The organism is Streptomyces sp. NBC_00442 (assembly GCF_036014195.1).
Lineage (GTDB): Bacteria > Actinomycetota > Actinomycetes > Streptomycetales > Streptomycetaceae > Streptomyces.
On sequence record NZ_CP107918.1, the window covers coordinates 7,583,690 to 7,639,608 of the forward strand.

Here is a 55,919-nt window from a genome sequence, read left to right on the forward strand (position 1 = left end):
GCCCATGTTGGCCGCGATCCCCGTGGCGATCAACGGGCAATGGGTGATGCTCAGTTGGACCTGGTTGGCCACCAGCGGCCGGCGGACCGCGGTCTTGAGGAGTTCGATCTGGCCGGGGGTGTGGTTGGAGACTCCGAAGTTCACGACCTTCCCCGCCGCGTGCAGCTCGTCGAAGGCCGCGGCCACCTCCTCGGGCTCGACGAGCGTGTCGGGGCGGTGCAGCAGGAGCATGTCCAGGTAGTCGGTGTTCAGGGCCGCCAGGGACTCGTCGACGGTGCGCACGATGTGCTCCTTGGAGAAGTCGAAGAAACCGGACCGGATCCCGACCTTGCTCTGGATGACGATCGACTCGCGCTCGGACGCCGAGAGTTTGACCGCCTGCCCGAAGCGTTCCTCGCAGGCGTGGCGCGACGGGCCGTAGATGTCGGCATGGTCGAAGGTGTTGACACCGGCGTCACGGGCGGCGGCGTAGAGGGTGCGGATGTCCTCGTCGCCGAGTTCGGCGATGCGCATCAGTCCCAGGACGATGTTGGAGGCCCGTAGTTCGGTCTGGGGGAAGGCGATTGTCTTCATGGGGACCATCCTGTCCGACTCGCTCCGCCAACGCCTCCTGCCTCGTCCCCTGGACAACCGGCGTGTGATGTTCCTAGACTGACTATATAAATCTGGAATTAATATCTAGCAGGGCGGTGGCGGGTGACGCGCGTCGTGGACGGCGAGGGTGCGGAGGCCGAGTCGGTGACGGATGCGGACGAGCACCTCATCGGGGAGGCGGAGAAGATCGCTGTCGCGTTGGGCCGCATGTTCCCCGGGCTGTGCGAAGTGGTTCTGCACGACTTGCGGGATCCGCGGCATGCGATCCGAGCGATCGAGAACAACCTGTCGGGCCGCACCGTGGGGGACTCCGTCACGGAACTGGGCCTCGCCCGCATCGAGGACCCCGGCTACCCCAGCGTGATCCAGAACTATCCGAACCGGTTCCCCGACGGCCGCCCGGCCAAGAGCACGTCCATCGGGATCAAGAACGCCGCCGGCCGGTACGTCGCGGCGCTCTGCCTGAACCTCGACGTGTCGGTGCTCTCACCGGTGGCGCTCGCGCTGTCGAACCTCGTGACCACCGACACCGACACCGGCACCGAGAGCTGCACGGGCACCGGGACCGGCACCGAGCACAGCGAGCCGCCCGTCGAGACGCTGCGGAGCCGCAGCGCACGCGAGTTGCGCCGGGCGGTGGACGCCATGGCCGCGGAACGCGGGGCCACCCCCCGGTCGCTCGGGCGTGCGGACAAGAAGGCGTTGGTGCGACGGCTGCACCAGGACGGCCACTTCGATGCGCGCGACGCCGCCCAGGCCATCGCGGATCTCCTCGGCGTCTCCCGGGCGACCGTCTACAACTACGCGAGGAAAGAGGGCACTTCGTGACCATCACAGGGCCGGCCGCCGCGCGCCGACTGCTGTACATCACCGAGGAGGAGACCGCCGCGCAGGCGGACGAGGAGCTGGCCCTGGAGGCGGCGCGCGCCGCCTTCGCCGCGACCGTGGACGGCGCGGTCTTCTCCGGTCTCGCCGTCCACGGGTCCGACCCGCGCAATCGGTTCACCCTCAAGCCGTCCGCGTCCGCGACCCACGCCGGGGTCAAGATCGGCACGTACTGGCCGGGCAACGAGGAGCACGGCCTGCCCCGCCACCACTCCACCCTGCTCCTGCTGGACCAGACGATCGGAAGGGTCGCGGCCGTCATGGAACTCGGCGCCGCGAACGCCTACCGGACCGCCGCGGCCGACGCCCTCGCCGTCGACCTGCTGGCGCGGGCCGACGCCACCACGGTGGCCGTCTTCGGCACCGGTCACCAGGCGGCGTACGAGGTGGCGGCGGTCAGCCGCGTCAGGCCCGTCGGTGAGGTCCTGGTCGTGGGACGTACCGCCGAGAGCGCCCGACGGATGGCCATGACGCTCGCGGCCCGCGGTCACAACGCCCGGGGCGCGGGCGCCGAAGAGGCGTGCGGCCGGGCCGATGTGATCGTCACGGCCACCACCGCCCGTGCCGACACCGCGCCCCTGTTCGAGGCCGCGTGGGTCCGCCCCGGCACCCATGTGTCCTGCATGGGGGCGGACGCACCCGGCAAGCGTGAGCTCCCGCCCGAACTGTTCGCCCGCGCCCGCGTCTTCTGCGACCTTCCCGAACAGGCCCGCCGCATGGGCGAAAGCCAGCACGCGCCGGCCGGGACGGTCCTCACTCCTCTCGGCGAGGTGCTCACCCAGCGCACCGCGGGGCGCTCGGACGCCAGTGACATCACTGTCTTCGACAGCTCCGGAATCGGCTTGCAGGACCTGTACATGGGCCTTGCCCTCCTCAAGAAGATGGACATCTCCCTGTGAACACCCCCGCAGACGCGCCCGCCAACCACCCATCGGCCAGTGGCGGTCCGGGCACCGGAGGTGCGGGCGCCGCCGGGCCGGACTGTGTCGGCCCGGACGCCGGCCGGACCCTCGCCGACCCCGACACACCCTTCGCCGTCGTGGACGTGTCCAAGGTGCGGCGCAACATCGAGAGGCTCTCAACTCACGCCGAAAGGCTGGGAGTTGTTCTGCGTCCCCACGTCAAGACGGCCAAGAGCCTGGATGTGGCCGCGCTTCTCCATCACGGCGCGCCCGGTCCCGTAACCGTCTCCACTCTCGCCGAGGCCGAGGCGTTCGTCGACGGCGGCTACACCGACATCACGTACGCCGTCGGCATCGACCCCCACAAACTCCCGCGCGTCGTGGCGCTGCTGCGCCGCGGGGTCACCCTGCGCGTCCTGCTCGACAGCGTCGCCCAGGCCGAATCCGTCGCCCAGGCCTCCCGCCTGACCGGCCTTCCCCTTCCCGCCCTGATCGAGATCGACTGCGACGGCCACCGCGGCGGCGTCACATCCGAGGCACCCGAACTCGTCGAGATCGGCCGCACCCTGCACACCGCGGGCTGCCTGGACGGCGTGCTGACGCACGCGGGGGAGTCGTACTTCGCCTACACCGCCGAGGAGCTGCGACTGGCGGCCGAGAACGAACGGGACTGCGCCGTCGCGGCTGCCGAGCGGCTGCGCGCGGCCGATCTGCCGGTGGCCACCGTCAGCGTCGGCTCCACGCCCACGGCCCACGCGGCGGAGGACCTCACGGGCGTCACCGAACTGCGCGCCGGCAACTACGTCTTCTTCGACCTGGTGATGGCCGGCATCGGCGTCTGCCGCGTCGAGGACCTGGCCCTGTCGGTCGTCGTCACCGTCATCGGACACCGCTCCGAGCACGGATGGATCATCACCGACGGGGGCTGGATGGCCATGTCCCGCGACCGCGGCACGTCCGTCCAGGCGCAGGACCAGGGGTACGGGCTCGTCACCGACCTGGCCGGCCACCCCATTCCCGGGCTGGTCATGACGGGCGCCAGCCAGGAGCACGGCACCCTCACCGCCCGCGACGGGGCCCGCCTGCCCGAGCTGCCCATCGGCACCCGGCTGCGCATCCTGCCCAACCACGCCTGTGCCACCGCCGCCCAGCACCGCGGGTACCACGTCGTCGACGGCGCACACGGCACGGACCCGGCACCGCACATCCACGACTTCTGGGGGCGCGTGGCCGGCTGGTGACCGGCGCGTTCGGTAGGCCCGGGGCGGCGAAAGGCCGGTCGGATCACGGGGATTCGGCCGACCGCCGACGCCGCTGATAGGCCCAGTGGCCGAGGATGCGGTGGTCCTCCTGCTGTCCGTGGACCATGCCGAAGCCCGGCGGGAGCTCGCCCACTCGTGCCCAGGCCCACTCGGTGCGGGGATCGTCGCGGCGGGCGAGGGCGTAGACGATCTCCAGGCGCAGGATCTGGTCGTCCTCGTCCAGCAGCGCGACGAGGGCATCGGTGGCGGCGGCCGTCCGGTCGTCGGTGGCGCCCAGCGCGATGGCGGCCCGCCCCCGGACGTCGGGTCGGGATCACGGACGAGGGCCAACAGGGCTTCGCGGAACGCCAGTGTGAAATGCGCGGCCAGTTCGATGCTGGTGGACCCCCGGACGCCGGGGTCCGGATCGCGGGAGAGCGCGAGCAACGTGCCGGCTACGGCGTCGCCCGGCGGGAACTCCCGTGCGTACAAGTACGGTGCGTCGCGCGAGAACAGACCCGGAACCTGGCGGCGCACCCGGGGGTCGGGATGGGCGGCGTACAGCAGCCCGATGGTCTCCTGACCGGGATGCACGTCGTCGCCGTAGACCTCCAGGAGCCGGGCGAGCACCATGGCGTCCGGTTCGTCGAGGGCCCAGGCGGCGAGGAATTCGGCGTCGTGCGCGGTGTCGCGTCGATCCCAGTACGTCCGAAGCCCGGACTCCATGCGACGTCGGCGAGGAAGACGCGGTGGACGGGGTCGGGGTGGTGGTGCGGCACGGCGCGTTCCAGTAGTTCGGCCACCGGCGTCACGATACGGAACCGGCGCTCCAAAGTGGTCAGGATGGCGCTGTGGCCGGCCCGCACCGTGAGCCCTCCGAGGCTCAGCTCCTCGATGTACGAGTAGGGGTCGTCGCGAACGCGGCGGCACGCGGCGGACTCCGTGAGGCCGGTTCGCCGGCGCAGTTCGTCCTCCGCACCGGCCTCGCACCAGCGCCGGGCGAGGCCGAGCAGCCGCTGCTGGACGTCCTCGCAGAGATGTGGCGGTACGTCGTCGACGAGCAGGGCATCGACCAGTGCCGGTGAGCCCAGGTCGACGGCGCGCAGCAGCGGTGTCGTGCCGTCCGGAAGGTCCCGAGCCGGATCGGCGCCACCGTCCGCCAGGGCTCCGGCGCTCTCATGATCGAAGCCCGCCACGGCAATGCACGGCAGGGGAAGGCCGTCGGGGGGGCGAGCCGTCCGGGTCCGCGCCGTCGCGAAGGAGGGCCCTGACCGATTCGGCGTCCTCGGCGTGCAGGGCCGCCACGAGCCGGCGGGCCGGTGCATCGACCGGTGCTGAGGCCGGTTCACCGCTCGGTTCCTGTCGCGACGCCGTCATCCGCCCCCCACGTGATCCTCGGCCCGACCGTAACCGAGCCGGGAGCGGCGGGCACCGGGATTTCGGGACGTGATCGCGGGAGAGCGGCGGAAACGACGCCACGCCTTGGGACTTCTGCGAAGAACCGGTAGGGCGGGGCTCAGGGCGGGTAGGCAGACCCCATGATCACTATTGGGGTCGAAGAGGAGTACCTGCTGCTCGATCCGGTCACCGGGCACCCTGTTCCGCTCTCCGAGGAGGTACGCCGATCGGCGGGCCTCGGGGAGCTCGCCGACGAGGGGGAGGTCCAGCCGGAACTGCTGCAGGCCCAGGTGGAGGTCGCCACGCCGGTGTGCGAGGAGCTGACGGAGGCGGCCGGTCATCTGCTGCGGCTGCGGCACGCGCTGAGCACCGCAGCGGACCGCTCCGGGTGCCGGCTCGCCGCCACCGCGGCCGCACCGGTGACGGGACCCCAGGTCCCGGTCACGGGAGAGCGCCGCTACGTGCAACTGCACGATCAGGGCGGCCGCCTGGCGGAGGACCTGCTGATCAACGGGATGCACGTGCACGTCGGGATGCCGGACAGGGAAACCGGCGTGGCCGTCCTGAACCGCATCCGGCTGTGGCTGCCCACGCTGCTCGCGATGTCGGCGAACTCCCCGTTCTGGGAAGGCCAGGACACCGCGTTCGCGAGCTGGCGAACCCCGGTGTTCAGCCGGTGGCCGGTCAGCGGGCCACCGCCGCACTTCGCCGGCCTCGGCGACTATGAGCAGCGCATCGACGCGCTGATCGCGTCGGAGACGATCGGTGACACCGGCCAGCTGTACTGGCAGGCCCGTCTCTCCGAGCGCTTTCCCACGCTCGAAGTGCGCTGCATGGACGTCCAGCTGCGCGTCGACGACGCCGTCATGCTCGCCGGCGTCGTCCGTGCCCTGGCCGCCACCGCACTGCGCGAGCACAAGGACGCCGCCCCCGAGCCGAGGTGCCAGCCCGAGCTGCTCCAGGCCGCCATGTGGCACGCCGCCCGCCATGGCCTCAGCACCACGCTCCTGGACACCGAAGGCCGGCCCCACGCCGCCGGCGACGTCCTGTACCAACTCGCCGAGCACATCAGGCAGGCCCTCGACGAGCACGGCGACACCCGCCATGTCGAACCCCTCGTCCACCGGCTCCTGCGCGAGGGCACCGGCGCTGACCGCCAGCGCCAGGTCCTGGGGCGCTCGGGTATGTCCGCCCTGATCGACTTCATCACCGAAGAGACCGCCGTCGGTACGGCGCAGGACGGCGACTGAACAGACCGAAAGGCGCCGCGAGGCCATCGTTTCGAGCCCGCACGGGAGCGGTGCCGCCGGCCGGGAACGCGGTCGGCGGCCCGCGGGAGGCCCGGGACGCCGCCGTGCCCGGCCCGACGGGTTCGGCTAGGTGACCCGACGGGATCGGCTAGGTGAACAGACGGTCGGAGCTGGTGGCCATGCGGTGGGTGGAGCCGTGCTTGCCGACCCAGTCGCGGATCAGGTTGATGGCGTTGGCGCACTTCCAGTTGTCGTCGTACTCACGCACACCGGTGAAGGCGCCGTAGCCCGCGATGATCCCGTCGACGCGCGCGTCGCCGAGCAGCTTGTCCACGTACCAGGGGTCGTTGTACGTCGTCGTCCACGACAACGTTGCTGCCAGGCGCTTGGCCGTACGGTCCCCGGCGCCCTTCTTCAGCTCCGCGCACGTCTTCTGGCTGGGCTCCGTGCAGTTGCCGAACCCGTTGGTGATGTCGGTGTCGCCGTAGTCCATGACCCGGCGGCCGCTCGGGAAGCCGGAGCCGGAGCGGTTGAAGGCGCCCACGACCTGGTCACGGGTGCCGGTGGTCGTGATGCCCTCCAGAGGACCGAGCTTGCCCTGCAGGCTCTGCCAGCCCCTGCCGCCGACGTCCGGTGTGCTCCCGCCGTGGTACTCGTAGAACCCGTAGAGCACCTGGATTCCGGCGGCCGTCAGGCGCTGCGCCTTGTCGCGCAGACCGGCGACGCTGCACGCCCGGTTGGGCGCTTCGCCGCAGTAGTTGGGGTCCTTGATGTCCAGCCAGACCAGCGCGAGCCTGCGCCCCGCCTTGGCGTTCGAGACGATCCGGTCGATCATGCTGTCGAAGCTCGGGCCGTGCCGGGTCTCACCGGCCGAGGAACAGTCGTGATAGGCGCGCCACTCGTTGGGGTCGTACCAGGAGCAGACGTCGATCTCGATGCCGTTGGCGCCGTGCTTGAGCGCGGCGTCGACACCGTCCAGGGTGTCGACGCGGTGGGCGATGGCGTAGATGGCGTGCCGCTGGTCGGCCGCCGCGGCCGGGGCCGTGCCGAGCCCGATGACACCGGCGATCGCGCACAGGGTGGTCAACAGCGCCGACAGCCCCCGCAGGCCGGTGCTCTTTCGAAGGTGAGCGGTCAAGAAACGTACTCCTTCGTGCGGTGGGGTGAGCGTCCCCCGCCGAGCGGGCGCCTGATGCGCCACGGTCACCCACCCAGATGAGGAAGGAGCCCCGGACGTTGCTTGTGAGGGGTGAGCATGTCCGGGGCAAAGGCCTTTGGCCGAAAGGCAGTTGTGAGGTGGCGACACCCGACGGGCCCGTGGTGCGCATGGCGTGCGTCCGCCGTCCGACTGCCACCGTCCGGCGGCAGGGGGGTGCTGCCTTGCGGGTGACGTGAGCCTCGCCCCTGGATGGGTTAATCACGGGTCTGTCGGCGGTCCTGCGGTCGTATGGGGTGGTCACACCGTCTGTTGATGGGAGAAACCCCTATGAAGATCCGTACTCTTGCCGTGATGGCTTGCCTGGTGGCCGGCGCGACGCTGGGTGGCGCCGGTACGGCCATGGCCGATGCGCACGCCGAGGGCGCTGCCATCGGCTCGCCGGGCGTGGGCTCGGGCAATGTGATCCAGGTTCCGATCCACATTCCGGTCAACTTCTGTGGCAACACGATCGGTGCGGGCGCGGCGCTGAACCCGGCCTTCGGCAACACCTGCGTCAACAGCTGACAGCGGAGCAGTGGTGAAGGGGGCGGGCCGCCCGATGGGTGGCCCGCCCCCTTCGAGTGCCCCGGTCGCCGTTCAGGGCCGGATGTTCCAGGGCGAGCCGGACAAGGACCGCCGCGTCGAGCGCGTGGACGCCGGGCCGGCGCTGTGTGCCGTCGTCCGGGTAGCCGGACACGCCGGTCCTGCGGGCGATGTCGGTCAGCAGGCCGGCGAATCCGCCCTTGCCCCGATTGTGACCGTGCGCGGCAGACGTACGGGCGTGCTCCGGACTCCACGCGCCGCGAGGCCGGGCACCGCCGTGAGCGTGCGGCCCCGACCGGCGACCGGCCCTCCGGCCCTTCGGTCGGCACCGGATCGGACTCGGTGGACGCCCGGCCCGGGGCCTGGGGCGTACCGGACACGGTCACGAACGGGCGGTTGCCGCCGACGAGTTCATCGCCGAGTGCCGCGAGGGTGGCGCTCTCCTCGGCGCTGTTCCGCGCCAGCTCCTCGGGACTGCTGAAGTCATTGCCGAACACGAGGTGGGCGACGCCGTCGGCCCGAGAGGCGCCGGCCCGCAGGACGTCCAGATCGGCGAGGGCTCCCTGGAGCGGCTCCGGCCGGATGCGTCCGGGTGGCCCTCGACGAGCTGCGCGCGGTCAGCGCGCCGCTGGGCTGACCGGGTCGGGACGGAACCCCGGACCCGACCGAATCCGCCGAGGGGCGCGCACGTTTCCGGCGCCTCCCACGACTGGCAGTCGCAGAGGGGGGTACGTCTGCACGGGGCGGTCGGTCCGCGCGGACGCGACAGGTCCCGGGCGCGCGTTCCCCGTGCTCGCGCCGTGCCCCACGTACTGTCGCGTCACCCGCCAAGCCCAGCCGTTGCTCCGCGCGTTCGACCCGGCCGCCTCGCAGCCGGCGGGTCGAGCCGAGGCCCGTCGTCGGAACAGGAGAGCACGTCCATGCGTCTCTACGCCCAGACCCCAGCGCGCCGAATTCGTCAGCTGATCGCGGATCTGATCGCTCTGCTCCTGATCGCGATCACGGTGTCGTTCGCCCTGGTCGTGCGCGACGCGATCCTGACGCTGGCCGAGCCGGGGCGCAAGGCCCAGAGCGCGGGTGACAGCCTCGCCTCCAGCCTCGACGACGCCGGCGACGCGGCCTCCAAGGTCCCCTTCGTGGGCGGCTCGTTGAAGAAGCCGCTGCAGTCCGCCGCCCACGCGGGCACCAGCCTCTCCGACGCGGGACGCTCGCTGCAGGACACCGTGGGTCACGTCGCCACGCTGACCACGGTCGCTCTGATCGTGCTGCCGACCGCCGTCATCCTGATGCTGTGGCTCGTTCCCCGGCTGCGATGGATCCGGCGCACGGCCACCACCCGTCATCTTCTGGACTCTCCCGGTGGTGTCGACCTCCTCGCCCTGCGGGCACTGACCGGCCCGCAGCGACCGCTGGCCGCACTCCCCACTCCGCCGGGCGGGCTTGCGGACGCCTGGCGCCGCGGAGATCCGGACGTCATCGCGGACCTCTCGGCCCTGACGCTCCGGCGCGCGGGGCTTCGGCCCTGACGATAGGTCGGAAGAACGTCGCAGCTGACCGGAACCGGCGCCTGGAACGGCCACGACGCTCAGCCACGGCCGTACACGTGGAACCCCCGCCCGGACTTGCGGCCCAGGAGGCCCGCCTGGACCATCCGCTGCAGCAGCGGGGGAGGGGCGTACAGGGGTTCTCTGAACTCGTCGTAGAGGGACTCGGCGATCGAGGCGAGTGTGTCGAGACCGATCAGGTCCGCCAGCTTGAGCGGGCCCATCGGGTGGGCGCAGCCGAGTTCCATGCCGGCGTCGATGTCGGCGGCGGTGGCGAAGCCGGACTCCGCCATGCGCACGGCGGCCAGCACGTACGGGACGAGCAGGGCGTTGACGACGAAGCCGGCCCGGTCGCGGGAGCGGACGACCGTCTTGCCGAGCGTGCCGGTGGCGAAGGCCTCGACGGCGGCCACCGTTCCCGCGGAGGTGTGCAGTGAGGGCACGACCTCGACCAGCGGCAGCACCGGCACCGGGTTGAAGAAGTGCAGCCCCACCACGCGGTCGGCGCTGCGCGTGGCCATGCCCAGGCGCATCACGGGCAGCGACGACGTGTTCGTCGCGAGGACCGCTTCGGGGTCCTCCACGATCTTGTCGAGCGCCGCGAACACCTCGGTCTTGGCCGCGGCGTTTTCGACGACGGCCTCGACGACGAGCTGCCGGTCGGCCAGGTCCTGCAGCGTTCCGGTGAAGACGAGGCGAGGCAGGGCGTCCTGTGCCGCGCTCGCCGTCACCTTGCCCTTGTCCACGGCCCGGTCGAGGGAGGCCGCGACGCGCTCCCTCGCCCCGCGGGCTGCCGTCGCGTCCGCCTCGCAGACCACCGTGTCCAGTCCGGCCCGTGCGCAGATCTCGGCGATGCCCGCGCCCATCCGGCCCGCGCCGACGACGCCGACGCGCTCGATACGGGCGCTCATGACCGCGGCTCCGCGTGCCGCACGAGGTGACGGGCGTAGGCGTCCGGAGTGAAGAACAGGGGCAACTCGCCCGACAGGGACGTGCGTTCGAACAGGGCGCGCACCGCATCGAGATCGGCCCACGGGTAGGCGGCGCCGAGCGCGGTGAGTTCCTCGTCGAGCAGGTCGAGCACGGTCATACGGTCGATCACGCGGTGCCGCAGCCACTGCCAGACCTGCACGCGGGCGATCTCGGCACTGGCCGCGTCCTCCATGAGACCGCCCAGGGCGAGAGCGCCCCGGCCGTTGATCCAGGCCGAGTAGTAGCGCACCGCCACGGCGATGTTGGCGCGCACCCCTTCCTGCGTCGGTGCGCCGCCGATCCGGCGGACCGCGAGCAGATCGCCGGCCGCGACCTCGACGTCGTCCCGGGTACGGTCGATCTGGTCGGGGCGGCCCTTGAGCACACCGTCGAACACCTCGCGGCACGCCGGCACGAACCCCGGATGCGTGACGCGGGATCCGTCGAAGCCGTCCTCCGCTTCACGTTCCTTGTCGAGCCTCACCTTGGCGAGGACCGTCTGGTGGGCGGACGGGTCCTCGCCCGGCAGCTGGGTGGCCAGGGCGCCCATCGCGTGCGCACCGCGCTTGTGGCAGGTGCGTACCAGGAGCTCGGTGTGCGCCCGCATGAAGGGCGCGGTCATCGTCACCCGGGCCCGGTCGGGTAGCAGGAAGTCGGTCCGGTGTCCCAGGGTCTTGATCACGCTGAACAGGTAGTCCCGGCCGCCCGCGTCGAGCCCCGCGCTGTGTTCGCGAAGCTCGTAGAGGATCTCCTCCATCTCGAAGGCCGCGGTGATCGTCTCGATGAGGACGGTGGCACGGACCGTGCCGCGCGGGATGTCCAGAAGCTCCTGGGCGAGGAGGAAGACGTCGTTCCACAGCCGGGCCTCGTAGCGGTTCTCCAGCTTCGGCAGGGAGAAGTACGGACCCTGGCCGGCGTCGATCTGACGCCGCGCGCAGTGGAAGAAGTACAGGCCGGCGTCTACGAGCGCGGCCGGCACGGGCCCGTCGTCGAACTCCAGGTGGTCCTCGGTGAGATGCCAGCCGCGCGGCCGGACCATGAGGGTGGTGAGCCGATCGGGGCCGGCGGGGCGCGTCTCCCGGCCGTCCGCCGTGTCGAAGCCGATGCGTCGCTCGACGGCGTCGAGCAGGGTGAGCTGGCCGCCGATGACGTTGCTCCAGGTAGGCGCCATCGCGTCCTCGAAGTCCGCCATCCACACCTGGGCGCCGGAGCCGAGCGCGTCGACCGCGGTGCGCCGGTCCGGTGGTCCGCCGATCTCGACGCGGCGGTCGGCAAGACCGGGCGCGGGGGGCGCGACGCGCCACGAGGGATCGGCGCGCACGGCGGATGTGGCGATCGGGAAGCCGAGAGGAGTGCCTGCCGCGATGCGCAGGGCCTGCCGCCTTCGCTCCTTGAGCAGTTCACGCCTGCGCTCGCCGAAGGCGGCGACGAGGTGGCCCACGAAATCGAGGGCGGCCGGCGTGAGGATCTCGTCGTGACGTTCGCCCGGAGCCGCGAGGACACGCAGTCGCCGGGACAGAGCCGTGATGGACATCGGGATCTCCTGAGGGGAGGCCAGAGGGGGAGGGAGGGCCGGATGGACGGGCGGGGGGAGGCCGGAAGGGAGGGAAGCCGGAGGGGCCGCGCGAGGGCGGTCGTGCGACCCCCGCCCCCGCCGGGCCGGCCGGGTATGACCGCTGCCGGCCCGGCGGGGGCGGGCTGGCGGCGCCCCGGGGTCGCCCTAGTGGAACTGCTCCTCTTCCGTGGAGCCCGAAAGGGCGGTCGTCGAGGATGCGGGGTTGACGGCGGTGGAGACGAGGTCGAAGTAGCCGGTGCCGACCTCGCGTTGGTGCCTGACGGCGGTGAAGCCCTGCGCCTGCGCCGTGAACTCCCGCTCCTGGAGGTCGACATAGGCCGTCATGCCGTGCTCGGCATAGCCGTGTGCCAGGTCGAACATGCCGTGGTTGAGGGAGTGGAAGCCGGCCAGGGTGATGAACTGGAAGCGGTAGCCCATCGCGCCCAGCTCGCGCTGGAACTTCGCGATCTGGTCGTCGTCAAGGGCGGCCTTCCAGTTGAAGGACGGCGAGCAGTTGTACGCGAGCATCTGGTCCGGGTGTTCGGCGTGGATGGCTTCGGCGAACTCGCGGGCCTGCGCCAGGTCGGGGGTGCCGGTCTCGACCCAGATGAGGTCCGCGTAGGGCGCGTAGGCGAGGCCGCGTGCGATGACGGGGGCCATGCCGTTCCGCACGTGGTAGAAGCCCTCGGCGGTTCGGTCGCCCGTGACGAACCGCGCGTCGCGCTCGTCCACGTCGCTGGTGAGCAGGGTCGCGGCCAGGGCGTCGGTGCGGGCGACGATCAGCGTGGGGACGTCCGCGATGTCCGCCGCGAGACGGGCCGCGTTGAGGGTGCGGATGTGCTGTGAGGTCGGTACCAGGACCTTGCCGCCGAGGTGGCCGCACTTCTTCTCCGAGGCGAGCTGGTCCTCGTAGTGGATGCCTGCGGCGCCGGACGCGATCATCGCCTTGGTCAGTTCGAAGGCGTTGAGCGGACCGCCGAACCCGGCCTCCGCGTCGGCGACGATCGGCGCGAGCCAGTCGGTGGTGTCACCGGAGTCCTCGGCGGTGGCGATCTGGTCGGCGCGCAGCAGCGCGTTGTTGATCCGTCGGACCACCTGCGGCACCGAGTTGACCGGGTAGAGGCTCTGGTCGGGATAGGTGTGCCCGGCCTGGTTGGCATCGGCCGCGACCTGCCAGCCGGACAGGTAGATGGCCTGAAGCCCCGCCCTGACCTGCTGCACCGCCTGGCCGCCGGTGAGCGCGCCCAGGGCGTGGATGTAGTCCCGGTCGTGCAACTGGCGCCACAGGCGCTCGGCGCCGCGCCGGGCGAGGGTGTGTTCCTCACGGACGCTGCCGGAGAGCCGGACCACGTCGTCGGCGCCGTAGGTACGCTCGATGCCCTTCCACCGGGGGTCGGAGGCCCAGCGTCGCGCGAGTTCCTCGGCCGCCTGCGTCGTCGTCGCCTCTGCCATGACTGTCACCGTCTTCTCGTTGTGTGCGTCTTGCCAATCCCCCTGTGCCGCATGACAAGGGGTGGCACTGTGTGTCGGTCAGTTGGGGGTGCGGCCCGCCGTCACACCGTGCGGCGCAGGTGAGCAATGCTGCCGGTACGTGACACTGACCGTGCCGGGATCTCCGACGTCAGGGCATGGATCGCGCCCCGGTTCCGGGCGATGTCCGCCGTGATCCGGCGGGCCGCACTCAGACTCTGGCAGTGACACCGAGTGCCAACAACCGGGTACGGATGCCAACTTCTGCGAATCTTTCCGCCACGCTTTGCCAAGATTGCGAAGGGCCGGTCACGGTCCTGCGCGGGCTAAGGTGACCGGACGCGAAGAGGTGATCGGGCCCCCAGGGCGGAGGACACGCGGTGAGCAAGACGTACGCGGGAGCGCGCCTGCGCCGGCTGCGCGAGGAACGCCGCATGAGCCAGGCGGAGCTGGCGCGTCTGCTGGCCATCTCGCCCAGCTATCTGAATCAGATGGAGCACGACTCACGGCCGCTCACCGTGCCTGTCCTGCTCCGGCTGACCGAGGCCTTCGGCGTCGACCCCGGGTTCTTCTCCGAGCGTGACACCACTCGGCTCGTGGCCGATCTGCGCGAGGCGCTGGCGGGGGAGATCGACGGTGCGAGGGTGTCGCCGGCCGATCTCGCGGAACTGGCCTCACGGATGCCCGCGGTCGCCGCCGTGCTGCTCGACCTCGGGCGGCGCAACCAACTCCTGGCGGAACGCGTCACCGGAGCGTCCCAGGGACGCGACGCACAAGCAGAACCGCCGCGGTCGCCCCACGAGGAGATCCGCGACTTCTTCTACCGACGTCAGAACTATCTGCACGACACGGACCTCGCCGCGGAAGACCTCGCGCGGGCCGTCGGCATCCGCCCGGGAGACGTCGTCCGCACGCTGGCCGCCCGGCTCGCCGAGCGCCATGGAGTCCGCACGGCCGGCGGAGCGGGCGACCGCCTGCACCATTTCGACGCGTCGACACGCACCCTGCACCTGTCCGGCGGGCTGCGCCCCGGACAGCGTGCCTTCCGGATGGCGACCCAACTGGGCCTGCTCGAACACGGCGCCGAACTCGACAGGCTGGCCGCCGAGGACTTCGCCCCCGGCTCACCCGCCTACGGCCTGGCCAGGATCGGCATCGCGAGCTACTTCGCCGCAGCCCTGATCCTGCCGTACCGCAGCTTCCACGCCGCGGCCGAGGACGTGCGCTACGACATCGAGCTGCTGACCGACCGTTACGGCCTCGGCTACGAGACGGTCTGCCACCGCCTGTCCACCCTGCAGCGTCCCCGGCTGCGCGGGGTCCCCTTCTCCTTCGTGCGGGTCGACCGGGCCGGCAACATGTCCAAGCGGCAGTCGGCCACCGGCTTCCACTTCTCCCGGGCCGGCGGCACCTGCCCGCTCTGGAACGTCTACGAGGCGTTCGCGGCGCCCGGCCGGATCCATGTACAGATCGCCGCGATGCCGGACGGGCAGCGGTATGTGTGGACCGCTCGCAGTGTCACCCGGCACCGCGGCGGATGGGGCGAACCCGGCAAGACCTTCGCCATCGGCCTCGGCTGCGAGGTCCGCCATGCCTCGCGGCTCGTCTACTCCGACGGCCTGAACCTCGACAACTCCGCGGCCGTCACCCCCATCGGCATGGGCTGCCGGATCTGCGAACGGCTCGACTGCCCCCAGAGGTCCGTGCCCGCGCTCGGGCGGACGCTGGCCGTCGACCAGAACAGCAGCACCTTCGTGCCGTACGCGGTCGACGACTCCGCACCCCGCTGACGGACCCGGTACCGGCGCGGAAACCGCCCCGAAGGGCGGGCGGTTCAGCGCAGTCCGGCGAACAGGTCGTTCTCGGGCAGGTCCGCTCCAGTGCCGTCCTGGACGCGTACGAAGGTCTCCATGCCCATCAGCTCGGTGAACCGCTCCACGCCCATCCGCAGGAAGAAGATGTTCTCGCCCTGGCTCGCGTGTGCGGCCAGCGCGTCGAACTTCTGCGCGCCGAAGGCCGAGGTGTCCACCCAGGTGGTGATCTCCTCCTCCGGGAGCCCGATCTTCGCCATCGCGGCGGCCTCGGCGGGGTCCGGCTCCGGCGCGTCCGGGTGGAACTCACGCATGACCTCGCCGAACCGCTGCATCATCGAGCGGGGCGCCGTCGTCCAGTACACCTTCGGGGCCTGCTCGATCATCGCCAGCGCCGCCATCGTGATGCGGTTCGCCTGGATGTGGTCCGGGTGCCCGTAGAAGCCGTTCTCGTCGTAGGTCACCACCACATCGGGTTCGTAGCGGCGCATGAGTTCGGCGAGTCGAGCGGCGCCTTCCTCCACGGGTGTCTGCCAGAAGGACCCGGGGGCTTCATTGGTGGGCCAGCCCATCATTCCGGAGTCGGCGTAGTCCAGCATCTCCAGGTGACTGATGTTCAGGATGGCGCAGCTCGCCTTGAGTTCGTCCCGTCGCATCGACGCGACCGCCGCCGGGTCGTGCCCCGGATCGCCCGGCTTCACTCCTCCCGGTCCGTCCCCGCAACCGCCGTCGGTACACGTCACGAGGACCGTGCGAATGCCCTCAGCCGCGTACTGGGCGAGAATTCCTCCCGTTCCGGTCGCCTCGTCATCGGGGTGGGCGTGCACAGCCATGAGCGTCAAAGGCCGGTCAGTCATGACGTAGTTCTCCTGTGTCAAGGTGGTTCTTCTCCATATATCCACTGGAACGGACGCAGCCGTAGCGGGCTCGGTCGTTCCCACCCATTCTTACTGGAAGCGCCAGAGCGATGCTGTGGCAACGCCCGCCCTCGGCTCATGGCCGGGCGGACAGCGACTGGTCGTGATGGTCGGCGGGTTCGGCGCACCGCTGACCGAAGAGCATGGTGGTGCAGGGCCCTCCGTCGCCGGTGTAGGCGTGGTGGCGAATCGGGTCGAGGGGAATGCTGACCTGCCCCGCCAGCGGAGGCGGGGTCGGTTGCGCGAGTTCCGCCTCGACGCGGGTGATCCGGGCGGTCAGGTCGTCACTGGTCACAGGGGCTTCTCCATCGGTAGCGGGCGGGTGCGTCGTCCCTACCCGTTCTCTCACGGGTTGGTCGCCCGGGGGCCGACATGTATCCGAGGGAGCACGTGTCGCAGGGGCGGGACCCGGCAGGCGGTGGCGGCGCGCGTCGGGACCGCCCGGCCGTGACGGCCTGTCGTAGGGTGCGATGCATGAGCCCTCGAATCGCTACCAACACCCCTGTCGAACTGGCCCAGTTGCTGGATTTCGTCCGCCCGCGGCACCGTGCGATCCTGCTGACCCGGCGGGCCGACGGCAGTCCGCAGGGATCGCCCCTGACGTGCGGCGTCGACGACGCGGGCCGATTGGTCATGTCCACCTACCCCGAGCGCGCCAAGGTCCGGAACGCGCGCAGGGACCAGCGTGTCAGCGTGATCGTGCTCTCCGACGAGTGGGACGGTCCGTGGGTCCAGGTGGACGGCGAGGCCGAGGTCCTCGACGCGCCGGAGTCGGTCGAGCCGCTCGTGGACTACTTCCGCGGCATCAGCGGCGAGCACCCGGACTGGGCGGAGTACCGCGCGGCGATGGTGAAGCAGGGCAAGTCCTTGATCCGTGTCACGCCGGTCCGCTGGGGCCCGGTGGCGACGGGCGGATTCCCGGCGTCGTCGGCGCAGGGGTAGTCCCCCGGAGTGGTCCCGCCTCCGCCGTCGGGCCGGCCTTCGGCCGAATGCGCGCGCACGGCCTCCTCGCCACTCGGTAGACACTGTCTACGCCTAGCTGGTAGACAGTGTCTATGGACAGTGAGAGCTTCCTTCGTGAGCGGTTGATCGATGTCGGCGTCGACCTGGTGAAGTCGGAGGGATCCGCCTCGCTCGGTCTGCGCGAGATCGCCCGCAGGGCCGGGGTGTCGCACGGGGCGCCGCGCCGCTACTTCCCCACGCACCACGCCCTGTTGTCGTCGATCGCCCAGCGCGGCTTCCAGGAACTGGGGAGCAAGTGCGCGGCGGCTGTCGCCGGCGCGCCGTCACCGCGGGCTCAGCTGCGCGCCGTCGCCGGCGCATACATCGGGTACGCGCTGGAATGCCACGGCATGTTCGAGCTGATGTTCCGTCACGACCTGCTGGACAGCGAGCGGCACGCCTCGGGCGAACGCCGGTTGCGGGAATCGAGCCTTCCGCAGTTCGAGCGCATCGTCGCCCTCGTCGCCCGATGCCGGGCGGAGCAGGAGGCCGCACCCGACTCCAGCACGCCGCCGGCGGTGACGGCCGCCGCCCTCTGGGCGAACCTGCACGGCATCGCCCACCTGTGGGCCCGGGGCAGCATCCAACTCGCCCTCGGTGACGAGCCGTCCGCCGACGCAACGGCCGACCAGCGGCTCGACCGTCTCATCGCGACGGCACTGGACGCCCACCTGGGCCCGGTGGCCGCGTGAGCACCCCGCGCGGGCGGCCGTCCGTCGAACGGGTACGGGCGTCCGTCGATCCCATCGGGCAATCCGCCCCGGCCGCCGATCCCCGTGGGCGGTCCGCCCCACCCGTGCGGCAGTCCGCCGCCCTGACGGTCGGCGCGGCCGGCGCGATGCTCGTCGCGCTGGACGGCACGGTCCTGCTGATGGCCCAGCCCAGCCTGCGGCGCGACCTCGGGGCGAGCCTGACGCAGATCCAGTGGACGAGCACCGGCTACCTGGTCGCGGTCGCTTCGCTGCTCGTCGTCGCCGGCCGACTGGGGGACCGGTACGGCCACGCGCGGCTGCTGTTCACCGGTGTCCTGGGGTTCGGGGCCTCCTCGGCCGGTATCGCGCTCGCCCCGTCGATCGGCTGGGTGATCGCCCTGCGCGTCGCCCAGGGCGTGTTCGGTGCGCTGCTCCAGCCGGCGACGCTCGCCATGCTGCGGATGGCCTATCCCGCGGACCGTCTCGGCAGGCCCGTCGCCATCCGTACCGGCGCGATCGGCGTGGCCGCGGGGGCGGGCCCGGTCCTCGGGGGAGTCCTGGTCGCGCACCTGGGCTGGCGCGCGGTGTTCTGGATCAACGTGCCCCTCGCTCTTGTCGTCGCCGCGCTCACCCTCGCCGCGCGCCTGCCGGCCCCGGGCCGCGGCCGCGCCCAGCGCCTCGACCTGAGCGGTGCGGCCCTGCTCACGGCCGCCCTCGCGGTCCTGGTCCACAGCCTGACGCGCGTACCGGCAGCCGGCTGGGCGGCCCCGTCGACGCTGCTCGGGCTCCTGGTCACCGGCTGCCTCGCGGCCCTGTTCGTGCGGCACGAACGCCGCGCCTCGAATCCGGTCGTGCCGCAGGCGGTGGCGCGGTCCTTACCGGTCACGGCGTCGATGACGATCCTCCTGTTCACCAGCGCCGCCCTGTTCGGTGCGCTCTTCACGGCCACGTTCTACCTCCAGGACGTGCTCCGCCTCGACGCGCCGACCAGCGGCGTGCGCGTGCTGCCGCTCACCGTGCTCATGGTGGTCGGCGCTCCGCTCGCCGGCGCTGCGCTGCGCCGCTACGGCCCGCGGCGGACCGCGAGCGCCGGGTCGGTCCTCGTCGTCCTCGGTGTCGCGGCGCTGTCCCGACTCGGCCCGGCCACCCCGTGGCAGGCCATGGGCGCCGCCTTCGCCGTACTCGGCGCGGGGTTCGCCACCGTGATGGTCACCGCCACCGGCACCGTCGTCGGTGACGCGCCGCCCGGATACGCCGGGGTCGTCGGCGGCCTCAAGCAGACGGCCATGAACATCGGACCCACGCTCGGCATCGCCGTTGCCGCCGCGACCCGCACATCCGCCGACGGCGCTTCGGCGCCACCCGCCCCTTCGATGGGTCCAACTCTTGTGATTCTGGCCGCAGTTGCAGCCATCGGTCTGCCGCTGGCGATGCTGCTGCCGGCAGGCACCCACCGGCGGGGAGGAAGAGACACCGCCGAAACGGCCGGTACCGACGAACACCAACGCGAAGGAGAGACACCATGAGCACCGAGGACCCCACCGACGGCTTCACCGTCCCCGTCGGCGACCGCTACTTCGAGGACTACACGGCGGATACCACCCACGCCTGCGGCAGCCTGACCGTGACCGAGCGGGACATCATCGACTTCGCCTCCCGGTTCGATCCCCAGGCCTTCCACATCGACCCCGTCGCCGCCGAGGACGGGCCCTTCGGCGGCCTCGTGGCCAGCGGATGGCACACCGCCGCCCTCATGATGAAGCTGTTCGCCGCGCACTACCTGTCCACGGTGGCCAGCCTCGGCAGCCCGGGGGTGGACGAGCTGCGCTGGCTGAAGCCCGTGCGGCCGGGAGACCGATTGCACCTGCGCGTCCACATCCTGGAGACCAGGCCTTCGAGGTCCGACCCCGGGCGCGGAATCGTCCGGTCGCTGGCGGAACTCCTCGACGACGACGGAGCCGCCGTACTGCGCGTCACGGTGGTGAACCTGCTGAGGACCCGGACCACACCGTGAGTCCCGCATGCGGTGGGAGCGCCCGGCTCTGGCCTCGACCGACGGCGGCCCGAGCGGCGATCGGGCTAAGCCGTCGAGGCGCCGCCGCGTCGGAGACCGTCTCCGGGGCTCCCATGTTTTGATGCGGGCATGGAGACGTGGCCTGGTCGTCCTTATCCGCTCGGTGCCGTCCACGACGGCGCCGGAACCAATTTCGCCCTCTTCTCCGAGGTCGCCGAGGGGGTGGAACTCTGCCTCTTCGACGACGCGGGCGAGGAGCGGCGCGTGCCGCTCACCGACGCCGACGGGTCCGTGTGGCACGCGTATCTGCCGGGGGTGGGTCCCGGTCAGCGGTACGGCTACCGGGTGCACGGCCCGTACCGGCCCGCCGAGGGGCTGCGCTGCGACCCGGCGAAGCTGCTGCTCGATCCCTACGCCACCGCCGTGGACGGACAACTCGACGGAGACCCCTCGCTGCTCACCGCCGACCCGGAGAACCCCGGGACACCCAACGGCCTGGACAGCGCGGGACACGGCATGTTCGGTGTCGTGACGGACCGGAGCTTCGACTGGGAGGGGGACCGGCGTCCGGGCCACCCCTACCACGAGTCGGTGATCTACGAAGCCCATGTCCGTGGTCTGACGATGCGTCACCCGAGTGTGCCCAAGGAACTGCGCGGCACCTATGCGGGCCTCGCGCACCCCGAGGTGATCGATCATCTCAAGGAACTGGGCGTCACCGCAGTCGAGTTGATGCCGGTCCACCAGTTCACACAGGACGGCTTCCTCGTCGACCGCGGCCTGTCCAACTACTGGGGCTACAACACCATCGGGTTCTTCGCCCCGCACAACGGCTTCGCGGCCGGCGGGACGCGGGGGCAGCAGGTCGTCGAGTTCAAGGAGATGGTGAAGGCTCTGCACGCCGCCGGGATCGAGGTCATCCTCGACGTGGTGTTCAACCACACGGCGGAGGGCAACGAGCAAGGACCCACCTTGTCGTTCCGGGGCATCGACAACGCCGCCTACTACCGTCTCGTCGACGACGATCCGGCGCACTACTTCGACACCACCGGCACCGGCAATTCGCTGCTGATGCGGCATCCGAACGTCCTGCAGCTCATCATGGACTCGCTGCGGTACTGGGTGACCGAGATGCGCGTCGACGGCTTCCGCTTCGACCTCGCGGCAACCCTGGCACGGCAGTTCCACGAGGTGGACCGCCTCTCGGCCTTCTTCGACCTCGTCCAGCAGGATCCGGTGATCAGCCAGGTCAAGCTGATCGCCGAACCGTGGGACATCGGCGACGGCGGCTACCAGGTGGGCAACTTCCCCGCGCTGTGGTCCGAGTGGAACGGGCACTACCGCGACACCGTGCGCGGTTTCTGGCGGGGCGACGACGGCACACTGGCCGACTTCGCCTCCCGGCTCACCGGCTCGTCCGACCTGTACCAGCACGACCGGCGACGGCCACGGGCGAGCGTGAACTTCGTGGTGGCGCACGACGGTTTCACCCTGCGCGATCTCGTCTCGTACGACGGCAAGCACAACGGAGCCAACGCCGAGGACAACCGGGACGGCGCCGACGACAACCGGTCGTGGAACTGCGGGGTCGAGGGTGAGACCGACGACCGCGCCGTGCGTGACCTTCGGCTGCGCCAGCAGCGCAACCTGCTCGCGACCCTCCTGCTCTCGCAGGGCGTGCCCATGCTCGCCCACGGCGACGAACTGGGACGCACCCAGGACGGCAACAACAACGCCTACTGCCAGGACAACGAAATCTCCTGGGTGGACTGGGAGTTGGACGAGGAACGCCGTGGCCTGCTCGACTTCGCCCGGCGCGTGGTCGCGCTGCGCCACGCCCACCCGGGGCTGCGCCGCCGGCACTTCCCCGTCGGCCCGACCCCCGGCACGCCGCTGGAGCGGGCCGAGGTGGTCTGGCTGCGGCCCGACGCCGGTCAGATGGGAGACGACGACTGGAAGCGTGGCGATGCGCATGCCCTCGCCGTGTACCTGAGCGCGGACGGCCTGATGGAACGCGACGCGCGGGGCCGGCCCCTCACCGACGACACCTTCCTGCTGTTGTTCAACAGCTACCGCAAGCCCATCGACTTCCGTCTGCCGCCGGCGGCCTTCGGCGAGCAGTGGCAGCTGGTCCTGGACACCGCCGACCCGTCGGCGGACGGGGAGGGCACGGCGGTGTTCGAGGCGGAAGCGGAGTTCTCGATGGAGGCACACAGCCTGCTGGTGCTGCGGCGGGATCGCAGGGCGTGACATGGGCGGAGTGACGTAGTCGGGGAGACAGGAGCGGGGGGAGCACCCCCCCCCGCGGCACGGGAGTGACCGTCCCTCCCGTGCCGCGGGACCGCATCGATCGGGCGTTCCCCCGGCTCGCGTGGGCGCTTCGAAGGGGCGGGGTTACGCTGAAGTGAGCTGAGAAGGCCGGGGCTCTCTCGGACACGTCGCGAGCGACGGCCGTGGAGCGCCCTGCGTGGTGGAGTCCCGGCGACGGCCCCCGAAACCACCCTGGGAGGGCCTGTGAGTCCTCGGACGCAGCCCCGCTTCGACCCCACCCGCGTCCCGCACCTGCTCGGATCGTTCGCGCCGGTGACGGAGGAGGTCGACGTCGTCGACCTCGAGGTGACGGGAGAGATCCCGCCCTCGCTGGACGGCCTGTACGTGCGCAACGGGCCCAATCCCCGGTTCACCCCGATCGGGTCGTACCTCTATCCCATCGACGGGGACGGCATGCTGCACGGCATCTGGCTCTCCGAGGGCCGGGCCCGCTACCGCAACCGCTTCGTGCGCACTCCGGGGCTGCTCGCCGAGGAGCGCGTCGGGCACGCGCTGTGGGGCGGCGTCGAGTCGTTCCTGATGCCGGGCCCCGACGAGGTCGGGCCGGAGCTGGCGAACGACTTCAAGGACCTCCCCGACATCAATGTGGTCAGCCATGCCGGCCGCCTGCTGGCACTGGCGGAGTCGGCCTGCCCGTTCCGGGTGGACGACGGCCTGGAGACGGTGGGCCGGGAGGACTTCGGGGGATCCCTCCCGGTGGGCATCACGGCGCATCCGAAGATAGATCCGGTCTCCGGCGAGATGGTGGTGTTCTGCTACGCGCTCGAAGCCCCGTACCTGACGTGGTCGATCATCGATCCCACGGGAGTCGTCATCCGGAAGGCCACGCCCGTCGAGGGCGTGGACGAGCCCATGATGATCCACGACATGGCGCTGACCAAGCGATTCGTGGTCCTGGTGCTCGCCCCGGCGTTCATCGACCTGGAGGCCGCGATGACGGGGGGCGCGTTCCTTGCCTGGCGCCCCGAGCGCGGGACGCGCGTCGCGCTGATCCCGCGCGACGGCGGGCCGGTGCGGTGGGCGTCGAGCGAGGCGTTCTGGCTCTGGCACACGGTCAACGCCTACGACGACGGGCCCGAGGGCGAGGGCGACGTCGTCCTCGACTACGTGCAGTGGAGCCGGCTGACGGTGGGCGGCGGTCCCTCGATGACCTCGGATCCGGTGCGGTGCGGTCTGGTGCGCGCCCGCATCGACCCCGCCACGGGCCGCATGGCCCGCACCGAACTCGACGATTCCCGGGTCGAACTGCCCCGCATCGACGACCGTCGCACCGGCCGCCGCCACCGGTTCCTCGCGCTGGTGTCCGAGACCGGGAACGTGGACCTGCTGCCCGGCGAGTACAACGCCCTGCGCTGGTACGACACCGAGACCGACACCGCGCGGGTCTGGTCCGCCGGAGACCTGTCGGTGGGCGAACCCGTCTTCGCGCCCGAGCCCGGACAGCAGTCCGACGAGCGGGGCTACTGGCTGACCTTCGCCACCGACCGCACGGACGGGACGAGCTGGTTCCTGATCATCGCGGCCGAGGATCCCACGGCGGGACCCGTCGCACGGGTGCGCATACCGGTCCGCGTTCCCCTCGGCCTGCACGGCTCCTGGCTGCCGAGCTGAACACACCGACTCCCCGGGCGATGTGCGTCGTACGCAACCGGGCGGGGTGGGGACGCGGGGTCGGTACCGGTGTGATCGAGTATGACGTTCCGGCATGCATGCACGCGTGTGTGCGTGACGTGGATGACGGGCGAGCAAGGGAGACATGGGCCGTGACCGACGAGTGGTACGTCCTCATCGAGGAGGACACCCGGACGACCGAGCGCGCCGACGGTGTGGAACTGAGGCTGCACCGTTGGGCGTTGGTCGCAACGCACCGCATTGGCCGCGACCAGGCGGAGGCGAGCGCCGCGGCGCGGGACGCGGCGCTGCGATACATACCGCGGCTACTGGCCCGTCACGCGCGGCCCGGGGACGTGCCGGGGCGGCAGGCGTTCCAGGGACAGGACGGTACGTGGGTCGTACTGGTGCGACAGCGCGGGCGTGAGTGCCATGTCCGGGTTTCCACGGCTCGGCTCGTGCATTCCCGGACCGAGGAGGAAGCACAGGCGAAGACCTTGAAGGAGAAATTCCGTAGCGCACTGGAGGGCCCGCAGCCCTTGCCGCAGCCCTGGGCCCCCGGCCGGTAGTCTCGGATTCCCTTATCGAAGGGCGCCACCGCACCATCCCACGGGGGAACACATGACGATTCACCGTCCGGGCCTGCCCGGCGATCTGCCGGAGGCCGCACTGCTCTGGGCCCGCTGGGGCCTTCTCGCGGTCCTGGAGGCGTCCGCCGAGGAGGAGGAGCTGGCTTTCGTGCACCGCACGGGCAACTGGATCGACGACGGGGGTCTCCACCTCGACGACTGCGGCAGTACGTGCTGGACGCTGGCGAGGCTGGGGGAGGGGCGGTTCGTGCTCTACGGGGAGGACGAGTCGAGCGGCGTCAAATGGCACAAGCCGCCCATCGACATGCTGTCCGGCGCGCCGGACTGGCTCCCGTTCGACACGCTCCACGACCTGATCGAGGGGTATGAGCTGGGCTGTGTGTACTGGTACGAGAACGGCGCCTGGGCGCGCGCCCCGTACCCCGAGAGCCTCGACGACGACGGCCTGGACTGCGGCATGAGCCGGTTCGTGGACCGGTCCGACGTGCTGGACGCCCTCGACCTCGGTCAGGACGGCCCGCTGGACCCGGCCGCCGTCGTGGACCGCGCCGAACGCCACGACCTGACGGCGGAACTCCTTGAGTCCCTGGTCGCGGGCTCCGAGTACGACCACTGGGATCTCCCCGCCATGCTGCGAGCGCTGCACCGCACGGGATTGACCGGGTTGGGTGTTCCGGTTGTTGACGAGGAGTCACATACCGCTGTGGTGCGGTGAGTCGGCCTCTCAGTCGGACGGGGCGAGGTCGTGGGGGTGTGCGGGTGTGAGGCCCGGCTTTACGACGGGCTACTCGGCGACCTTCTCGTCGGGCTCCTCCTCGACGGAACGCCGTGACTCGGGGGACCCCGCGCCGGAGCCTCCGGCCATGCCGTCTCCCATCAGCAGGGAGAAGACGAGGATGACGACGGAACCGCACAGCGCGATGCCGGCCCAACCCGCCCGTTGCACCCGCGCGGACCCGCAGGCCAGCGCCTCGTTCCTGTTCGTGTAATCGCCCAGGACGTCGTCGCCCGAGGGCATCACGACCGATCCGCAGGTGACGTCCGTGCTGCTGTCGGCATCGTCGGAGTCGAGGCCGCGGACCGTCTTGGACACGGGCAGGAGGACGAGAGCGACCGCCGCGAGCGCCGCGAGCAGCGCCAAGGTCGCCCCGGCCCGCACGACGCCGGGCAGCATGCCCAACGCACTGGTTGCCGCCGGGGTCTCGTTCCGTGCGCTGGTCACTGCCGTCCCCCGGGTATCGGTGTCGTTGACGGCGTAACGGTAGCCGGTGCTGCCGAGCGGTCCCGCACGGGGCAGGGGGGTGCCGGTGCCGGACGACGGTACGGCCGTGCCATGCGGGTGGTACCGGCCAGGCGCATGCCGCGCTTGTGGCCACCTGAGCCCGCACGGCGCGATGTTGGGCGGATGAACCGTGTGCGCGTCGCTGCGACCGTCCTTCTGCTCACCCTCCTTCTGGGCACCGCGCCTCCAACCCCTCCGGCACGAGCAACCACCCCGACCCTGACCGCCACGAGTGCCACGGAGCGCATCGCTCCGGGAATCGACTTCCGCACCTTCATCCTCGCTGCGGCGCACGGGCCGATCCGGATCCATCTCCTGACCGCCCATCTCCGACACCCCGGGGTGAGGGCCGGCCTGCTGTATCCCGGCGCCGTGGCCGACCGGGCGGCCGTGTCCGTCATGGCCGAACGCCAGGGGGCCGCCGCCGCGGTCAACGGGGACTTCTTCCACATCACCGAGGACCAGCACCCCGGTGTCCCTGCCACCGGGGCCCCCTCGGGGGCTGCCGTCCTCGACGGCCTGCCGTTGAAGGCGGCGGTGCCCGAAGGCCAGCGCTTCGGAGGCGCACTGCCCCCCGGCGGCAGCCCTGAGGACGTCATCGGCGTCGGCATGGACGGCAGGGCCCGCACCGGGCGGCTCACGCTCCACGGCCGTCTCCGCACCCCGCACGCGACACTGCCCGTGCGCGGCCTCAACCAATACGCCCTGCCCGAAGGGGCGATCGGCCTGTTCACCTCCCAGTGGGGAAGCGCGTCGCGCGCCCGCGCGGTCTGCGGCACCGATCACGACCGGGCCGCCCCCTGCACCCACGACGTCTTCGAGTTGACCATCCGTCACGGGCGCGTCCAGCACGCCGGCTCCACCCCGGGCGACGGGCCGATCCCGCCCGGAAGCGTCGTGGTCCTGGGCCGCGAGGGCGGAGCCGAAGCCCTGCGCTCCCTCGTCCCCGGCACCCGGGTCGATGTCCGCTACCGCCTCGCGTCCACGAGCCCGGTCCCGTTCGCGTTCGCCCTGGGCGCCTACCGCGTGCTCGCCGACCACCGGCCCCTACCCGGGCTCGACTCCTCAACGGCCGCGCCACGCACGGCGGTTGGTATCGCCGACCACGGCCGTCTGCTGCGTTTGATCGCCACGGACGGGCGGGAATCGGCGGGGACCGGCCTCACCCTCGCCGAACTCGCCGGCCTGCTCCGCTCCCTGGGCTGCGAAGAAGGCGTCCACGTCGACGGAGGAGCCTCCACCACCCTCGTCACCCGCGACCCGGCCACACGGCACGCGGTCGTACGCAACGCCCTCGACCAGGGCCGGCAGCGCCGCGTACCCAACGGCATCGCGCTGTTCGGCCCCTGAACGGCGCAGGGGCCGAGCGCAAGATCCGCAAGGTCGAAGAAAGGGGCCGGCCGCCGCACGCGAGCCGGGACCCGTTGCCGGGATCCGTTTCCGGGGCCCGTTGCCGGTGCTTCCGGCAACGGGCCCCGGCCCGCATGCGTCCAGCCGAGCCGGAGACCCGCCCCGCCGGTGGGCCGGCCCCCGCTGTCAGCCCCCGCTCTTGCGACGGAACGACTTCTGGCTCGACGCCGGGCCGTGCCCGCCGCGCACCTTCGATGCGGCGGAGTCCCCGGCGTGGGCGGCGCCGTCCGCCTGAGTGCCCCGCTTGCGCGCGAGCGCCTCGCGGAACTGGCGCTTCAGGTCGTACTGGCCGTCGGCATCCGGCGTCACCGCGGTGCTCTCGGGCTCGGTCGGCTCCGAACCTTCTTGTGAGGTGGGCTCTGTCGTCATGGGGACCTCCTGGGTTCGGGCGGTTGAACATGCAGCTTGTCATGACGGGCAGCGTTCGCGGGACCGGCATCCGTGCAGTCCCGCCCACCGGGCCCGGCCGGAAGGGGAAAGAGCCCCCACCGGAGTCGGGGCCCCGTCCATTACGCCACCGGAGCGGTCCGCGTTAAGGACACGTCAGGATCGGTTCGTCTCCTGGCGCGGACGATCAGAATGCGTACGCTGGCTCGGCCGTCGTGTCGATGGCCGAAAACCATCCGTACGACAGGAGTTCCCACGATGGCCACCCCGGCCCGCACCTCACGCCTGCGCGCGTGGCTGCTGGAAGGCTTGACCGACCGCCCCAGGCAGCAGTCCGCGCCCGACACCGAACACCCGGGGCGGCCCTGGTGGCGCGTCATGTGCCTGACAGGTCTCGACTACTTCTCCACCCTGGGCTACCAGCCGGGCATCGCCGCGCTCGCCGCCGGACTGCTGTCGCCGCTCGCCACGATCGTGCTGGTGATACTCACGCTGTTCGGTGCGCTTCCGGTGTACCGGCGGGTGGCGGAGGAGAGCCCGCACGGCGAGGGCTCCATCGCGATGCTGGAGCGGCTGCTGTCGTTCTGGAAGGGCAAGCTGTTCGTGCTGACCCTGCTGGGGTTCGCGGCGACCGACTTCCTCATCACCATCACCCTCTCGGCCGCCGACGCCACCGCACACCTGGTGGAGAACCCGCATCTCACCAGCACCCTCAGCGGCCACCAGGTCCTGATCACCCTCATCCTCGTCGCGCTGCTCGGCGCCGTCTTCCTCAAGGGATTCAGCGAGGCCATCGGCGTCGCCGTCGTCCTGGTGTTCTCCTACCTCGCGCTCAACGTCGTCGTGATCGGGGACGGCATCTGGAAGGTGATCTCGCAGCCGCACGTCATCGGAGACTGGTCCAAGGCGCTGACGGCCGAGCACAGCAACCCGTTCATGATGATCGCGATCGCGCTCGTCGTCTTCCCCAAGCTCGCGCTCGGCATGTCCGGATTCGAGACGGGTGTCGCGGTCATGCCGCACGTCCAGGGCGACCCGGGCGACAGTCCTGACAAGCCGGCCGGGCGGATCCGGGGCACGAAGAAGCTGCTGACGACCGCCGCCGTGATCATGAGCGTCTTCCTGATCACCAGCAGCTTCATCACGACCCTGCTCATCCCGGCCGACCAGTTCAAACCGGGCGGCGCGGCCAACGGGCGCGCCCTTGCCTACCTCGCCCACGAACAGCTCGGCTCCGCCTTCGGCACGGTCTACGACGTCTCCACGATTTTGATCCTGTGGTTCGCGGGCGCCTCTGCGATGGCGGGCCTGTTGAACCTGATGCCCCGCTATCTGCCCCGCTACGGCATGGCCCCGCACTGGGCGCGGGCCCTGCGCCCGATGGTCATCGTGTTCACCCTGATCGCCTTCCTGGTGACCTGGCTGTTCGACGCAAGCGTGGACGCGCAGGGCGGTGCGTACGCCACGGGTGTGCTCGTGCTCATCACCTCGGCGGCCGTCGCCGTGACCATCGCGGCGCGCCGCGCGGGCCAGCGCGGCTGGACCATCGGCTTCGGCGTCATCGCGGCCGTGCTCCTGTACACGACCGCCGTCAACGTGGCGGAGCGGCCCGACGGCGTGAAGATCGGTGCCTGCTTCATCGCCGGCATCATGGCCCTCTCCCTTCTCTCCCGCCTGGCCCGCGTCTTCGAATTGCGCGTCACGGACGTGGAGTTGGACGACGGCGCCCAGCGGCTCATTCACGACGCCGCGCAGGGCACGATCCGCTTCGTCGCCAACGAGCCCGACAGCCGGGACGAGGCCGAGTACTGGGACAAGGTCGAGCAGATCCGTGCCGACAACGACATCCCGTCCGACGACGACGTCCTGTTCGTCGAGGTCACCGTCCTGGACGCGTCCGAGTTCGAATCGGGCCTCCGGGTACGGGGCGAGGTGCTGCACGGCCGCTACCGCGTCCTGACCCTGGAGAGTTCCAGCATCCCCAACGCCCTCGCCGCCCTCCTGCTGTACGTACGGGACGCTACGGGCCAGCGCCCCCACATCTACTTCGAGTGGACCGAGGGCAACCCGATGACCAACTTCCTGCGCTTCTTCCTCTTCGGTCAGGGCGAGGTCGCCCCGGTCACCCGCGAGGTCATCCGGGAGGCCGAACCGGACCGCTCCCGCCGCCCCCACGTCCACGCCGGCTGACGGGCTTTCCGGGGGCGCGGGCGGCCCGCTGGTTCAGCCCTGAAGGGTGGCGAGCCAGTCGACGAGGATGCGGTTGACCTCGACGGGGCGTTCTTGCTGGATCCAGTGGCCGCAGCCGTCCAGGAGGTGGGAGGCGGACAGGCCGGGAAGGGTGACGGGGTAGGCGCCGATGGCGTCGGCCATCCAGGTGGTGGACGCGTCCAGAGCGCCGCCGATGAACAGGGACGGCTGCTCGATGGGGGCTCCGCGGTGCGGGGCGAGGTCTTCCCAGTCGCGGTCCATGGCGCGGTAGCGGTTGAGTGCGCCGGTGATCCCGGTGCGCTCGAACTCCCCGGCGTAGACGTCGAGGTCTTCCTCGCTCAGCCAGGCCGGGAGCGGGCCGGTGGGGAAACGGTCACGCAGCCGGCCGCCGCGAGTGACGAAATGCGGGTCGGGCTCGCCCGGGGCGGACATGGTCGCGGCGGACAGGGCCGCGTAGAAACCCGCGAGCCAGCCCCGCACATCGGGCTCGATCTCCGCCTCGGCGCGGCCGGGCTCCTGGAAGTAGGAGACGTAGAACTCCTCCTCGGGGCCGCCGATCCGGCCGAAGGCATCGGTGGGACGGGGACCGCCGGGCGGTGCGTACGGCACGCTCAGGAGGCCGACCGCGCGGAAGACTTCGGGGCGGAGCAGGGCGGAGGCCGCCGCGATGTTGGCACCCCAGTCGTGGCCGACGACCACGGCGCTCTCCTCGGCGAGGGCGTGTACGACCGCGATGTTGTCCTCCACCAGGTCGAGCATGCGGTACGCGTCGGGCGCGGCTGGTTTGGAGGAGCGGCCGTAGCCGCGGACGTCGAGTGCCGCGGCCCGGTAGCCGGCCGCCGCGAGGGCCGGGAGCTGGTGTCGCCAGGAGTACCAGGACTCGGGGAAGCCGTGCACGAGCAGGACCAGCGGGCCGGAGCCCTGCTCGACCAGGTGCAGGCGACCGGCCGGGGCCTCGACGGTGCGGTGGCGGGGTGCAGCGGACGGCTTGGACGGCATGAGGGTTTCTCCTCGGTTGGTCGACGGACGCGGGTACCCGCCGATCATGCGGCGCGTCCGTCACCCGCCGCCATGGTCGTTGCCAGCCTGGCAAACTTGCAGGGCAGGGTGGTGCAGGGGCGTATTCGGGAGGCGGAGCCGGTGGTTGACGACGCGAACGGCGCGGGCACCACGGACGACGTGGGCGCCGAAGGCACCGTGGCCGGCACGCTCGCGGGGATGGGTGCGCGGCTGCGGGCGGCGCGCGAGGGCCGCGGCGCCACGCTCACCGGCGTGAGCCGTGCGACCGGCATCTCGCCGAGCACGTTGTCGCGGATCGAGACGGGCCGGCGCAGGCCCACCCTGGAGGTGGTGCTTCGACTGGCGCGGGAGTACGCCGTCCCTCTGGACGAGCTGGCCGGCGCCGCGCCTGCGCCACCGGTGGTCCGACGGCCCTCGGCGGCGAGATCCGGGGACGACAAGGCGGTGCTTCCGCTGACCCGTTACGTCGGCGGCCTGCACGCCCACAAGCACGTCCTGCCCGCCGTCGAGGAGCCACCGGTACGGCCTCGGCAGGTCTCGCACGACGGCTACGAGTGGCTGTGCGTCCTGTACGGGCGACTGTGGCTCGCCCTCGGCGCCCAAGACCTCGTTCTGGCCGCCGGGGACGTCGCGGAGTTCGACACCCGCACCGCCCACGGAGTCGCGAACGCCGGATCCGACGGCCCGGTCGAGTACCTGATCATGTTCGGACCACAGGGCGAGCGCCTGCGGCCGCGCACCCCTCGGTGATGCCGATGCGCACCGCACCTCTCTCATCAACCGACAGCCGGCCGGTATCGGCCGACGGGCTGGATCAACGGCGCGGGCGGCCCGGTGCGGCGGGTGCCTTCGGCTTCGGCCGCGTGGCGGGTGCCTCCGCCGGGGGTGCGGTCTTGGGTCTGGTCGTGTTCTTGGTGCCGGGTATGCCGGTTCTCGTAGCGGATCCGCGCGTGGGCGTGGACGTCGGGCGGGCGCTGGTGGTGCGGCTGGGCGTCGCGCTCGGCCCCGTCAGGAGGCACGGCCGGACGCCGGACGGGACGAGGTCGCCGCCGGTCGTACGGATCGGGGCCGGACACGGCGGGGCGTTGCGGGTCTGCTCATCGCTGCCACAGCCGGTGAGCGCGACTGCGGCGACGGCGGCGGCCGCCGTGAGGACGGTGGTGGTGACACGGTTCACGGGTGGTGCCTCTCGTAGTGGCTCGAACCAATGAAGACGGATCGGAGATCCAATCGGTTGCGTCCGAACTCGTTCTCGTGATCCGGGAGTTGCTGCGGTGGGTATGGGCGAGGTCGACCACGGGACGGGGGGCACCCGGATGTGACGTGGCCGGCGGGGGCACGCGGTTGTTCGCCGACGATCACCCGAGGACGAGCGGACGGCCTCCTCGGCCCTCGCTCCGGAAGCGGCGCGGCCCATGGGCCGCGCTCAGGTCAGCTCCCGTACCACCCGGGCCGGGTTGCCGACCGCGAGCACGCCCGGCGGCAGGTCTCTGGTGACGACGGCGCCCGCGCCCACCACCGTGTTCGCGCCGATGGTCACCCCGGGACAGACGATCACCCCGCCGCCCAGCCACACGTTGTCCCCGATGGTCACGGGCAGGGCCTTCTCCCACCCGGCCCGCCGACGCCCGGCATCCAACTCGTGTGTAGGTGTGAGGAGTTGGACGTTCGGTCCAATCTGGACATCCGACCCGATGCTGATGGTGCCGGTGTCGAGGAACACCGCCCCGAAGTTCACGAACGTCCCCGCGCCGATGGCGATGTTGTAGCCGAAGTCGCACCGGAAGGGCGCCCGCACGCGGACGGACGCGTCGACCGAGCCGAGCAGCTCCGCCAGGATCGCGTGCCGCTCCGCGGCCGGCGCCGCGACGGCCGCGTCGTAGGCGGCGCACAGCCGGACGCGGCGCTCGGAGTCGGCGAGGAGTTCGGGATCGTCGGGCAGATACCACTCGCCGGCCAGCATCAGGCGCTTGTTCTCACCCACGGGCGTCCTCCCGGCTCGACTGCCGACACCGGCCGGGTCCGCGATCGGGGCGGGGCAGGCATCGGCGATCCAAAGGCACAGTTTCTCAGCCGTCGGCCGCCATGGCCTCGAAGGTCTTCCGCATCATCCGGTCGATGACTCCCGGCCGTTCGTTCAGCGAATCGAAGAGGTCGGCCAACAGCCACAGCACAAAACCGTGCGCCAGGCCCTCCTCCGGCGCGATCGGCCCGAACCGGTCGCGCCACGCCACCGTGTCCATGCCCATCGCAGCAGCCATGAGGACACCGGTGACCATCGGAACCTGCGCCGGGTCGGCCATCTCGAAGGTGGGAAGCCTGCGGATCACAGCGGGGATCAGATCGCTCAGCGGATCGAGACGATCCTCGCCATCGGCCTGATCGGCGATGATGTATCCGGTCAGCACACCCACCAGAAAAACCGTGCCCCGGGACACCTCCTCACGTCCGTATGTCTCCACCGCGGCCTCGACGCGTTCCCGCGCCGACTGCCGGTCCTTGTCCGAGGTCCGCTTCTCCAGGACCCGGTACGCGTCCCACGCCGCGCGAACCGCCTCGTCCACCACTACGCCGTCACTGCTCATGGCACGACCGTAGGCGAGCAGCGCGCCGACCGGGAGCCACTTGCGGTCGTCGGTCCGCGACTGGGTGAGCGTCCTTCGCACCGGTCTCGGGGCCGTCCGTCAATGCGCGGTCCATCCACCGTCCAGGACGAGATTGGCGCCGGTCATGTACGAGGACCGGGGGGAGGCCAGGAACAGCGCTGCTTCCGCTGCTTCTTCCGGCGTACCGAGCCGCTTCAGCAGCGTGCGCTCCTCGAACTCGCGGCGTCGCGCCGCCGCGTCGCCCGTCGCGTCCAGGGCGACCTGCAACAGGGCGGTGAGAATGACGCCCGGACTCGTGGCGTTGACCCTGATCCCGTCCGCGGCGTGCTCCACCGCAAGGGCCCGGGTCAACTGGACGACGCCGGCCTTGGACGCGGAGTAGGCCGCCACGTTCTCGGAGCCGGTGAGCGCCAGTTCGGACGCCACGTTCACGATGACTCCGCCGTTCCCGAACCCTCGCATGGCGCCGATCGCGTGCTTCGCGCAGAGGAAGACGCCCTTCAGGTTCACGGACATCAGCGCGTCCCACTCCTCGCCGGTCGTCTCGAGCACGGGCTTGGAGAATTCGACGCCGGCGTTGTTGATCAGGACGTCAAGCCGGCCGAGCTCATCGGCGACCCGCTCGATCAGCGCGGCGACGTCGTCCTCCCGGCTCACGTCGGCGGTGACCGCCAGCGCACGTCCTCCGTCCTGCTCGATCAACGCGACCGTTTCGGCCAGCGGGCCGGCACGGTCACCGGCGGCGACGACAGAGGCGCCGTCCCGCGCGAGCCGTCGGGCCATGGCGCGGCCCAGCCCACTGCCGGCCCCGGTGATGACGACGGTCTTGCCCTCCAGCTGCATGCGGCCTCTCCCTCTGCTCGGTTCGGGTGACTTCCAGGGTCGCGAACACGGCGGTGGGACGCCTCCTCAGCCGTCCGCGCTCATCCCCACTCGCCCTGGTGCCGGCTGCGGGGCCCCGCGCTATCCCTGACCCGACTCGCGGGTGCCAAGCCTCTCTTCGGGCCCCGCCCGCAGGGACTTCGTGCCGTCGGTGGCAAGGAGTTCGTGCCGCCGGTTGACGGGACGATGGTCCCGGTCGGCAGGGTGAGCAGCGCTCGCTCGGCCAGCGGTTCGGTCGCCGATCCGTTCGGTGAGCCACTGACGGACGTAGTCCAGGGCCGCGGCGAAACAGCTGGATGCAGACCCCTCGAACGTCGCGTTGGCCGAAAGATCACGCCACTCGGCAGGTCTTCCTTCACAGTGGTGACCATGGTGACCCGAGTAGCCGTCCTGTCCGACATCCACGGAGTTCTGCCGGCCCTGGAGGCGGTGCTCGCCGAACCAGACGTCGGCACCGCCGATCGCATCGTGCTGACCGGCGACATCACCGCCGGCCCGCAACCGGCCCAGGTTCTCGACCTGCTGACCAGCCTCGGCGACCGCGTCGTCTGGATCAGCGGCAACGCCGACCGTGAACTCCTCGAATACCGCCGGGGGCAACGCGAAACGATCCCCGACCCGATCGCCCCCTGGGCAGCCGAACAGCTCCGCGAAGACCATCTGGACCTTCTCGGCTCGTTGCCACGGTCGCTCTCCCTGTCCGTGAAGGGCCTGGGGAAGGTGCTGTTCTGCCATGCCACGCCTCGCGACGACGAGGAGGTCGTCCTGGTCGACTCGCGCCTCGACCGCTGGGCTGACGTCCTCACCGGGCTCGACGACGACATTCGTACCGTGGTCTGCGGCCACACCCACATGCCGTTCGTCCGCCTCGCCCACGGCCGACTCGTGATCAACCCGGGCAGCATCCGTATGCCCTACGGACGAACCGGAGCACATTGGGCTCTCCTGGGACCGGGCGTCGAGCTCCGGACCACGGACTTCGACCTCTCAGCCGCAGCGGCCCGGCTCCGCCAGGGGTCGTCCTACCCCGACATCGCCGAATGGGCCGACTACTTCCTGTACGCGCGCGCGTCCGACGCCGACGCCCTCACGGCCTTCGGCCCCCGGGACGGGCGCGACCAGACCCCGTGACATTCCCCCCGGGCAGGGGGAGTTGAATACCGACCACGCGATCGATGACCGGGTCCAGCTGCGGCGCGAGGACGTACGGGACTTGGCGTCGCCCCACGCGTTCGACGCCGCCAACTCGGTCGGGGGCGTCCGGTACATCGTCCGGGACGAGATCGCCGCTCCTGTCGGTCCAGGGCCCGCACGAGCCCTTTGAACGCCCGCTGCCCGATGGCCGGACTGCACGCAGAAGGTCGTCATCGTCATCGTCATCGACGCCGATCGCGGGTGCACGCAGGACTGCTTCAGCACGCGGGAAACCGCCGTATTGGCCCACCAGCGCCCTGACCTTCCGGCTCGTCCCGTACACGAGGGCACGGGACGGGCTGGAAGGCTGCGGATTCAGCCTGCGGGACACGGCCGAGACGCTGTGGAATGACGTCCGGCACCGGCACCGGCTGCGCCGTCCGCCCAGTTCCCGTACCCCTCCATCGAACGCCGGACGTTTGCTGTCGGCTGTCGGCTACCGGCTGAGCGACTTGAGCGCTGCCGGGTCGTACGCCTTGAGCTCGTCGAAGCGGTTGCCGAGGACCTTCGCGGCCCACTGCGGGTCCTGGAGCAGCGCGCGGCCGACGGCGACCATGTCGAACTCGTCGCGTTCCATCCGGTCCAGGAGGTTGTTGATGTCTCCGAGATCCGCACCCTCGCCGGCGAAGGCGCGGAGGAAGTCACCGTCGAGGCCGACCGAGCCGACGGTGATGGCCGGCCGGCCGGTGAGCTTCTTGGTCCAGCCGGCCAGGTTGAGGTCCGAGCCCTCGAACTCGGGGACCCAGTAGCGCCGGGTGGAGGCGTGGAACGCGTCGACACCGGCGGCCGTCAGCGGGCTGAGGATCGCCTCCAGCTCCTCGGGGGTCTGAGCGAGGCGGGCATCGTAGGCCTCCTGCTTCCACTGCGAGTAGCGGAAGATCACCGGGAAGTCCGCCGCCACGCGTTCGCGGACCGCGGCCACGATTTCCGCGGCGAACTTCGTGCGGGCCACGGCGTCGCCGCCGTAGCCGTCGGTGCGGCGGTTGGTCCGCTCCCACAGGAACTGGTCGAGCAAGTAGCCGTGGGCGCCGTGCAGTTCGATCCCGTCGAAGCCGATCCGCTCGGCCTCGGCGGCCGCATCGGCGAACGCGCCGATGACGTCGTCGAGATCGGCGCGGGTCATCGCCTTGCCGGTCCCCTCGGTGCCGTCGACGCGGATGCCGGAGGGGCCCACGGCGGGCGCGTCGACGTACGGGGCCTCGCCGTGGTTGCGCACCATGCCTATGTGCCACAGCTGCGGCACGATGGTGCCGCCCGCCTCGTGCACGGCCGAGGCGACCTTCGCCCATCCCGCCAGCTGGTCCTCGCCGTGGAACCGCGGCACCCGGTCGCTCTGTCCCGCGGACTCGTGCCCGACGTACGTGCCCTCGGTGACGATCAGGCCCACCCCTGCTGCGGCCCGGCTCGCGTAGTACGCCTGGACATCCTCGCCAGGGACACCGCCGGGGGAGAACATCCGCGTCATCGGAGCCATCGCGATGCGGTTCGGGACGGTCAGGCCGTTCAGCGTGACGGGCCGCGACAGGATCTCTGCCGCACGGGAGGCGGTGGACGGGGTGAGGGTCATGAGGGTCCTCCGGGTTGAGGCTGTGGCTCGTCGCGGTGACAACGAGAAGTGCATAGTACACATCCTATGTATCATGCATATTGCGGCGTCCGGCTTCGCGCGGCGGACGAGGCGGCGCCGACCGCGGCCCGTCCCTGCGGGGTGCTGCGGGGGGCTGCGGTCGGCGTCGCGCGTATCCGCGATAATGGAGCGTCGGTAGGAGCGGGAGGCGACGTGCTGGAGAGACTGGAGCGGGAGCTGATGCTGCTCTCGCGGCATCAAGTGCTGGCGCTGCGCGAACGCGACCCCGAACGCCTGGATCGCTCTGCGTACCTGCTGCTCAGCCGGATCGACACCCAAGGCCCCATGTCCATCGGGCAGTTGGCCGACGCCTTCGGGCTCGACACCTCCACCGTGAACCGCCAGACGGCCGCTCTGCTGCGCTGCGGACTGGCCGAGCGCGTCGCGGACCCGGACGGCGGCATGGCCCGCAAGCTGCGCATCACGGAGCAAGGTGAACGCCGCCTCGCCGCGGATCGCGAAGCCAACCGCTCCTGCCTGGCCCGGGTGGTTGCCCACTGGTCCCCGGAGGAGGTGCGGGAGCTGGAGAACGTGCTGGTCCGCTTGAACCGCTGTGCCGAGTCCCTCGAAGGACGGCACTGGCCGCGCACGGAGCCGGACGAGGGCGATGATGCGTGCGCCGAACGCACCGCTCCGGCCCCGCAGTAGACCCTTCCTGGCGCGCCCGTCAGAACGTGTCGCGCCCGTAGGAACGTACCGAGAAGCTATTCGGCGCTGAGGCGGAACCACTCGGCCGCGGGCGGGCCGCCCGACCTCAAACGGGTCGCACCGTCCGAGGCCCGACGCACTCGGCGCCGTACGCCCGGACCCGTTCGCGCAGCGCACGGTCGGCGGTCACGACCGTGCAGTGCCGGTCGGCATGGGCGGCAGCCAGCTCCACGATGAGGTCGTCCCCGCTGCCGGCCGCGGACTCGACCCGCACGCCGGGCACCGACTCGACACCGCGCGCGGCCCCCTCGACGACGAGGATCACCTCCTCGTCGTCGTGCCGCCCGCCAAGGCGGTCCCGTAGCCGCTCGGCGGCCCCCTTGCGGTCCCGCCACCACCCGTCGGGCACCGATCCGACGACGTTCGCGGCATCGACGATCAGTACCGGACGCCCGCTCACGAGAGCTCCGTCGGCTCGACCCCGGCCTGCAGGCGGAGGCCCGTCAGGGTGAGATCCAGTGCGGAGCGGAACTGGTCGACGTCGTCGTGGCCCTCGAACTCGTCGACGATCTCGTGCACGAACGGGAAGTCGGCCGGGTCGAGCTCCCGCCAGGTCTGGGCGTAGCGGCCGAGGAATTCGTCACGGTTCACTACGCCGTCGAGGACCTCTTGGGGCGGCTCCTGGCCCAGGTCGACGGCTGAACCGACGACGACCCCGACGATCGCCGACACCGCGTGGAACCGCTGGCGGGGACTGAGGTTCAGGCGAAGGGTCTGCTGGCCGAGCCGCTCGTACAGGCGCAGGGTGTTGCCCTGGACGTCGGTGTTGCGCATGAAGTACGCACCCAGCCAGGGCCGGTCCATGATCGCGTCGAACAGGGCCAGGGACATCGCGCGGAGGTCGTCGATCGGGTCGTCGGTGCGCGCAAGCCCCTCGATGTCGGCCAGGGCCGCGCCCACGACGTGGTCGGTGGCGCGGTCCAGCAGTTCGTCCTTGCTCGCCACGTACCAGTAGATGCTCGCGACGCCGCCGCCGAGGCGCTGCGCGAGCGCACGGAAGGTCAGCGCCTGCGCCCCGGCCTCATCGAGCAGGGCCACCGCCTCGGTGAGCACGGACTCCATCGAGTGCGAAGCCCGTCGGCGTCCTCCGCGGGAGCGCTCCTGCTGGTCGGCCATGGCTTCGTCCCTTCGTCCTTTGCATCGTATCGAACCTTGTTCTATCGTATCTCATCGTACGTCGTTCGATACCCGTACGACGTTCGATGCATTCGATCGGAAGGATCGCCATGACCACCGCACCGCCACCACCAACGACCTCACACACCTATCCGTCCCTGCGCGCGGCATGGATACCGCTGGCCGCCCTCTGCCTGGCCTTCTTCGTCGAGATGGTCGACAACACGCTGCTGTCGATCGCGCTGCCCACCATCGGCCGTGACCTCGGCAGTGGAACGACCGCGTTGCAGTGGGTCACGGGGGCCTATTCGCTGACGTTCGGAGGCCTGCTGCTCACCGCGGGATCGATGGCCGACCGGCTCGGACGCCGACGCGTGCTGCTGATCGGGCTCGCCGTGTTCGGTTCGCTGAGCCTGTGCGTCGTGCTCGTCACCACGGCCGGCGAGCTCATTGCCCTGCGGGCCGCACTCGGCGTAGCCGCCGCCGCGATGGCCCCGATCACGAACTCCCTGGTCTTCCGCCTGTTCGACGACAAAGCCCTGCGGATGCGCGCCATGACGGTGATGATCATCGTCGGCATGTCCGGCTTCGTCCTCGGGCCACTCCTGGGCGGTACCGCGCTGGCCCACGCACGGTGGGAGTGGCTGTTGGTCGTCAATGCCCCGATCGCGCTGATCGCCTGCATCGGCGTCCGCCTCGGTGTTCCGGCCGACCGGCCGCAGGACCTGACCAAGGACGCACTCGACCTGCCCGGCGCCGTCCTCAGCGTCGCGGCCATCGGGCTCGCCTGCTACTCACTGACCAGCGGAGTCGACAACGGCTGGCTGTCCGCGATCACCATCGCGTCGATCATCGGTGCCATCGCCGCCGGCGTCGCGTTCGTCCGGCACGAGCGCCGCAGCCCAGCGCCCATGCTGGACCTGAAGGTCTTCTCCAACGGCACCGTCCGCGGCGCCGCCATCGCGCAGATCGGCACGTCCATCGCGATGGCCAGCGTCATGTTCGGACTGATCCTGCACTTCCAGTACGCCTACGGTTGGAGCCCGATGCGGGCCGGTCTTGCCAACCTGCCGATCATCATGACGATGCTCGCGGCCACCCCCCTGTCCGAGTGGCTCGCACGCCGCTTCGGCCACCGCATCGCCTGCCTGGTGGGCGCGGCCTGCCTGGCCGGGGCGCTCGCGGGTCTCTCCTGGGGTGTCGACCACGGATACGCCGCCATCGCGGTGTGCATGGTGCTCATGACCGTGGGGCTGCGCACCGTCATGACGATCTGCGCGGTCGCCCTCGTCGACGCGATGCCGAGCAACCGCACCTCGATCGGCGCCGCCCTCAACGACACCGCCCAGGAGGTCGGTTCCAGCGTGGGTACCGCCGTGGTGGGCACCCTCATCGCCGCGCTCGTCACCACCCAGCTGCCCGCCGGCACCTGGAGCGGCGACCTGGTCGCGTCGTTCTTCCGCGGCGAACGGATCACCTATGCCCTCCTCGCCGTGGTCGTCGGCCTGATCGCGGCCGGTGGCGCGCTGAGTCTCACCAACTCGCACACCGTCGAGGAAGCGGCCGTCGAGGAGCCCGCGGTCGGAGAGCCGGTCTGACCGGGCGAGGACCCGGCGTTGCGCCGACGGTCGCCGACCGGTGTGCGCGATCCGTTCCCACCTCACCGTTCGCAGTACAGGAAGAGGTGCGGCTCCGGTTCGGCGTCGGGGCGGGACGGGGTGAACAACAGGCTCTCCTCGGACCGTACGGTCAGGCCCGCGTCGGTGACCAGGGCGACGAAGTCGTCGCGGGCAAAGCTCGTCGCGCGAACCGGATGGTCCATGAAGACGAACTCGGCTCCTTCGACGTCCACGGGAACGGTCGCCAGGACCATGCGGCCGCCGGGCTTCACGGTACGGGCCAGCCGAGTCACGAGACTCACCTGTTCCTCGCGCGACATCTGCAGCAGAGCGAAGTAGACGCACACGGCGTCGAACGAAGAGTCGCTCAGCGCAACGGCACGGATGTCCCCGCAGCGGAACTCGGCGTCGGGCACCTGACGGGTGGCGAGATCGACCATGACGGGGGAGATGTCGATGCCGAGCACACTGTGCCCGGCGGAAGAGAGCGTTTCCGCGGTGGGCCGGCCCGTACCGCTGCCGACATCCAGCACTCGGCTGCCGGGAACAAGCTCGTCGAGAAGCCACCGCAACGAAGCGTGGTGTGCCTCGGAAGCGGCGAACGCCTCTTCGTACGCGATGCCCAGCGCATCGAACAGCGCCTGGGCGGGCTGGAGCGGGGTGCGGTCCTCGTCGGGCACGTTCGGGTCCTCCGGTCTGTCGGTCACCAAGCACCGACTCACTGTCCTTGCCGTACATGATCCCCGCCCTCGGCCCTTTCCGACAGGGCGGCTGCCGTCGGCTGCGCGGGTCAACGCGGTTCCCGGGGGCCGGAGTTGCGCAATTACCTCCGGGGGCATCGCCGTTCGTGACCGTCTCCGGCTACGTTCACGGGCATCGCCTGCACCGGAGCACACCGGCCCACGTCCGAAAACGCCGGCACGCGCCGGAACGCAGCGAAACACATCCGCGCCCGAAGGAGCCCTGCGATGTCCGCCTACGGCTTTGCCCATCTGCGCAGCCGCCGAAATCATCCCGATGTCATCGAATATCTTCAGCGCATTCAGGCAACCCTCGATCCCTTTGCCGGTCGCTTCGTCATTCACGGTCCGCCGACGGAAGTGGTGGAGGGGGCGTGGCCCGGCAGCATGGTGCTCATCGAGTTCCCCGGCCTGGATGAAGCCCGCGCCTGGTACGGATCCCCGGCGTACCAGGCCATCGTGCACCTGCGCACCGATCACATCGAGGGTGACCTGGTCCTGATCGAGGGCGTCGCGCCGGCCTACGATCCGGCCGTCCGGGCGCGCACGTTGCAGGCGGGGTAACGGTGCCGGCGTCTGCCCGCCCGGGGACGCGGTACCGCAGATGTGTCCGCATTCTCTAGGGGCCCGTGGGGGTCTCCGTACGGTACGAGTGGCCGAGTTCGTGGCCCAGACCGAAGTAGTGGCGGAAGTTGTAGATGAGCGGGCTCCAAGCGGCAGGGTCGATGTGCTCGGTGCCGGGAACGACGATCCGGGCATCGGCATGCACCCTGCGCACGGTCGCCTCGACGATGACGAACGCGCCCCGCACGTCCGGCCGCACGCGCTCGGCGCAGGCCTCCAGCTGGATCGGGCAGCCGGCGACACGCGGTGGCCGTACGAGATCGGATGGCTGCATGGCCAGGCCGGCCGCGCCGAACTTGTCCGGCTCGAACCGGCAGCCGTCGGGCTTGGTCGAGGGCACCGGGGTACGGCCCGTGAGCGGCGCCAGACGTTCCACCGCGTGCCATTGCGCGGGGGCGGGCAGGTTGACGACCACGTCGGGGCGAGCGGCGAGGTTGTGCGCGGTCTGGCCGTCACGGCCCAGCCCGATGACGACGGTCCGGCCAAGGGCCCAAGCCGAGGAGATCGGGGCGAGGTTGAACGTCCCGTCCTGGTTCTCCGTACTCAGGAGCACCACCGGAGTGCCGAAGTACAGGATGCTCGGCTCGATCTTCAGGTGGGTGACGGGTGCGACCGGGCGAAGGGTCTCGGGGCGTGCGGTGTCCATGGCGTGGACCCTAGGGGCCGGTTGTTTCGATGGAGGCCGAAGTGTCGGCGGGGGACACTGGGCGGTATGGACACGCGGAACGCAGATGCGAGGAACGCCCGCACGCGCAATGCCCGCACACGGAACGCCCACCCGTGGAACGCGGGAGGCAGCGGCCCCGAGCTCGCTTCCGTGGCGAAGCTCTTGGCAGACGGCACACGGGCGCGCTTCTGCATGGCGCTGCTCGACGGACGGGCCTGGACGGCTTCGGAGCTGGCGCGTCACGCCGGCGTGGCTCCGTCCACCGCGACCGGCCACCTGAACGCGCTCGTACGCGGCAACGTTCTGGCCGAGGAGCGTCAGGGCCGTCACCGGTACGTGCGTCTGGCCGGCCCGCAGGTGGCCGAGCTGATCGAGGGCCTCGCCGCGATGGCCCCGGAACGCCCTCCGGTCGTGCGATCCCTGTCCGGGGCAGGCCGTGGGCAGGCGCTCGCTCATGCCCGCACCTGCTACGACCACCTCGCCGGGGTCCTCGGCGTCGCCATCACCGACGCCATGATCGACCGGCGTCTGCTTGACACGGAGCACGGGCTCTCCCTGACCGGCGCCGGGGCCGCCTGGCTGGCGGAACTCGGCATCACCATTCCGGCCGGCACGCGTCGACCGGCGGTGCGCTCCTGTCTGGACTGGACCGAACGGCGACCGCACCTGGCCGGCGCGGTAGGTGCCGCACTGTGCCACTACGCGTTCGACACGGGCTGGATCACCCCCATCGGCACCACGCGCGCCATGGCCGTGACCCCGCTGGGCCAGGCAGCGCTGCGTCACCACCTCCGCCTGTCTGCCGATGTCCTCTCGCCCCGAGGGGAAGCCGGCGGAGATCCCCGCGGCGCCTGAGCGCGGGCAGGGTGCTCCGCCCGGGACCCGCAGACCGAGCCGGGCGGGACCAAGGTCCCCCGACGGCGGGACCGTGACCGGCTCGATGACCGATGTCCGCACGGAGCTCCCGGCGGTGCAATGGAGTGTGCCGAGTCCGTGGCAGAGGCCGGACGCGGTGGATCACCGGCTGCTGGAAGAAGGGTGGAAGCATCCCATGCTCGTCATCGAATCGCGCGCGGCAGACCTTGCCGAGGCCCGCAGCGCCACCGCCGGCTATGTACGCCGTGCCTGCCCGTGGGCCGACCAGGACGCCGTCGTGCTCGTGATCAGCGAGCTGGTCGGCAACGCGGTGCGACACACGGAACGAGGGGACTGGCACTTGTCTCTTCGCATCCAGGACGCGGTCCTGACCGCCGACGTGCAGGACACCAGCCCCGCACTTCCCGCCCCGCGCCGTCCCGACCTCGCCGAAGGAGGGGGTATGGGATGGCACATCGCTGAAGATCTCACCTCCAAGCTCACCGTTCTGTCCCACCCGGACGGCAAGACCGTCCGAGCGGAGTGGCACGCCCCCGACTGCGCACCGCCCAGCCGTTCGGACGGCAGCAGGACAGCCCACCTGGCAGGCTGCTGACGACGTTGGGGGAAATCGGGGTGGTGTGCCGGCCTGATGGACCCGCGAGCGGGTGATCAGCAGGTGGGGTGCCGAGCGAGCACGAGCGGGTGGTCCGGCGGCCGTTCGGTAGCACCCTCGTCGGGGAAGGCAGGCTGGTGGTGGCAACACCAGGATCAGCACACACTCCCGGGAGTCGCACCCACGCCACCAGAATTGCGGCTATGAACCAGCGCACCATCTTGATCACCGGCGCGACCCAAGGGCTGGGCCGCGGTATCGCACTCGACCTTGCCGCTCGCGGCGACACTGTCCTGCTCCACGGTCGCGACCGCACCCGCCTCGATGCGGTTGCAGCCGAGGTCCGTGCCACCGCCCCGGACGCCACGGTCCGCACCTACCTCGCGGATCTGGCCGACCTCGACCACGTGCGCACGATGGCCGCCCGAGTGCGTGCGGCGGAGCCCCGGCTCGACGTACTGGTCAACAACGCGGTTGCCGGTGGCGGCTCCGAACCCTTGCGGCGGGAGCTGAGCAGGCAGGGGCACGAGCTGCGGTTCGCCGTGAACCACCTCGCCCCGTACGCTCTCACCCGCGCTCTGCTGCCGCTTCTCACGGCATCCGCGCCCGCCCGCGTGGTGAACGTGGCCTCGATCGGACAGGACACCATCGACTTCGACGACATCATGCTGGAGCAGGGCTACGAGGGACTGCGCGCCTACTGCAGGAGCAAGCTCGCGATGATCATGGCGAGCTTCGAGCTGGCCGCTGAAATCGGCGGCACCGGCGTCACTGTGAACACCCTCCACCCGGCCCATCTGATGGACACCAACGGCGTACGCGAGTACGGCCTCACCCCGGCGACAAGCATCGATGAGGGTGTACGGCCGACCGTGCGGCTGATCACCGACCCGGATCTGGAAGCCACTACCGGCCGTTACTTCGACCAGTTCACGGACACTCGCGCGCACGAGCAGGCATACGACCCCGAGGCCCGCCGGCGACTCATGGAACTGACCCACGCTCTGATCGGCCAGCCCGAACTGGGGTCGTGACCTTACGGCCGTAATCGGCTGCTGGTCACCCTGTCCATTTGCGTCACCGAGTGCCGCACGCGGTCCTCGCCGAGCTCTTCGGCGTGGCGTGGACCGCTCGCAAAACAGTTCCGGACCCGCCCCACGGTCGGGGCCCGGGTGGCCTGTGTTTCCATGCCCGAGTGAACATCGAGAGCTCCGGGGTGCCGGACGAGAGGCCGAGCCGCTGGGTCCGGCAAAGGGCTGATGGTGATGTTGAGGAATGCGTGCGGGTCCTCGCGGAGGTCCATGCGCGGGACGGCTATCCGGTGAACTGGCCGGACAGGCCCGGGGATTGGCTGTCACGCGGCCCCCTGCTGGCCTCCTGGGTCGCCGAACTCGAAGGCGGCCTGGTTGGGCATGTCAGTTTGTCGCAAGGCGGCGAAGGCGATCTGGCCCCGAAGGTGTGGAGCGAGCGGAACGGGGCGACGCGGGGTATGACCGCCGTGGTCAGCAGGCTGTTCGTTGCCCCGCGGGCGAGGGGACGTCGGATCGGTGCACTGCTGATCGGCCAGGCAGTGGAGGAAGCGCGGCGTCGTGGTCTGCATCCGGTGCTCGACGTCGTCGCATCCGATACCGCGGCGGCAGCCCTGTACGAGCGGCTGGGCTGGGAGCTGATGGCCACGGTCGAGCAGCAGTGGAGTCCGCACCAGACGGTGGCCGTCCGCTGTTACGCAGCGCCATCGTGACATGGTCAGTCATAGCCACCCGTTGATGGCCGCGGCGAGGACGATCGCCTCGTAGCGGACCGCGAGCTTGTCGAGAGGGCAGCCGATCGACGCGCCCGCAGGCCGTGCATCCACGTAACGGTCCTCGGCAGGCTTCAACGGGCGGAGAAGTACGACGGTGTGCGCACGCGCATGGTGGTGGCGAGGTTTCGGAGAACGGCCTCGCTCACCGGGGGAGTGTTCGCCTGGACGACCGCTACGGCGTCGCCGACGCGCGTGAAGTACTCGACGTAGTCGTAGTTCGACCGTCGCCACACTCCGGGCGCCACCGGCGTGCAGGCGGGTGACGGCACGGGGTAGACGCTGGTGAGCGCGGCGCAGTGGGAGGGCGGGGTGAACCCCGGCTGCACGGGGCCGACGACCACCTGGATCTCCTGATGGAGCTCGTCCATGGTGTCCGCGCCCTTGCGCAGACGGTCGGGTGTGAACCGGTAGTAGAACGTGGGCTGCATCTCGGCGCTGGATCCGATGGTGCCGACGCCGTTCATGTAGTAGCCGGCGGGCAGGTTCGGTCCCAGGAGGGGGACGCCGGCAGCGGCCAGCTCGCTGTTCTGGCGGCTCTGCGCGGTCTGTGTCGCGGCGAGCGAGCCGAGCGGCATCAGCAGGACCAGGGCGAGGGTCACGGCGGCCCGCGGCCACAGTGGCCGGCGCGACTGGGTGAACCAGGCCGCGAGGGCGAACGCGGCCACGTACAGGGCGGATTGGGCGAGCCAGGACTCTCCGGGAAGCCACCCGGACCCGCGGGAACTCCACGGCACATACCAGCCGATGCCGACGCCGAGCAGCGCGGTGAGCCAGGCGGGCCGGACGTTGACGAGGCGCAGGGCTGTCCATGAGAAGACCAGACTCAGGACGCCCACGGCGTAGGCCCACACAACGGCGAGGCCGAGGCAGCCGTAGCCCTGCGCGTTCCGGCAGGCACTGGAGTCCAGGAGCAGCCACATTGCCAGCGAGGAGGCCGCTACCGAGGCGAGTCCTACGCCGGCCGCCCGTGCCGCACGTGCCCCGTGGCGCGAACGTTCCGCTATTGCCGGTTCGACCAGCGCACTGCCCATCATTCCCCCGATTCCCCCGATTCCCCGGTTCGCGACAGAGCTTCCGGAGCTTCCGGAGAGCCTATAGAACAGCGCCTCGCATCAGGGTCCGGGTCCCGTACGGTGGAACGGCCTGTGTCAAAACCCCGTCCAGACAGCCTTGTTGACGAGCCGGCGGCCGGATCGGCAGCCCTTCGGGGACTGGTGCGGCCTCTCAGTGGACGGCCGACGGGCCCTGGTGGGCGATCAGTTCCCGGTGCGCCACTGGTGCTCGGGCAGGAAGCGCACGTCGTAGCGCTGCGGCACGGTCGCGAACTTCTGCGGTGCGGGCACGTACGGCTCGGGCGGCAGGCCGAGCTCCTCGGTGGGGACGCCGAGATTTTCGAAGAACCGCTCGAAGGTGCCACCGGGCCCGGCGGCCACGCCCACGACCCGGCTGTGATGGCGCTCGATGCGATAGGCGTGCGGGCAGTTCTTCGGTACGAATCCGAAGTCGCCCGCGGTGAGCAGCCTCTCGTGCTGCTCACCCCCCAGATCCTCGACGAACAGCCGCACCGCGCCGTCGGTGATGTAGAAGACCTCGTACGTGTCGGAGTGGACGTGGGCCGGGATCACCTCGCCCCTGGGGCCCTCGACGGTGAAGAAGTTGAAGGCGTTCTCCGTCTGCTCGCCGCCCGCGTAGACGGTGACCAGGTCGGTGAACAGGTGGGCGCGGTCGCCCATGCCCTTCTCGATGAAGTACGGCTTTCCTGGTTCGGCAGGAATGTGTGACCTCCGACGGCTGGGGCGGGCGAACTCCATGGTCATGAGCAACCTCCGGGACGGCGAAGCGATTCATGTCAGGCTACCTGACATGCGTGGCGGAGGGTGCCCGCAGGGTCGATATGCTCGAAGCCCCGTCCCGTGAGGAGCCATGACCACCCCCGCACGCAACCTCCCCCAACTGCTGGCCGAGGCCAAACGCTGGTTCGACGACGCGCTGTTGGCCAGCATGCGGGCGGCCGGCGAGCAGCCGGTGACCGTCGGGCAGGCGGCCGTCTTCGCCGCCCTCGACGACGAGGGCACGACGGTCTCGGCTCTCGCCCGCAGCATGGGCGTCACCCGGCAGACCGCCCACCAGGCGGTGCATGCCCTCATCGGCATGGGGCTGCTGGAGCAGACGGCCGATCCGGCCTCCGCGCGCAGTCGCCTGATCCGCCCCACCGCCGAGGGATCCCGAGTGCACCGGCGGGCTCAGAACACCCTCGCCGTCATCGAAGGCGTCCTGGCGGAACGCATCGGCGCCGATGCCGTCGGCGCTCTGCGGGAGGCGTTGACCGTTCCTCCGGGGGAGCCGCCTCTGGTGGACGCGCCCTGAGCGGCGTCGGACCGTAACCGGGGGCGTCTGGGCTCGGCGCTCCGCGTCCCGCGCCGCCGGACAGGGCCGCAGCCTTGACCGACCGACCGACCGACCGACCGACCGACCGACCGACCGACCGGGTCGGAACGGCCGGGCCGCAGCCTGCAACTACGTTACGCGAACGCGCCCTTCACCCTGTTCCGCCTCAACCCGCCTGCCGCGCCCTTCCGTTCACGGTGCCCGTGCCGACATCGCTTCGCCGCCGCTCCCACCGTCCCGATATCCGTGGCCGTGGCCCATGTCCGCCGGGCCCGCGTAGTTCACCGGCCGACCGGATCGACGGGGGGAGGACGAGCACGGCTTGAACGTACGGCAGACTGAGCAGGTGACCACAGACCCGCGCAGTCCCCAGGACAACGACGCACCGTCGTTCAGTTCCCCCGAATCGGTACGTCCGCCTCAGGCGCCCCGCCCCGCGGCGGCCGCTCCGCCCGCCACCTTCCTCGAGCCCGCGCTTCCGCCCGGCCCGCCGAGCGACGCGTTCATAGCCTGATCCCGACCACGGGGCAGTGGTGGCCGGCACAGGGAGCGGAGTCGGCGTTGTCGTGCCAACCTGGGGGAGGAGCTGCCGACAGGCCTGCTCAATGGGCCTGAGCGACTCCCCTGACCGTGGAGGCACCTATGGCCGACAACGTGAATCAGCCGGAGGCCGGGCGAACCCGCGACACCGGGCGAACCCGCGCCGCCGGGCCATCGCACGAGCTGCAGTCCGGGTGGATCTTCTTCGCGGCGATCATGATGATCATCGGCGGAGCCATGGCCATCCTCGAGGGCATCGCCGCCATCGCCAAGGACGACCTGTTCGTCAGGACCTCGAACTACGTCTTCACGTTCAACCTGACCAGCTGGGGATGGATCCACCTCATCGTGGGGATCGTCGTGCTCCTCGCTGGCTGCGCACTGTTCTCCGGCGCGATATGGGCACGCGCGGTCGGCATCTTCGTCGTGGGCGTGAGCTTGATCGCCCACTTCCTGTGGCTCCCGTACTACCCGTTCTGGTCGGTCATCCTGATCGCCATCGACACGTTCGTCATCTACGCCCTGTGCACCCCGGCGCACTCCGGGAGGGCAGCAACCCGCGTCTGACCACCTGAGACATGAGTGGTGACCGTGGGTGGTGAACGCGGGCGGAACACGCCGAGGGGCCGGCGGCCGGGCCGGGCAAGAGATTGCCCATTGCGCCTGGCCGCCCACCGGTCGGTACGTGTCGAGACCGTGCCCGGTCCGTCCCGAGGATCCCGATTCCGATGAGTAGATGAGTATCGGAGGGATTCCGAGTCCATGTGTATGACGGTCGGCGGAACACCCGCCACCAGGACGGGCCGCCCGCCCTGTTCATGCCGTCGATCAACGGATCCCGGGAGCGCGCCATGACCGCCACCTACACCTTCGACGTCTTTTCCAGTCTCGACGGCTTCGGCGGAGCCAGCGCCAACTGGAGCGGCTACTGGGGCAAGCAGGGCCCCGAGTTGCTGGACCGCCGCGCCGACCTCTACGGCACAGAGCGGCGGATGGTCTTCGGCGCCAACACCTATCGGGCGTTCGCGCAGATGCTGGCCACGAGCGACGAACAGTCCGATGTACGTGACGAATGGGTCACCCGGATGCGGAACATGCCGGCGACCGTGGTGTCGACGACGCTGCGAGAACCCCTCGACTGGCCGGACGCGACCCTCGTGAGCGGTGACGCCACGGAGGTCGTGGCCCGGCTCAAGGAAGAATCGGACGTGCCGTTGCGTTCGCACGGCAGCCTGTCCATGAACCGGGCGCTGATGGCCGCCGGCCTGGTGGATTTCGTGCAGGTGACCCTCTTCCCCGTCATTACGGGGCGGACGGGGCTGGACGCGATCTTCCAAGGCGCGGCCGACTTCGACCTGGAGCTGGCGGAGAGCCGGACGCTCGACACGCACATCCAGGAACTCATCTACCGGCCCACGCTCCACTGACCTGCCGTGCCCACCAGCCCTGCGGGCCCCTGAGGAGCACAGACGTTGCCGTTCAGCGACGGTCGGCGCCGAAGCCCTCGCTCTCGCGCAGTACCACCAGCGCGAAGGCGAGGCGCTTGTCCAGCGGGCCCTCCCGAGGGACGACGTACCAGTTCGTGGATCCGGTGTTGCGCGCGTAGGTCAGCACCGCTTCTCCGCGCTCGCCTTCCGCGCCGTCCGCCTCCACTGCCCACACGACCGGTTTGAGCGCGGTCGCGCGGTCGGACCCCTCGTCGCCCCCCAAGGACACCAGGGAGTCCAGGACTCCCTCCACGACGTGGCCCATTCCCCGCTCCGCGGATGCCCGCAGGCCACCCCTCGCCCAGTTGTGGCGCGCCACGACAGGAGGCAGCCCCACCGGTTCCAGCCACAGGCCCTGGTGGGTGAGCCGCTTGCTGATCGGCGTACGACGGACCGAGCCGAGCTCCTGGCCGCCCGCGTCCGTCACCCGGTAGCGATCGGAGCCGTCCGCAAGCACGCTGCACAGCAGACGTGCACCGCCCTCGTCCTCGAAGAGGCGAAAGCCCGCCTTCGACAGCGACGACGCCCCGTGTTCGGCGGGCACGATGTACAGGCCGGGCACCATGTAGTCGTCGCCCTTGCGGTTCTTGTGGAACCGGACCGCGTGCGGGCCCCTGCCCCGTTTCGACTCGCGGAACGTGTGCCGCATGAACCGGCCCACGGTGAACCGGGTGATCTCGGTCCAGTGCATCGGCTCGAAGGGTTCGACCGTCCTGCTTCTTCCGAATGCCATGCGCTCCACTCCCGGTTGCCCGGCCTCGGTTCCTCCGCCGAAGGCACCAGCGTACGAAAGCGATGGGCGGCCGCGGCAAGCAGCCCAGAGCCCCCGAGACTCGGCCCCCAGTCCCACACCCGCGTCCCACACCCGCGTCCCACACCCGCGTCTCACACCGGCGTCTCACTCGCCGGGCCATCCGCCGGGCCCCCATGCCACTCCTCAGGCACCCCTCGGTCCAATTTCTCGGTCCAACTCCCCTTCAGGATCGGGCCGTCGGGCGTCACTCGCTAGTCTCTGCAGATGATCGACGCGAAGCCCCTTTCCAGTACCGCCGGCTATGGCGAAGCCGCCGGCACGCTCGTCGAGCAGTACGAGAGCGTCTCCTTCGAGGACGTCCACCGCGACGTACTGCACCTGTTCCCGTCCCGACCCGGCACCATCCTCGACATCGGGGCGGGCAGTGGCCGCGACGCCGCCGCGCTGGCAGGGCGGGGCCACGTGGTCGTCGCCGCTGAGCCCACCGCCGAGCTTCGCGAACTGGGCCAACAGATCCACGCAGACCGGGGCATCGAGTGGGTCGACGACTCGCTGCCCGAGATGAGGACCCTGCGCGGTCGCCGCTCCCGCTTCGGCCTGATCCTTCTGACCGCCGTGTGGATGCATCTGGACGCAGTGCAGCGGTCGTCGGCGATGGAAGGCATCGCCGAGCTGCTCGCCCCCGAGGGGCGCGTGGTCCTCACCCTGAGGCACGGGCCCGTCCCGGCAGGGCGGCGGATGTTCGACGTGTCGGCGGCCGAGACGATCGAGCTCGCGCGTGCCCACGGTCTGCGTGTTGTGCATCTTGGCGAGCGTCAAGACCCGCACGGCCGGCAGGGCGTGCACTGGAGCTCCTTGGGTCTGGAAGAGGGCACGGCCGCAGGCTGACCGGCGGCTACGGCAGGCGGTGCCCCCTGCCGTAGCCGCTTTCTTCACCCGGTCCCCGTTCCCCGGTCCCCAGTGCCCAGCTCCCTGGGGCCTCACAAGGGCCGCTATATGGAGGCATCTTGGGCGGGGGAAACGCAACTTCGACTTGGGTTGGGGTGCATCGGGGGAGTTCGCCGTTCCGGCCTGGTACGACAGGGGGCGTACGGCGGAAGTCACCGCCCTGGCCACGAGCCGCTCGCTCTGGACCCACCTGCGCTCCGCCTGCGATACGACCTCGTACGCTGGTGGGGTGACTGATGAGCAGGAGTGGGCGCAGCCGTCGGGAGTGTGGGCGACGGCGGTGGGCGTCGCCAGGGTGCGGGCGCTGGAGACCGAGCGGGAGAACGCGCTGTTCCACGACCCGTTGGCGCAGGCCTTCGCCACCGCCGGCGGTCGGGGTCCCTCCTCGCCGGCGCCGGCCGGGGACGAGGCCGCGCGGCACCGCCGGATGGGAGTCGCGTTCTCCATTGTCATCAGGACGAAGTTCCTCGACGACCTGTTGCAGGAGGCCTCCGCGTCCGGAGTGCGACAGGTCGTACTGCTGGGCGCGGGAATGGACAGCCGGGCCTTCCGGATCGACTGGCCCGAGGGCACCCGTCTGTTCGAGGTGGACACTGCCGCGCCCCTCGAATTCAAGGAGTCGGTGCTGCGGCAAGAACGGGCCGTCGCACGCTGTGAGCGGATCACTGTCACGGTGGATCTGCGTGAGGACTGGCCCACCGCGCTGGCCGCCGCGGGGCACGATGCGGCGGCGCCGACCGTGTGGATCGCCGAAGGGCTGCTGATCTATCTGCCCCAGGACGCGGTGGAGTTGCTGCTGGCCCGGATCGGCGCGCGATCGGCGGCGGGCAGTCGGATGGGGCTGACGCTTGGCCCGCGCGGGGTGATCGAGCGCTTCGGCGCGGATGCCGTGCCGGGATCGGCGGCGTCCCTGTGGGTTTCGGAGATGCCCGACGACCCGGTGACCTGGCTGGCCGGGCACGGCTGGGAGGCCGTCAGCCACACCCTGCGCGAGTGCGCCGCCGCCTACGGGCGCCCGATCAGCACTCCACCGCGGCGCGAGGAGCGTCCGGGCGGGCTGATCTCGGCGGTCCGCCGCTAAAGAGTGTTGCAGAAGGCTCGGTTCTGGGCATTTTGCCCGTATGGGTGGGGTGTTGAGGGCTGATCCGTTGTGGGTGGAGATGTTCACCGGCTTGCGGATGGACCGGTTCGCGAAGCTGGTGAAGGCGGTAGGTGAACGGGGCGGGAAAGGGCCCGGCGGCGGCCGGCCGTGGTGTCTGGCGCTGCCGGACCGGGTGCTGTTGGTGGCCGTGTACTACCGCACGAACCTCACGATGTGGCAGCCCGCGCCGCTGTTCGGCATCTCGCCGGCGACCGTGTGCCGGGTCATCCAGCGGCTCCGTCCGCTGCTGGCGCTCGAGCGGGCTCTGCGGCCGGTGACGGACACCGGACGGTTGTGGATCGTGGACGGCACTCTCATTCCGGTCGGTGACCGCAAGGTCGGTGCCTCGTCCCGCAACTACCGGTTCTCGGCGAACGTGCAGGTCATCATCGACGCGGACACCCGCCTGGTCATCGCGGCGGCCCGGCCGGCGCCGGGTAACAGGCCTACGCGCATGTCTGGCGGGAGTCGGACCTGCCCGCTCTGGCGGCGGGCACGACGGTCATCGCGGACGGCGCCTGCCTCGGCGCCGGGCTGATCGTCCCGCACCGCAAGAGAGCCGGCCGCCCCCTCCTGCGCGACTGCCGCCAGAAAGGAGACGGCCTTCACCACGCGGTCCAGGCCGTCGCCACCCTGCACAACCGCGCCATGGCGCGGTGAAACAGCAGGCCAGGCACCACTTCAACCTGCCAAAGCCGAGCCTTCCGCAACACCCTTCAGGGCGCCGCCGAACCGGGCGCCGGGCCGAAGCCTGGCGTTGCGTCATGAGCGAAACGGGCCGCGAGCGGGTCGTACGTAGGTCGCGAGCGGGTCGAACCCGGTGTCGTGAAACCGTGGTCCGTACGCCGCGGCCAACGTCGCGCGTCAGGCCCGCGGCGGGGGAGCGCCAGGGTCTGCGGGGAGGCGGTCGGAGCGGGCAATGTGGGACAGGTCGTTGAGCAGCGCGTCGAGCCAGGACACGGTGGCGTAGTACAGCCGGGGTGCGTCCGGCGGCTGTGCCGCGAGCTCGGCGATCGCCGGGTCGAAAGGCCGCAGGGTGGCCGTGGGGGTGTCGTCCCCGGGGTCGAGGGCGGCCGACACCAGCAGCATGCGTCCGGCCACCCGTTCCCCCAGCGCGCCGACGGACAGGGCAGCGAGCGGCCCAAGGCGGCGCTGTGGCGGTTCCAGCAGACGGTCCGAACCCCACAGGGCGTGATGCCCGGCGATCAGAGCCGTCTGCCAGTCCACCTGGCGCGGCGCCGCTCGGCGGACTGAGCCCTCGACGGGTGTGGGCTCGCTCAGGTACTGCGCGTAGGCGGATTCCGCGAGGATGACGGCGTGCTGGAGAGAGCGGTGGCCGGGGACGGCGGACAGGGGTGGGGCCGCGGCGTCGTCCGCCGCCGGTCCGTCGGCGACGGCGGCGCTGGTGGCGACCACGATCTCGGCTGCCCTGCGCAGGAGTTCGGCCGCGGTGCGGCGCAGTTCGTCGTGGGCCCCGCGTGGCCAGGCCAGCAGGCCGAAGACGGCACCGACGGCACTGCCGATGAGCACGTCCAGCATCCTGACCTCTGCCAAGTGCCAGGTGGGAGGCGCGAGTTGGGCGAAAACCAGGGCTACGAGCACGGTGAAAAGGCCCTGCGCCCAGCCGATGCCCTTGACCGGCCCCACGGTGAAGGCGAACAGCATCCACAGCGGCAGCAGCGCCGCGTACCAGACGGTGTCCGCGCCCACGAGCGTCAGCACCCCAGCGGTCACCAGGGCCCCGGCGAGGGTGCCGGTGAGCGCGGTGCGAATGGTGCTCCAGGTCTCGTCCACGGTCGTGCGGGTGAGGGTGAGGGTCGCCAGCATCGCCCAGAAACCGTGCGGCAGCGTGTCCAGGCCGGCCACGAGCCGGGCCGCGGTCAGAGCCAGGGCCAGGCGCACCGCGTTCTGGAAGAAGACCGAGCGCTGCCCGGCGTGCCCGCGGATCCGGTGCCACCACAGGACCGGGCTCCGCTGCGAGGCATACCAGAAGCGGCCGGGCGCCACCGCCACCGAGGCGTGCCGGCCGCGCATCGCCAGGTCGGCGGCCGTGCCCATGGCGAGGGCGGCGTCCGCGATCTCCAGTACGGCGGCGTGCACGCGCAGTGCGGCCGCGGAGAACCAGAGTGCGGCGCGATGGACGGACGGCGCGCCGTCCGTGAAGGCAGGCGGGTCGGCGGACAGGGCCGACAGGCGTGCGCGTGCCGTGGCGAGGGCCGCGAACGGGGCGAGTGGTGACGGGCCGCCTCGCAGGCAGGCGGCGGTGGCCGTGGCCAGGCCGGTCACCGCTGTCAGCACGGCGGTGACCTCGGGACGAGGGGGCGCCTCCGGTGGAGAGGGCAGCAGCGAGAGGCGGCTGAGCAGCGTGCGGGTGGCCAGACCGGTGTGGGTGAGGGCGCGGTCGCGGACCGCGGGTCCCGCCGGGCGGTCGGCGTCCGGCACGGTCAGCGACCGAAGCGCTTGGCCGGTCTGCCGGGCCGCTCGCAGGTCTTCGGCGGTCGGGGCGTACGGGGGTGTGGCGAGCTGCGCCGCGACGCGGGCGGCGGTCCGGGCGGCCTCGGCGGCCCGAACCCGGTACGTGGGCGGCGCGGGCTCGGGTAGGACGAGCGTTTCGACGACGATGAACAACACCAGGCCGGTCGTCGTGCCGATCAGCCGCTCGGGGAGCGAGCCGGGATCGTAGGGCGGGAAGGACGGCAGGATGTAGAGCAGCTGCAGCCCAGGAGCGGCTCCCGCCGGACGCGGCCCGCCGACGGCGGCGAAGGCCAGGACG

General features: G+C 70.9%; 56 protein-coding genes and 2 pseudogenes (2 of these 58 running past the window's edge). 32 read left to right on the top strand and 26 right to left on the bottom strand.

Features of this window, described 5'->3' with window-relative positions; genetic code table 11:
• On the bottom strand, nt 1-573 hold the 5' portion of the coding sequence (locus OG432_RS34225; RefSeq protein ID WP_328314840.1) for an aldo/keto reductase. 357 nt of this gene lie to the left of the window's left edge; only the first 573 of its 930 coding nucleotides appear in the window; the start codon lies at nt 571-573; its stop codon lies beyond the left edge, outside the window.
• Nucleotides 574-696: 123 nt separating this feature from the next.
• Here OG432_RS34225 and OG432_RS34230 point away from each other — a divergent pair, with 123 nt between their 5' ends.
• The 3 genes from OG432_RS34230 (at nt 697) to OG432_RS34240 (ending at nt 3,622) form a co-directional block, all read left to right on the top strand.
• The gene (locus tag OG432_RS34230; RefSeq protein ID WP_328314841.1) at nt 697-1,422 is read left to right on the top strand and encodes a helix-turn-helix transcriptional regulator; all 726 of its coding nucleotides are present in this window, start codon (nt 697-699) and stop codon (nt 1,420-1,422) included.
• On the top strand, nt 1,419-2,378 hold the full coding sequence (locus tag OG432_RS34235) for an ornithine cyclodeaminase family protein (RefSeq protein ID WP_328314842.1): 960 nt from the start codon (nt 1,419-1,421) through the stop codon (nt 2,376-2,378). Before OG432_RS34230 ends, OG432_RS34235 begins: the two co-directional genes overlap by 4 nt.
• Before the next feature lie 140 nt (nt 2,379-2,518).
• Nucleotides 2,519-3,622, top strand: coding sequence for a DSD1 family PLP-dependent enzyme (locus OG432_RS34240; RefSeq protein WP_328315362.1), 1,104 nt, complete (start codon nt 2,519-2,521; stop codon nt 3,620-3,622).
• Nucleotides 3,623-3,665: 43 nt separating this feature from the next.
• On the opposite strand, the gene OG432_RS35000 is transcribed toward OG432_RS34240, so the two are convergent.
• Together OG432_RS35000 and OG432_RS34245 are read right to left on the bottom strand one after the other, a co-directional pair.
• Entirely contained in the window at nt 3,666-3,926 is a 261-nt protein-coding gene (locus tag OG432_RS35000; RefSeq protein WP_443058625.1) for a hypothetical protein, read from the bottom strand.
• 151 nt (nt 3,927-4,077) lie between these two features.
• Nucleotides 4,078-4,818 (bottom strand): hypothetical protein, encoded by a 741-nt coding sequence (locus OG432_RS34245; RefSeq protein ID WP_328314843.1) that lies wholly within the window; start codon nt 4,816-4,818, stop codon nt 4,078-4,080.
• Between the two features lie 342 nt (nt 4,819-5,160).
• Here OG432_RS34245 and OG432_RS34250 point away from each other — a divergent pair, with 342 nt between their 5' ends.
• A complete protein-coding gene (locus tag OG432_RS34250) occupies nt 5,161-6,270 on the top strand; it encodes a carboxylate-amine ligase (RefSeq protein ID WP_328314844.1) in 1,110 nt (369 codons plus the stop codon).
• Nucleotides 6,271-6,418: 148 nt separating this feature from the next.
• Here OG432_RS34250 and OG432_RS34255 read toward each other — a convergent pair whose 3' ends face one another.
• The gene (locus tag OG432_RS34255; protein ID WP_328314845.1) at nt 6,419-7,408 is read right to left on the bottom strand and encodes a phospholipase; all 990 of its coding nucleotides are present in this window, start codon (nt 7,406-7,408) and stop codon (nt 6,419-6,421) included.
• Between the two features lie 348 nt (nt 7,409-7,756).
• Here OG432_RS34255 and OG432_RS34260 point away from each other — a divergent pair, with 348 nt between their 5' ends.
• A complete protein-coding gene (locus tag OG432_RS34260) occupies nt 7,757-7,993 on the top strand; it encodes a chaplin (protein ID WP_328314846.1) in 237 nt (78 codons plus the stop codon).
• An 85-nt stretch (nt 7,994-8,078) separates the two neighbouring features.
• Here OG432_RS34260 and OG432_RS34265 read toward each other — a convergent pair.
• Nucleotides 8,079-8,595: pseudogene (locus tag OG432_RS34265) on the bottom strand (3-beta hydroxysteroid dehydrogenase); the annotation flags it as partial.
• 336 nt (nt 8,596-8,931) lie between these two features.
• On the opposite strand from OG432_RS34265, the gene OG432_RS34270 reads away from it, so the two are divergent.
• Nucleotides 8,932-9,537, top strand: coding sequence for a hypothetical protein (locus tag OG432_RS34270; RefSeq protein ID WP_328314847.1), 606 nt, complete (start codon nt 8,932-8,934; stop codon nt 9,535-9,537).
• Between the two features lie 59 nt (nt 9,538-9,596).
• On the opposite strand, the gene OG432_RS34275 is transcribed toward OG432_RS34270, so the two are convergent.
• The 3 genes from OG432_RS34275 to aceA all read right to left on the bottom strand — a co-directional run bounded on the left by OG432_RS34275 (nt 9,597) and on the right by aceA (nt 13,534).
• Nucleotides 9,597-10,466 (bottom strand): 3-hydroxybutyryl-CoA dehydrogenase, encoded by an 870-nt coding sequence (locus OG432_RS34275; RefSeq protein ID WP_328314848.1) that lies wholly within the window; start codon nt 10,464-10,466, stop codon nt 9,597-9,599.
• Nucleotides 10,463-12,061, bottom strand: coding sequence for a malate synthase A (aceB, locus tag OG432_RS34280; RefSeq protein WP_328314849.1), 1,599 nt, complete (start codon nt 12,059-12,061; stop codon nt 10,463-10,465). The genes OG432_RS34275 and aceB overlap by 4 nt, the downstream gene beginning before the upstream one ends.
• Nucleotides 12,062-12,247: 186 nt before the next feature.
• Nucleotides 12,248-13,534: an isocitrate lyase gene (gene aceA / locus OG432_RS34285; protein ID WP_328314850.1), complete on the bottom strand. Its 1,287-nt coding sequence runs from the start codon at nt 13,532-13,534 to the stop codon at nt 12,248-12,250.
• A gap of 398 nt (nt 13,535-13,932) precedes the next feature.
• On the opposite strand from aceA, the gene OG432_RS34290 reads away from it, so the two are divergent.
• Nucleotides 13,933-15,342 carry a short-chain fatty acyl-CoA regulator family protein gene (locus tag OG432_RS34290; protein WP_328314852.1) on the top strand — a complete coding sequence of 470 codons (1,410 nt, stop codon included), beginning with the start codon at nt 13,933-13,935 and terminating at the stop codon, nt 15,340-15,342.
• Nucleotides 15,343-15,386: 44 nt separating this feature from the next.
• Here the strand turns inward: OG432_RS34290 and OG432_RS34295 are convergent, their stop codons facing one another.
• Together OG432_RS34295 and OG432_RS34300 are read right to left on the bottom strand one after the other, a co-directional pair.
• Entirely contained in the window at nt 15,387-16,220 is an 834-nt protein-coding gene (locus tag OG432_RS34295) for a PIG-L family deacetylase (RefSeq protein ID WP_328314853.1), read from the bottom strand.
• A 136-nt stretch (nt 16,221-16,356) separates the two neighbouring features.
• Nucleotides 16,357-16,575, bottom strand: a complete 219-nt coding sequence (locus tag OG432_RS34300; protein ID WP_328314854.1) for a hypothetical protein — start codon at nt 16,573-16,575, stop codon at nt 16,357-16,359.
• Nucleotides 16,576-16,754: 179 nt separating this feature from the next.
• Between OG432_RS34300 and OG432_RS34305 the strand changes: the two genes are divergently transcribed.
• From OG432_RS34305 to OG432_RS34340, 8 genes are all read left to right on the top strand, one after another.
• Nucleotides 16,755-17,222: a PPOX class F420-dependent oxidoreductase gene (locus OG432_RS34305; protein ID WP_328314855.1), complete on the top strand. Its 468-nt coding sequence runs from the start codon at nt 16,755-16,757 to the stop codon at nt 17,220-17,222.
• A 113-nt stretch (nt 17,223-17,335) separates the two neighbouring features.
• Nucleotides 17,336-17,974, top strand: a complete 639-nt coding sequence (locus OG432_RS34310) for a TetR/AcrR family transcriptional regulator (protein WP_328314856.1) — start codon at nt 17,336-17,338, stop codon at nt 17,972-17,974.
• A gap of 146 nt (nt 17,975-18,120) precedes the next feature.
• Nucleotides 18,121-19,500, top strand: coding sequence for an MFS transporter (locus tag OG432_RS34315; RefSeq protein ID WP_328315363.1), 1,380 nt, complete (start codon nt 18,121-18,123; stop codon nt 19,498-19,500).
• The gene (locus OG432_RS34320; RefSeq protein ID WP_328314857.1) at nt 19,497-19,988 is read left to right on the top strand and encodes a MaoC family dehydratase; all 492 of its coding nucleotides are present in this window, start codon (nt 19,497-19,499) and stop codon (nt 19,986-19,988) included. The genes OG432_RS34315 and OG432_RS34320 overlap by 4 nt, the downstream gene beginning before the upstream one ends.
• A 129-nt stretch (nt 19,989-20,117) precedes the next feature.
• Nucleotides 20,118-22,238, top strand: a complete 2,121-nt coding sequence (glgX, locus tag OG432_RS34325) for a glycogen debranching protein GlgX (protein WP_328314858.1) — start codon at nt 20,118-20,120, stop codon at nt 22,236-22,238.
• A gap of 264 nt (nt 22,239-22,502) precedes the next feature.
• Entirely contained in the window at nt 22,503-23,930 is a 1,428-nt protein-coding gene (locus tag OG432_RS34330) for a carotenoid oxygenase family protein (RefSeq protein ID WP_328314859.1), read from the top strand.
• A gap of 152 nt (nt 23,931-24,082) precedes the next feature.
• Nucleotides 24,083-24,499 (top strand): hypothetical protein, encoded by a 417-nt coding sequence (locus tag OG432_RS34335; protein WP_328314860.1) that lies wholly within the window; start codon nt 24,083-24,085, stop codon nt 24,497-24,499.
• A gap of 52 nt (nt 24,500-24,551) precedes the next feature.
• Entirely contained in the window at nt 24,552-25,235 is a 684-nt protein-coding gene (locus OG432_RS34340; RefSeq protein ID WP_328314861.1) for a hypothetical protein, read from the top strand.
• Between the two features lie 69 nt (nt 25,236-25,304).
• On the opposite strand, the gene OG432_RS34345 is transcribed toward OG432_RS34340, so the two are convergent.
• A complete protein-coding gene (locus OG432_RS34345) occupies nt 25,305-25,742 on the bottom strand; it encodes a hypothetical protein (RefSeq protein ID WP_328314862.1) in 438 nt (145 codons plus the stop codon).
• Nucleotides 25,743-25,925: 183 nt separating this feature from the next.
• Here OG432_RS34345 and OG432_RS34350 point away from each other — a divergent pair, with 183 nt between their 5' ends.
• Entirely contained in the window at nt 25,926-27,152 is a 1,227-nt protein-coding gene (locus tag OG432_RS34350) for a phosphodiester glycosidase family protein (RefSeq protein WP_328314863.1), read from the top strand.
• A gap of 186 nt (nt 27,153-27,338) precedes the next feature.
• On the opposite strand, the gene OG432_RS34355 is transcribed toward OG432_RS34350, so the two are convergent.
• Entirely contained in the window at nt 27,339-27,581 is a 243-nt protein-coding gene (locus OG432_RS34355) for a DUF5302 domain-containing protein (RefSeq protein WP_328314864.1), read from the bottom strand.
• Between the two features lie 276 nt (nt 27,582-27,857).
• Here OG432_RS34355 and OG432_RS34360 point away from each other — a divergent pair, with 276 nt between their 5' ends.
• Entirely contained in the window at nt 27,858-29,789 is a 1,932-nt protein-coding gene (locus tag OG432_RS34360) for an amino acid transporter (protein ID WP_328314865.1), read from the top strand.
• Between the two features lie 33 nt (nt 29,790-29,822).
• Here OG432_RS34360 and OG432_RS34365 read toward each other — a convergent pair whose 3' ends face one another.
• Nucleotides 29,823-30,809 (bottom strand): alpha/beta fold hydrolase, encoded by a 987-nt coding sequence (locus OG432_RS34365; RefSeq protein ID WP_328314866.1) that lies wholly within the window; start codon nt 30,807-30,809, stop codon nt 29,823-29,825.
• 219 nt (nt 30,810-31,028) lie between these two features.
• Here OG432_RS34365 and OG432_RS34370 point away from each other — a divergent pair, with 219 nt between their 5' ends.
• Nucleotides 31,029-31,580, top strand: a complete 552-nt coding sequence (locus tag OG432_RS34370; protein ID WP_328315364.1) for a helix-turn-helix domain-containing protein — start codon at nt 31,029-31,031, stop codon at nt 31,578-31,580.
• 64 nt (nt 31,581-31,644) lie between these two features.
• On the opposite strand, the gene OG432_RS34375 is transcribed toward OG432_RS34370, so the two are convergent.
• From OG432_RS34375 to OG432_RS34390, 4 genes are all read right to left on the bottom strand, one after another.
• The gene (locus OG432_RS34375) at nt 31,645-32,007 is read right to left on the bottom strand and encodes a hypothetical protein (protein WP_328314867.1); all 363 of its coding nucleotides are present in this window, start codon (nt 32,005-32,007) and stop codon (nt 31,645-31,647) included.
• A gap of 249 nt (nt 32,008-32,256) precedes the next feature.
• Complete coding sequence (locus OG432_RS34380) at nt 32,257-32,814, bottom strand: sugar O-acetyltransferase (protein ID WP_328314868.1); 558 nt, start codon at nt 32,812-32,814, stop codon at nt 32,257-32,259.
• A gap of 85 nt (nt 32,815-32,899) precedes the next feature.
• Nucleotides 32,900-33,415, bottom strand: coding sequence for a hypothetical protein (locus OG432_RS34385; RefSeq protein WP_328314869.1), 516 nt, complete (start codon nt 33,413-33,415; stop codon nt 32,900-32,902).
• Nucleotides 33,416-33,514: 99 nt separating this feature from the next.
• Complete coding sequence (locus OG432_RS34390) at nt 33,515-34,279, bottom strand: SDR family NAD(P)-dependent oxidoreductase (RefSeq protein WP_328314870.1); 765 nt, start codon at nt 34,277-34,279, stop codon at nt 33,515-33,517.
• A gap of 408 nt (nt 34,280-34,687) precedes the next feature.
• On the opposite strand from OG432_RS34390, the gene OG432_RS34395 reads away from it, so the two are divergent.
• Nucleotides 34,688-35,449 carry a metallophosphoesterase family protein gene (locus OG432_RS34395; RefSeq protein ID WP_328314871.1) on the top strand — a complete coding sequence of 254 codons (762 nt, stop codon included), beginning with the start codon at nt 34,688-34,690 and terminating at the stop codon, nt 35,447-35,449.
• A 499-nt stretch (nt 35,450-35,948) separates the two neighbouring features.
• Here OG432_RS34395 and OG432_RS34400 read toward each other — a convergent pair whose 3' ends face one another.
• Entirely contained in the window at nt 35,949-37,079 is a 1,131-nt protein-coding gene (locus tag OG432_RS34400) for an NADH:flavin oxidoreductase (protein ID WP_328314872.1), read from the bottom strand.
• Nucleotides 37,080-37,319: 240 nt separating this feature from the next.
• Here OG432_RS34400 and OG432_RS34405 point away from each other — a divergent pair, with 240 nt between their 5' ends.
• Nucleotides 37,320-37,787: a MarR family winged helix-turn-helix transcriptional regulator gene (locus OG432_RS34405; RefSeq protein ID WP_328315365.1), complete on the top strand. Its 468-nt coding sequence runs from the start codon at nt 37,320-37,322 to the stop codon at nt 37,785-37,787.
• Nucleotides 37,788-37,893: 106 nt separating this feature from the next.
• Here the strand turns inward: OG432_RS34405 and OG432_RS34410 are convergent, their stop codons facing one another.
• Entirely contained in the window at nt 37,894-38,247 is a 354-nt protein-coding gene (locus tag OG432_RS34410) for an NTP pyrophosphohydrolase (protein ID WP_328314873.1), read from the bottom strand.
• Nucleotides 38,244-38,909 carry a TetR/AcrR family transcriptional regulator gene (locus OG432_RS34415; RefSeq protein ID WP_328315366.1) on the bottom strand — a complete coding sequence of 222 codons (666 nt, stop codon included), beginning with the start codon at nt 38,907-38,909 and terminating at the stop codon, nt 38,244-38,246. The genes OG432_RS34410 and OG432_RS34415 overlap by 4 nt, the downstream gene beginning before the upstream one ends.
• A 164-nt stretch (nt 38,910-39,073) precedes the next feature.
• Here OG432_RS34415 and OG432_RS34420 point away from each other — a divergent pair, with 164 nt between their 5' ends.
• The gene (locus tag OG432_RS34420; RefSeq protein WP_328314874.1) at nt 39,074-40,561 is read left to right on the top strand and encodes an MFS transporter; all 1,488 of its coding nucleotides are present in this window, start codon (nt 39,074-39,076) and stop codon (nt 40,559-40,561) included.
• Nucleotides 40,562-40,623: 62 nt separating this feature from the next.
• On the opposite strand, the gene OG432_RS34425 is transcribed toward OG432_RS34420, so the two are convergent.
• Nucleotides 40,624-41,289, bottom strand: coding sequence for a class I SAM-dependent methyltransferase (locus OG432_RS34425; protein WP_328314875.1), 666 nt, complete (start codon nt 41,287-41,289; stop codon nt 40,624-40,626).
• 261 nt (nt 41,290-41,550) lie between these two features.
• On the opposite strand from OG432_RS34425, the gene OG432_RS34430 reads away from it, so the two are divergent.
• Nucleotides 41,551-41,886, top strand: a complete 336-nt coding sequence (locus tag OG432_RS34430; protein WP_328314876.1) for a DUF1330 domain-containing protein — start codon at nt 41,551-41,553, stop codon at nt 41,884-41,886.
• 55 nt (nt 41,887-41,941) lie between these two features.
• Here the strand turns inward: OG432_RS34430 and OG432_RS34435 are convergent, their stop codons facing one another.
• The gene (locus OG432_RS34435) at nt 41,942-42,592 is read right to left on the bottom strand and encodes a flavin reductase family protein (RefSeq protein ID WP_328314877.1); all 651 of its coding nucleotides are present in this window, start codon (nt 42,590-42,592) and stop codon (nt 41,942-41,944) included.
• A gap of 66 nt (nt 42,593-42,658) precedes the next feature.
• Between OG432_RS34435 and OG432_RS34440 the strand changes: the two genes are divergently transcribed.
• From OG432_RS34440 to OG432_RS34455, 4 genes are all read left to right on the top strand, one after another.
• Nucleotides 42,659-43,468: an ArsR/SmtB family transcription factor gene (locus tag OG432_RS34440; protein ID WP_328314878.1), complete on the top strand. Its 810-nt coding sequence runs from the start codon at nt 42,659-42,661 to the stop codon at nt 43,466-43,468.
• A 196-nt stretch (nt 43,469-43,664) separates the two neighbouring features.
• Entirely contained in the window at nt 43,665-44,084 is a 420-nt protein-coding gene (locus OG432_RS34445; protein ID WP_328314879.1) for an ATP-binding protein, read from the top strand.
• Nucleotides 44,085-44,287: 203 nt separating this feature from the next.
• Nucleotides 44,288-45,118, top strand: a complete 831-nt coding sequence (locus OG432_RS34450) for an SDR family NAD(P)-dependent oxidoreductase (protein ID WP_328314880.1) — start codon at nt 44,288-44,290, stop codon at nt 45,116-45,118.
• Nucleotides 45,119-45,363: 245 nt separating this feature from the next.
• Entirely contained in the window at nt 45,364-45,825 is a 462-nt protein-coding gene (locus OG432_RS34455) for a GNAT family N-acetyltransferase (RefSeq protein WP_328315367.1), read from the top strand.
• A 134-nt stretch (nt 45,826-45,959) separates the two neighbouring features.
• On the opposite strand, the gene OG432_RS34460 is transcribed toward OG432_RS34455, so the two are convergent.
• Together OG432_RS34460 and OG432_RS34465 are read right to left on the bottom strand one after the other, a co-directional pair.
• On the bottom strand, nt 45,960-46,808 hold the full coding sequence (locus OG432_RS34460; RefSeq protein WP_328314881.1) for a hypothetical protein: 849 nt from the start codon (nt 46,806-46,808) through the stop codon (nt 45,960-45,962).
• A 336-nt stretch (nt 46,809-47,144) separates the two neighbouring features.
• Nucleotides 47,145-47,705, bottom strand: a complete 561-nt coding sequence (locus tag OG432_RS34465; RefSeq protein WP_328314882.1) for a quercetin 2,3-dioxygenase — start codon at nt 47,703-47,705, stop codon at nt 47,145-47,147.
• A 106-nt stretch (nt 47,706-47,811) separates the two neighbouring features.
• Here OG432_RS34465 and OG432_RS34470 point away from each other — a divergent pair, with 106 nt between their 5' ends.
• The 3 genes from OG432_RS34470 (at nt 47,812) to OG432_RS34480 (ending at nt 50,243) form a co-directional block, all read left to right on the top strand.
• Complete coding sequence (locus OG432_RS34470; RefSeq protein WP_328314883.1) at nt 47,812-48,255, top strand: MarR family winged helix-turn-helix transcriptional regulator; 444 nt, start codon at nt 47,812-47,814, stop codon at nt 48,253-48,255.
• Nucleotides 48,256-48,918: 663 nt separating this feature from the next.
• Nucleotides 48,919-49,383, top strand: coding sequence for a DUF7144 family membrane protein (locus tag OG432_RS34475; protein ID WP_443058534.1), 465 nt, complete (start codon nt 48,919-48,921; stop codon nt 49,381-49,383).
• 284 nt (nt 49,384-49,667) lie between these two features.
• Complete coding sequence (locus OG432_RS34480; RefSeq protein WP_328314884.1) at nt 49,668-50,243, top strand: dihydrofolate reductase family protein; 576 nt, start codon at nt 49,668-49,670, stop codon at nt 50,241-50,243.
• A gap of 52 nt (nt 50,244-50,295) precedes the next feature.
• Here the strand turns inward: OG432_RS34480 and OG432_RS34485 are convergent, their stop codons facing one another.
• Nucleotides 50,296-51,036: a hypothetical protein gene (locus OG432_RS34485; RefSeq protein WP_328314885.1), complete on the bottom strand. Its 741-nt coding sequence runs from the start codon at nt 51,034-51,036 to the stop codon at nt 50,296-50,298.
• Between the two features lie 285 nt (nt 51,037-51,321).
• Between OG432_RS34485 and OG432_RS34490 the strand changes: the two genes are divergently transcribed.
• The 3 genes and pseudogenes from OG432_RS34490 (at nt 51,322) to OG432_RS34500 (ending at nt 53,806) form a co-directional block, all read left to right on the top strand.
• Entirely contained in the window at nt 51,322-51,945 is a 624-nt protein-coding gene (locus OG432_RS34490) for a class I SAM-dependent methyltransferase (RefSeq protein ID WP_328314886.1), read from the top strand.
• Nucleotides 51,946-52,270: 325 nt separating this feature from the next.
• Nucleotides 52,271-53,086, top strand: a complete 816-nt coding sequence (locus tag OG432_RS34495; RefSeq protein WP_328315369.1) for an SAM-dependent methyltransferase — start codon at nt 52,271-52,273, stop codon at nt 53,084-53,086.
• Between the two features lie 40 nt (nt 53,087-53,126).
• Nucleotides 53,127-53,806 (top strand): annotated as a pseudogene (locus OG432_RS34500) (helix-turn-helix domain-containing protein).
• A gap of 204 nt (nt 53,807-54,010) precedes the next feature.
• Here OG432_RS34500 and OG432_RS34505 read toward each other — a convergent pair.
• Nucleotides 54,011-55,919, bottom strand: the 3' portion of a protein-coding gene (locus tag OG432_RS34505; RefSeq protein ID WP_328314887.1) for an FUSC family protein. It continues 245 nt past the right edge of the window; the window shows 1,909 of its 2,154 coding nt (coding positions 246-2,154); its start codon lies beyond the right edge, outside the window; it ends in the stop codon at nt 54,011-54,013.

Bases quoted from the DNA above. Each gene is read 5' to 3' on its own strand.
- OG432_RS34415 (WP_328315366.1), bottom strand. From the start codon at position 38,909: ATGGAGTCCGTGCTCACCGAGGCGGTGGCCCTGCTCGATGAGGCCGGG.
- OG432_RS34465 (WP_328314882.1), bottom strand. From the start codon at position 47,705: ATGACCATGGAGTTCGCCCGCCCCAGCCGTCGGAGGTCACACATTCCT.
- OG432_RS34310 (WP_328314856.1), top strand. From the start codon at position 17,336: ATGGACAGTGAGAGCTTCCTTCGTGAGCGGTTGATCGATGTCGGCGTC.
- OG432_RS34390 (WP_328314870.1), bottom strand. From the start codon at position 34,279: ATGCAGCTGGAGGGCAAGACCGTCGTCATCACCGGGGCCGGCAGTGGG.
- OG432_RS34340 (WP_328314861.1), top strand. From the start codon at position 24,552: ATGACGATTCACCGTCCGGGCCTGCCCGGCGATCTGCCGGAGGCCGCA.
- OG432_RS34275 (WP_328314848.1), bottom strand. From the start codon at position 10,466: ATGAGCGCCCGTATCGAGCGCGTCGGCGTCGTCGGCGCGGGCCGGATG.
- OG432_RS34385 (WP_328314869.1), bottom strand. From the start codon at position 33,415: ATGAGCAGTGACGGCGTAGTGGTGGACGAGGCGGTTCGCGCGGCGTGG.
- OG432_RS34260 (WP_328314846.1), top strand. From the start codon at position 7,757: ATGAAGATCCGTACTCTTGCCGTGATGGCTTGCCTGGTGGCCGGCGCG.
- OG432_RS34320 (WP_328314857.1), top strand. From the start codon at position 19,497: ATGAGCACCGAGGACCCCACCGACGGCTTCACCGTCCCCGTCGGCGAC.
- OG432_RS34445 (WP_328314879.1), top strand. From the start codon at position 43,665: ATGCTCGTCATCGAATCGCGCGCGGCAGACCTTGCCGAGGCCCGCAGC.
- OG432_RS34430 (WP_328314876.1), top strand. From the start codon at position 41,551: ATGTCCGCCTACGGCTTTGCCCATCTGCGCAGCCGCCGAAATCATCCC.
- OG432_RS34460 (WP_328314881.1), bottom strand. From the start codon at position 46,808: ATGTGGCTGCTCCTGGACTCCAGTGCCTGCCGGAACGCGCAGGGCTAC.
- aceB (WP_328314849.1), bottom strand. From the start codon at position 12,061: ATGTCCATCACGGCTCTGTCCCGGCGACTGCGTGTCCTCGCGGCTCCG.
- OG432_RS34350 (WP_328314863.1), top strand. From the start codon at position 25,926: ATGAACCGTGTGCGCGTCGCTGCGACCGTCCTTCTGCTCACCCTCCTT.
- OG432_RS34405 (WP_328315365.1), top strand. From the start codon at position 37,320: ATGCTGCTCTCGCGGCATCAAGTGCTGGCGCTGCGCGAACGCGACCCC.
- OG432_RS34360 (WP_328314865.1), top strand. From the start codon at position 27,858: ATGGCCACCCCGGCCCGCACCTCACGCCTGCGCGCGTGGCTGCTGGAA.
- OG432_RS34295 (WP_328314853.1), bottom strand. From the start codon at position 16,220: ATGACTGACCGGCCTTTGACGCTCATGGCTGTGCACGCCCACCCCGAT.
- OG432_RS34435 (WP_328314877.1), bottom strand. From the start codon at position 42,592: ATGGACACCGCACGCCCCGAGACCCTTCGCCCGGTCGCACCCGTCACC.
- aceA (WP_328314850.1), bottom strand. From the start codon at position 13,534: ATGGCAGAGGCGACGACGACGCAGGCGGCCGAGGAACTCGCGCGACGC.
- OG432_RS34480 (WP_328314884.1), top strand. From the start codon at position 49,668: ATGACCGCCACCTACACCTTCGACGTCTTTTCCAGTCTCGACGGCTTC.
- OG432_RS34440 (WP_328314878.1), top strand. From the start codon at position 42,659: ATGGACACGCGGAACGCAGATGCGAGGAACGCCCGCACGCGCAATGCC.
- OG432_RS34395 (WP_328314871.1), top strand. From the start codon at position 34,688: ATGGTGACCCGAGTAGCCGTCCTGTCCGACATCCACGGAGTTCTGCCG.
- OG432_RS34420 (WP_328314874.1), top strand. From the start codon at position 39,074: ATGACCACCGCACCGCCACCACCAACGACCTCACACACCTATCCGTCC.
- glgX (WP_328314858.1), top strand. From the start codon at position 20,118: ATGGAGACGTGGCCTGGTCGTCCTTATCCGCTCGGTGCCGTCCACGAC.
- OG432_RS34450 (WP_328314880.1), top strand. From the start codon at position 44,288: ATGAACCAGCGCACCATCTTGATCACCGGCGCGACCCAAGGGCTGGGC.
- OG432_RS34315 (WP_328315363.1), top strand. From the start codon at position 18,121: ATGCTCGTCGCGCTGGACGGCACGGTCCTGCTGATGGCCCAGCCCAGC.
- OG432_RS34470 (WP_328314883.1), top strand. From the start codon at position 47,812: ATGACCACCCCCGCACGCAACCTCCCCCAACTGCTGGCCGAGGCCAAA.
- OG432_RS34365 (WP_328314866.1), bottom strand. From the start codon at position 30,809: ATGCCGTCCAAGCCGTCCGCTGCACCCCGCCACCGCACCGTCGAGGCC.
- OG432_RS34270 (WP_328314847.1), top strand. From the start codon at position 8,932: ATGCGTCTCTACGCCCAGACCCCAGCGCGCCGAATTCGTCAGCTGATC.
- OG432_RS34490 (WP_328314886.1), top strand. From the start codon at position 51,322: ATGATCGACGCGAAGCCCCTTTCCAGTACCGCCGGCTATGGCGAAGCC.
- OG432_RS34305 (WP_328314855.1), top strand. From the start codon at position 16,755: ATGAGCCCTCGAATCGCTACCAACACCCCTGTCGAACTGGCCCAGTTG.
- OG432_RS34355 (WP_328314864.1), bottom strand. From the start codon at position 27,581: ATGACGACAGAGCCCACCTCACAAGAAGGTTCGGAGCCGACCGAGCCC.
- OG432_RS34475 (WP_443058534.1), top strand. From the start codon at position 48,919: ATGGCCGACAACGTGAATCAGCCGGAGGCCGGGCGAACCCGCGACACC.
- OG432_RS34400 (WP_328314872.1), bottom strand. From the start codon at position 37,079: ATGACCCTCACCCCGTCCACCGCCTCCCGTGCGGCAGAGATCCTGTCG.
- OG432_RS34250 (WP_328314844.1), top strand. From the start codon at position 5,161: ATGATCACTATTGGGGTCGAAGAGGAGTACCTGCTGCTCGATCCGGTC.
- OG432_RS34485 (WP_328314885.1), bottom strand. From the start codon at position 51,036: ATGGCATTCGGAAGAAGCAGGACGGTCGAACCCTTCGAGCCGATGCAC.
- OG432_RS34370 (WP_328315364.1), top strand. From the start codon at position 31,029: ATGGGTGCGCGGCTGCGGGCGGCGCGCGAGGGCCGCGGCGCCACGCTC.